52 protein-coding genes and 3 tRNA genes (1 of these 55 running past the window's edge) are annotated in these 57671 nt (G+C 71.3%); 26 read left to right on the top strand and 29 right to left on the bottom strand.

All coding sequences use genetic code 11. From position 1 onward, the window contains the following. The 5 genes from MXD57_RS05040 to MXD57_RS05020 all read right to left on the bottom strand — a co-directional run. Positions 1 to 302, bottom strand: the beginning of a protein-coding gene (locus MXD57_RS05040) for a DUF5819 family protein (RefSeq protein ID WP_250400044.1). 598 nt of this gene lie to the left of the window's left edge; 302 of the gene's 900 nt are visible here — the first part of the coding sequence; the start codon lies at positions 300 to 302; the stop codon falls past the left edge of the window. 269 nt (positions 303 to 571) lie between these two features. Continuing rightward, positions 572 to 901, bottom strand: coding sequence for a rhodanese-like domain-containing protein (locus MXD57_RS05035; protein WP_250400076.1), 330 nt, complete (start codon positions 899 to 901; stop codon positions 572 to 574). Between the two features lie 48 nt (positions 902 to 949). Continuing rightward, positions 950 to 1762 carry a hypothetical protein gene (locus tag MXD57_RS05030; RefSeq protein ID WP_250400043.1) on the bottom strand — a complete coding sequence of 271 codons (813 nt, stop codon included), beginning with the start codon at positions 1760 to 1762 and terminating at the stop codon, positions 950 to 952. A 49-nt stretch (positions 1763 to 1811) separates the two neighbouring features. After that, the gene (locus MXD57_RS05025) at positions 1812 to 2288 is read right to left on the bottom strand and encodes a hypothetical protein (protein WP_250400042.1); all 477 of its coding nucleotides are present in this window, start codon (positions 2286 to 2288) and stop codon (positions 1812 to 1814) included. Positions 2289 to 2301: 13 nt separating this feature from the next. Next, entirely contained in the window at positions 2302 to 3744 is a 1443-nt protein-coding gene (locus MXD57_RS05020) for a DUF2252 domain-containing protein (protein WP_250400041.1), read from the bottom strand. 786 nt (positions 3745 to 4530) lie between these two features. Here MXD57_RS05020 and MXD57_RS05015 point away from each other — a divergent pair. Together MXD57_RS05015 and MXD57_RS05010 are read left to right on the top strand one after the other, a co-directional pair. Continuing rightward, positions 4531 to 6483 (top strand): potassium channel family protein, encoded by a 1953-nt coding sequence (locus tag MXD57_RS05015; RefSeq protein ID WP_250400040.1) that lies wholly within the window; start codon positions 4531 to 4533, stop codon positions 6481 to 6483. Between the two features lie 252 nt (positions 6484 to 6735). Continuing rightward, complete coding sequence (locus tag MXD57_RS05010) at positions 6736 to 7617, top strand: potassium channel family protein (protein WP_250400039.1); 882 nt, start codon at positions 6736 to 6738, stop codon at positions 7615 to 7617. Between the two features lie 162 nt (positions 7618 to 7779). Here MXD57_RS05010 and MXD57_RS05005 read toward each other — a convergent pair whose 3' ends face one another. Next, positions 7780 to 9174 carry an amino acid permease gene (locus MXD57_RS05005; protein ID WP_250400038.1) on the bottom strand — a complete coding sequence of 465 codons (1395 nt, stop codon included), beginning with the start codon at positions 9172 to 9174 and terminating at the stop codon, positions 7780 to 7782. Positions 9175 to 9523: 349 nt separating this feature from the next. After that, positions 9524 to 9607 (bottom strand) — tRNA-Leu (locus MXD57_RS05000). A 406-nt stretch (positions 9608 to 10013) separates the two neighbouring features. Here MXD57_RS05000 and MXD57_RS04995 point away from each other — a divergent pair. The 6 genes from MXD57_RS04995 (at position 10014) to pknB (ending at position 18192) form a co-directional block, all read left to right on the top strand. Next, complete coding sequence (locus MXD57_RS04995) at positions 10014 to 10871, top strand: FhaA domain-containing protein (RefSeq protein ID WP_250400037.1); 858 nt, start codon at positions 10014 to 10016, stop codon at positions 10869 to 10871. A gap of 10 nt (positions 10872 to 10881) precedes the next feature. Then, complete coding sequence (locus MXD57_RS04990; protein ID WP_250400036.1) at positions 10882 to 11397, top strand: FHA domain-containing protein FhaB/FipA; 516 nt, start codon at positions 10882 to 10884, stop codon at positions 11395 to 11397. Positions 11398 to 11489: 92 nt separating this feature from the next. Further along, positions 11490 to 13067, top strand: a complete 1578-nt coding sequence (locus tag MXD57_RS04985; protein ID WP_250400035.1) for a Stp1/IreP family PP2C-type Ser/Thr phosphatase — start codon at positions 11490 to 11492, stop codon at positions 13065 to 13067. A gap of 27 nt (positions 13068 to 13094) precedes the next feature. Beyond that, positions 13095 to 14546: an FtsW/RodA/SpoVE family cell cycle protein gene (locus tag MXD57_RS04980; protein ID WP_250400034.1), complete on the top strand. Its 1452-nt coding sequence runs from the start codon at positions 13095 to 13097 to the stop codon at positions 14544 to 14546. Beyond that, positions 14543 to 16021, top strand: a complete 1479-nt coding sequence (locus tag MXD57_RS04975) for a peptidoglycan D,D-transpeptidase FtsI family protein (protein WP_250400033.1) — start codon at positions 14543 to 14545, stop codon at positions 16019 to 16021. Before MXD57_RS04980 ends, MXD57_RS04975 begins: the two co-directional genes overlap by 4 nt. A gap of 173 nt (positions 16022 to 16194) precedes the next feature. After that, positions 16195 to 18192: a Stk1 family PASTA domain-containing Ser/Thr kinase gene (gene pknB / locus MXD57_RS04970; protein ID WP_250400032.1), complete on the top strand. Its 1998-nt coding sequence runs from the start codon at positions 16195 to 16197 to the stop codon at positions 18190 to 18192. Between the two features lie 220 nt (positions 18193 to 18412). On the opposite strand, the gene MXD57_RS04965 is transcribed toward pknB, so the two are convergent. The 5 genes from MXD57_RS04965 to MXD57_RS04945 form a co-directional block, all read right to left on the bottom strand. Then, a complete protein-coding gene (locus tag MXD57_RS04965; protein ID WP_250400031.1) occupies positions 18413 to 19165 on the bottom strand; it encodes a class E sortase in 753 nt (250 codons plus the stop codon). Between the two features lie 13 nt (positions 19166 to 19178). Beyond that, a complete protein-coding gene (locus MXD57_RS04960) occupies positions 19179 to 20237 on the bottom strand; it encodes a class E sortase (RefSeq protein ID WP_250400030.1) in 1059 nt (352 codons plus the stop codon). Beyond that, the gene (locus MXD57_RS04955) at positions 20234 to 20872 is read right to left on the bottom strand and encodes an aminodeoxychorismate/anthranilate synthase component II (protein ID WP_250400029.1); all 639 of its coding nucleotides are present in this window, start codon (positions 20870 to 20872) and stop codon (positions 20234 to 20236) included. Before MXD57_RS04955 ends, MXD57_RS04960 begins: the two co-directional genes overlap by 4 nt. After that, the gene (locus MXD57_RS04950) at positions 20869 to 21030 is read right to left on the bottom strand and encodes a hypothetical protein (RefSeq protein WP_250400028.1); all 162 of its coding nucleotides are present in this window, start codon (positions 21028 to 21030) and stop codon (positions 20869 to 20871) included. The genes MXD57_RS04955 and MXD57_RS04950 overlap by 4 nt, the downstream gene beginning before the upstream one ends. Positions 21031 to 21251: 221 nt before the next feature. Beyond that, the gene (locus MXD57_RS04945; protein ID WP_250400027.1) at positions 21252 to 22040 is read right to left on the bottom strand and encodes a DUF881 domain-containing protein; all 789 of its coding nucleotides are present in this window, start codon (positions 22038 to 22040) and stop codon (positions 21252 to 21254) included. Positions 22041 to 22180: 140 nt separating this feature from the next. On the opposite strand from MXD57_RS04945, the gene crgA reads away from it, so the two are divergent. Continuing rightward, a complete protein-coding gene (gene crgA / locus MXD57_RS04940; RefSeq protein WP_143630171.1) occupies positions 22181 to 22435 on the top strand; it encodes a cell division protein CrgA in 255 nt (84 codons plus the stop codon). A 261-nt stretch (positions 22436 to 22696) separates the two neighbouring features. On the opposite strand, the gene MXD57_RS04935 is transcribed toward crgA, so the two are convergent. Together MXD57_RS04935 and MXD57_RS04930 are read right to left on the bottom strand one after the other, a co-directional pair. Beyond that, complete coding sequence (locus MXD57_RS04935; RefSeq protein WP_250400026.1) at positions 22697 to 23581, bottom strand: rhomboid family intramembrane serine protease; 885 nt, start codon at positions 23579 to 23581, stop codon at positions 22697 to 22699. Positions 23582 to 23700: 119 nt separating this feature from the next. Then, complete coding sequence (locus MXD57_RS04930; protein WP_250400025.1) at positions 23701 to 24234, bottom strand: peptidylprolyl isomerase; 534 nt, start codon at positions 24232 to 24234, stop codon at positions 23701 to 23703. A 241-nt stretch (positions 24235 to 24475) separates the two neighbouring features. On the opposite strand from MXD57_RS04930, the gene MXD57_RS04925 reads away from it, so the two are divergent. Continuing rightward, positions 24476 to 25174, top strand: coding sequence for a DUF5324 family protein (locus MXD57_RS04925; protein ID WP_250400024.1), 699 nt, complete (start codon positions 24476 to 24478; stop codon positions 25172 to 25174). 248 nt (positions 25175 to 25422) lie between these two features. Here MXD57_RS04925 and MXD57_RS04920 read toward each other — a convergent pair whose 3' ends face one another. Beyond that, a complete protein-coding gene (locus tag MXD57_RS04920; RefSeq protein WP_250400023.1) occupies positions 25423 to 25788 on the bottom strand; it encodes a hypothetical protein in 366 nt (121 codons plus the stop codon). Between the two features lie 229 nt (positions 25789 to 26017). Further along, a tRNA-Ala gene (locus MXD57_RS04915) sits at positions 26018 to 26090 on the bottom strand. A gap of 183 nt (positions 26091 to 26273) precedes the next feature. Here MXD57_RS04915 and MXD57_RS04910 point away from each other — a divergent pair. Both MXD57_RS04910 and MXD57_RS04905 read left to right on the top strand, forming a co-directional pair. Then, positions 26274 to 26822 (top strand): helix-turn-helix domain-containing protein, encoded by a 549-nt coding sequence (locus MXD57_RS04910; RefSeq protein WP_250400022.1) that lies wholly within the window; start codon positions 26274 to 26276, stop codon positions 26820 to 26822. Between the two features lie 85 nt (positions 26823 to 26907). After that, positions 26908 to 28443: a serine/threonine-protein kinase gene (locus MXD57_RS04905; RefSeq protein ID WP_250400021.1), complete on the top strand. Its 1536-nt coding sequence runs from the start codon at positions 26908 to 26910 to the stop codon at positions 28441 to 28443. Here MXD57_RS04905 and MXD57_RS04900 read toward each other — a convergent pair. Both MXD57_RS04900 and MXD57_RS04895 read right to left on the bottom strand, forming a co-directional pair. Continuing rightward, positions 28407 to 29753, bottom strand: a complete 1347-nt coding sequence (locus MXD57_RS04900) for a hypothetical protein (RefSeq protein WP_250400020.1) — start codon at positions 29751 to 29753, stop codon at positions 28407 to 28409. The two genes, MXD57_RS04905 and MXD57_RS04900, sit on opposite strands and share 37 nt — an antisense overlap. Positions 29754 to 30112: 359 nt before the next feature. Next, the gene (locus MXD57_RS04895) at positions 30113 to 30241 is read right to left on the bottom strand and encodes a DLW-39 family protein (protein ID WP_003999697.1); all 129 of its coding nucleotides are present in this window, start codon (positions 30239 to 30241) and stop codon (positions 30113 to 30115) included. A gap of 348 nt (positions 30242 to 30589) precedes the next feature. Here MXD57_RS04895 and MXD57_RS04890 point away from each other — a divergent pair, with 348 nt between their 5' ends. Then, positions 30590 to 30934, top strand: a complete 345-nt coding sequence (locus MXD57_RS04890) for a DUF6344 domain-containing protein (RefSeq protein WP_250400019.1) — start codon at positions 30590 to 30592, stop codon at positions 30932 to 30934. A 251-nt stretch (positions 30935 to 31185) separates the two neighbouring features. Continuing rightward, positions 31186 to 31944 carry a glycosyltransferase family 2 protein gene (locus MXD57_RS04885; RefSeq protein WP_250400018.1) on the top strand — a complete coding sequence of 253 codons (759 nt, stop codon included), beginning with the start codon at positions 31186 to 31188 and terminating at the stop codon, positions 31942 to 31944. Positions 31945 to 31960: 16 nt separating this feature from the next. Here MXD57_RS04885 and MXD57_RS04880 read toward each other — a convergent pair whose 3' ends face one another. Next, entirely contained in the window at positions 31961 to 32149 is a 189-nt protein-coding gene (locus tag MXD57_RS04880; protein ID WP_250400017.1) for a ferredoxin, read from the bottom strand. Between the two features lie 505 nt (positions 32150 to 32654). Between MXD57_RS04880 and MXD57_RS04875 the strand changes: the two genes are divergently transcribed. After that, on the top strand, positions 32655 to 36917 hold the full coding sequence (locus MXD57_RS04875) for an nSTAND1 domain-containing NTPase (RefSeq protein ID WP_250400016.1): 4263 nt from the start codon (positions 32655 to 32657) through the stop codon (positions 36915 to 36917). Between the two features lie 324 nt (positions 36918 to 37241). Here MXD57_RS04875 and MXD57_RS04870 read toward each other — a convergent pair whose 3' ends face one another. Next, positions 37242 to 37409, bottom strand: coding sequence for a hypothetical protein (locus tag MXD57_RS04870; protein WP_250400015.1), 168 nt, complete (start codon positions 37407 to 37409; stop codon positions 37242 to 37244). A gap of 1546 nt (positions 37410 to 38955) precedes the next feature. After that, positions 38956 to 39714, bottom strand: a complete 759-nt coding sequence (locus tag MXD57_RS04865) for a GntR family transcriptional regulator (protein WP_250400014.1) — start codon at positions 39712 to 39714, stop codon at positions 38956 to 38958. A 188-nt stretch (positions 39715 to 39902) separates the two neighbouring features. Here MXD57_RS04865 and MXD57_RS04860 point away from each other — a divergent pair, with 188 nt between their 5' ends. From MXD57_RS04860 to MXD57_RS04810, 11 genes are all read left to right on the top strand, one after another. Then, positions 39903 to 40232 (top strand): SCO3933 family regulatory protein, encoded by a 330-nt coding sequence (locus MXD57_RS04860; RefSeq protein WP_250400013.1) that lies wholly within the window; start codon positions 39903 to 39905, stop codon positions 40230 to 40232. Between the two features lie 2 nt (positions 40233 to 40234). Beyond that, a complete protein-coding gene (locus MXD57_RS04855; RefSeq protein WP_250400012.1) occupies positions 40235 to 41575 on the top strand; it encodes an FtsK/SpoIIIE domain-containing protein in 1341 nt (446 codons plus the stop codon). Between the two features lie 10 nt (positions 41576 to 41585). Further along, the gene (locus tag MXD57_RS04850) at positions 41586 to 42242 is read left to right on the top strand and encodes a DUF2637 domain-containing protein (RefSeq protein ID WP_250400011.1); all 657 of its coding nucleotides are present in this window, start codon (positions 41586 to 41588) and stop codon (positions 42240 to 42242) included. A gap of 20 nt (positions 42243 to 42262) precedes the next feature. Next, the gene (locus MXD57_RS04845; protein ID WP_250400010.1) at positions 42263 to 42448 is read left to right on the top strand and encodes a mobile element transfer protein; all 186 of its coding nucleotides are present in this window, start codon (positions 42263 to 42265) and stop codon (positions 42446 to 42448) included. 16 nt (positions 42449 to 42464) lie between these two features. Beyond that, the gene (locus tag MXD57_RS04840) at positions 42465 to 42764 is read left to right on the top strand and encodes a SpdD protein (RefSeq protein ID WP_250400009.1); all 300 of its coding nucleotides are present in this window, start codon (positions 42465 to 42467) and stop codon (positions 42762 to 42764) included. Between the two features lie 3 nt (positions 42765 to 42767). Then, complete coding sequence (locus tag MXD57_RS04835) at positions 42768 to 43313, top strand: GGDEF domain-containing protein (protein ID WP_250400008.1); 546 nt, start codon at positions 42768 to 42770, stop codon at positions 43311 to 43313. A gap of 215 nt (positions 43314 to 43528) precedes the next feature. Continuing rightward, the gene (locus tag MXD57_RS04830) at positions 43529 to 43708 is read left to right on the top strand and encodes a hypothetical protein (RefSeq protein ID WP_250400007.1); all 180 of its coding nucleotides are present in this window, start codon (positions 43529 to 43531) and stop codon (positions 43706 to 43708) included. Between the two features lie 8 nt (positions 43709 to 43716). Beyond that, positions 43717 to 43959, top strand: coding sequence for a hypothetical protein (locus MXD57_RS04825; RefSeq protein ID WP_250400006.1), 243 nt, complete (start codon positions 43717 to 43719; stop codon positions 43957 to 43959). After that, positions 43956 to 45377: a replication initiator protein RepSA gene (gene repSA / locus MXD57_RS04820; RefSeq protein ID WP_308290655.1), complete on the top strand. Its 1422-nt coding sequence runs from the start codon at positions 43956 to 43958 to the stop codon at positions 45375 to 45377. Before MXD57_RS04825 ends, repSA begins: the two co-directional genes overlap by 4 nt. Further along, positions 45374 to 45562: a helix-turn-helix domain-containing protein gene (locus MXD57_RS04815; RefSeq protein WP_061922262.1), complete on the top strand. Its 189-nt coding sequence runs from the start codon at positions 45374 to 45376 to the stop codon at positions 45560 to 45562. Before repSA ends, MXD57_RS04815 begins: the two co-directional genes overlap by 4 nt. Then, positions 45562 to 46719 (top strand): tyrosine-type recombinase/integrase, encoded by a 1158-nt coding sequence (locus tag MXD57_RS04810; protein ID WP_250400005.1) that lies wholly within the window; start codon positions 45562 to 45564, stop codon positions 46717 to 46719. Before MXD57_RS04815 ends, MXD57_RS04810 begins: the two co-directional genes overlap by 1 nt. A gap of 55 nt (positions 46720 to 46774) precedes the next feature. Here the strand turns inward: MXD57_RS04810 and MXD57_RS04805 are convergent. The 8 genes from MXD57_RS04805 to dnaN all read right to left on the bottom strand — a co-directional run bounded on the left by MXD57_RS04805 (position 46775) and on the right by dnaN (position 56747). Then, positions 46775 to 46851: transfer RNA gene (locus tag MXD57_RS04805), tRNA-Ile, on the bottom strand. Between the two features lie 111 nt (positions 46852 to 46962). After that, the gene (locus MXD57_RS04800; RefSeq protein ID WP_250400004.1) at positions 46963 to 47706 is read right to left on the bottom strand and encodes a DUF3566 domain-containing protein; all 744 of its coding nucleotides are present in this window, start codon (positions 47704 to 47706) and stop codon (positions 46963 to 46965) included. An 18-nt stretch (positions 47707 to 47724) separates the two neighbouring features. Continuing rightward, entirely contained in the window at positions 47725 to 50322 is a 2598-nt protein-coding gene (gyrA, locus tag MXD57_RS04795; protein WP_250400003.1) for a DNA gyrase subunit A, read from the bottom strand. Positions 50323 to 50364: 42 nt separating this feature from the next. Beyond that, positions 50365 to 52446, bottom strand: a complete 2082-nt coding sequence (gene gyrB, locus MXD57_RS04790) for a DNA topoisomerase (ATP-hydrolyzing) subunit B (RefSeq protein ID WP_308290654.1) — start codon at positions 52444 to 52446, stop codon at positions 50365 to 50367. 378 nt (positions 52447 to 52824) lie between these two features. Beyond that, positions 52825 to 53358: a DUF721 domain-containing protein gene (locus MXD57_RS04785; protein WP_250400002.1), complete on the bottom strand. Its 534-nt coding sequence runs from the start codon at positions 53356 to 53358 to the stop codon at positions 52825 to 52827. After that, a complete protein-coding gene (gene recF, locus MXD57_RS04780) occupies positions 53355 to 54476 on the bottom strand; it encodes a DNA replication/repair protein RecF (protein WP_250400001.1) in 1122 nt (373 codons plus the stop codon). The genes MXD57_RS04785 and recF overlap by 4 nt, the downstream gene beginning before the upstream one ends. 53 nt (positions 54477 to 54529) lie before the next feature. After that, on the bottom strand, positions 54530 to 55405 hold the full coding sequence (gene gnd, locus MXD57_RS04775) for a phosphogluconate dehydrogenase (NAD(+)-dependent, decarboxylating) (RefSeq protein WP_250400000.1): 876 nt from the start codon (positions 55403 to 55405) through the stop codon (positions 54530 to 54532). A gap of 211 nt (positions 55406 to 55616) precedes the next feature. After that, complete coding sequence (gene dnaN, locus MXD57_RS04770; protein WP_250399999.1) at positions 55617 to 56747, bottom strand: DNA polymerase III subunit beta; 1131 nt, start codon at positions 56745 to 56747, stop codon at positions 55617 to 55619. Between the last annotated feature and the right edge of the window lie 924 nt (positions 56748 to 57671).

Here is a 57671-nt window from a genome sequence, read left to right as displayed (position 1 = left end):
ACCGCGGCGCCGACCTGGTAGCGGAGGGAGAGGGCGGCGACGCCGGTACGGGGCGGGGCGGGCGGGGCATCGACCGGCCCGGCGCCGCCGACGGCGCGGTCCGGGTCCACGGAGGGCTGCCCGGCCGCGCGGGCGGCCACGGCCGAGGACGCGTCCGCGACCGCGACCGCGCCGAGAGGCGGGCCGCTTCCCTCCTCGGCTCCCGGCCGCCGGTGCTTGTCCGTGCCGCTCTCCGGGAGACGCGCCCCCGTCGACCCGTCCGGCCCCCGCCGGTAGCGCGAGTCCTCGTCGTACGCGTCCATTCCGCCCCGATCCCCGATTTTCCGCCGACGTCGTACGGCCACCCGCCACAGGCGCCGCATGGTGCACGGGCACCACCGCGCGGCGCCCGCACGGAACGGTACTCAGCCGCGCCCACCGGACACAGCCCCGGGGAACCTCCGAAGGCCGTGGCCATCGCCACGCCGGCCACCCGGACGGACGTCGGTCCGGAGGTCGGTCCAGCCGGCCGGGTCCGGGCCGACTCGAACCGGCCGACTCGAACCGGACGCCTCGAACCGGACGTCGCGGATCAGACCACGGCGCCCGGCGTCCCGCCGGCGGTGATCACGGGACGGCCCGCGGCCTGCCAGACCTGCATACCGCCGTCGACGTTCACCGCGTCGACGCCCTGCTGGATCAGATACATCGTGACCTGCGCCGAACGCCCCCCGGACCGGCAGATCACATGGACCCGGCCGTCCCTCGGGGCGGCCTCGGTCAGCTCGCCGTACCGGGCCACGAAATCGCTCATGGGGATGTGCAGCGCGCCGCCGGCGTGACCGGCCTGCCACTCCTCGTCCTCGCGGACGTCCAGCAGGAAGTCGTCGTCGTTGAGGTCGGTGACCCCGACGGTGGGCACCCCAGCTCCAAAACTCATGTCCCCGACGCTACCGGAAGGACGGCCGGGTCAGTCCTGGGCCCGCAGGGCCGCCAGTTCCGTCTCCCGCTGCTCGATGTCGGCGCGCAGCCGGCCGGCGATCTCGTCGAGCAGACCGTCGGGGTCGTCCGGGGCCAGCCGCAGCATGCCGGCGATGGCACCCTCCTCGAGCTCGCGGGCGACCAGCGTGAGCAGCTCCTTGCGCTGGGAGAGCCACTCCAGCCGGGCGTACAGCTCGTCGGCGGGGCTCGGCCGGCGCTCGGGCGGCACCGGGCCCGCCGCCCACTCCTCGGCCAGTTCCCTGAGCAGCGCCTCGTCGCCGCGGGCGTACGCGGCGTTGACGCGGCTGATGAACTCCTCGCGCCGCTGCTGCTCGTCCTCCGCCTGCGCGAGATCGGGGTGGGCCTTGCGGGCCAGCTCGCGGTAGAGCTTGCGGGCCTCCTCGCTGGGCCGCACCCGCTCGGGCGGGCGTACCGCCTGGTCGGTGAGCATGGCGGAGGCCTCCGGGAACAGGCCGTGGCCGTCCATCCAGCCGTGCAGCAGCTCCTCGACTCCGGGGATCGGCAGCACGTGCGCCCGGGCCTCCTCGGCGCGGCGGATGTCCTCCGGGTCCCCGGTACGGGCGGCCTTCGCCTCGGCGATCTCCGCGTCCAGGTGCTCGATGCGCAGATAGAGCGGGCCGAGCTTCTGCTCGTGCAGCCGCGAGAAGTTCTCGACCTCGACGCGGAACGTCTCCACGGCGATCTCGTACTCGATCAACGCCTGCTCGGCTGCCCGTACGGCCTGTTCCAGCCGTTCCTCGGGCCGCGGCGCCTGGGACTGCTCAGCTTCCGGGGTCGTCACCCGACCAGCGTAGGCCACGGCCGGAACCCGGTGCCGCGCACGACCCGGTTCAGGCGCGCGGCACCGCGTCGGGGCAGTCGGCCGGTATCCACTCGGCCACCAGGTCACGGCAGGCGACCACCAGCGTGCCCGGCCGGCAGGCCAGCTCGTGGGTGCAGCCCCCCGGACCCGGCAGGATCTCGTCGAGGATCACATCACCGAGCGAGGCGGGGTCGCAGCTGCCCAGGACGTCGGACTGGAAGCGGGAGACCCCGCTGTAACGGACGAGGAGGTCCTCGTCGTGCTTGAAGCAGTCGTGCCGGAAGCGGATCTCGACGTCCCCGCCCGCGCCGCGGCGCACCCGCGACGGCCGCAGGTCCTGCACACAGCGTCGGCCGCCGAAGTCGTAGTGCCCGGGGTCGATCGCGAACGCCCGGGCACCCGGCGGCAGTTCGGCCGCGAGGACGGGCAGCCGCTCGAGGTAGGGCCGGGGGTCGGCGAACCCCGCCCCCTCCCCCTCACGATCGCTCAGCTCGACGTACTTCATCACGCCACCCCCGTCACACGCCCGTCTCGGCCGCGATCCGCCCCGCCCGCACCCCAGCGACCAGTTCCCCGTGATCCGCCTCCGTTCGGTCGGCGTAGGCGACGGCGAAGGCGGCGACCGCCTCGTCCAGCTCCTCGTTCTTGCCGCAGTAGCCGGCGATCAGGCGCGGGTCGGCGCTGTGGGCGTGCGCGCGGGCCAGCAGGGCGCCGGTCATGCGGCCGTAGTCGTCGATCTGGTCCGCGGCGAGCGCGGCCGGGTCCACGCTGCCCTTGCGGTTGCGGAACTGGCGCACCTGGAAGGGCCGCCCGCCGACCGTGGTCCAGCCGAGCAGGATGTCGCTGACCACTTGCATCCGCTTCTGGCCGAGAACGACCCGGCGCCCCTCGTGCTCCACCGCCGGCGTCTGGAAACCGGCCGCGGCCAGATGCGGGGCGAGCGCCGGCGGACGCGCCTCCTTCACCTGGAGCACCAGCGGCTCCCCGCGGTGGTCCAGCAGCAGGACCACGTACGAGCGGGTGCCCACGCTGCCCGTGCCGACCACGCGGAAGGCCACGTCGTGCACCGCGTGCCGGGCCAGCAGCGGCAGCCGGTCCTCGGGGAGGGTGGCCGCGTACGCCTCCAGGGCGGCCGCCACCGCGGCCGCCTCCGCGTCCGGGACCCGGCGCAGCACCGGCGGCGCGTCGACGAAGCGTCGTCCGCCGCCGTCGGTCTCCTCCGTCGACTTGGCCGCGAACCGGCCGCTGGTGTTGGCCCGTGCCTTCTCCGAGACCCGCTCGAGCGTGCCGAGCAGGTCATGGGCGTCCGTGTGGGAGACCAGTTCCTCGTCCGCGATGGCGTTCCAGGCGTCCAGCACGGACAGCTTGGCCAGCAGCCGCATGGTCCGCCGGTAGGCGCCCACCGCGTCCTGGGCGGCCTCCCGGCAGTCGTCCTCGTCGGCGCCCGCCTCCCGTCCGGCCAGCACCAGGGAGGCCGCGAGCCGCTTGAGGTCCCACTCCCACGGTCCGTGCACCGTCTCGTCGAAGTCGTTGAGGTCGATGACCAGGCTGCCGCGGGCGTCCCCGTACAGGCCGAAGTTCCCCGCGTGCGCGTCCCCGCATATCTGGGCGCCGATGCGGGTCATCGGCGTGCGGGCCAGGTCGTACGCCATGAGACCGGCGGAGCCGCGCAGGAAGGCGAACGGGGTGGCCGCCATCCTTCCCACCCGTATCGGCGTCAGCTCGGGGATGCGGCCGGCGTTGGACTCCACGACCGCGGTGACCGCGTCCGGGCGGCCGGCGTCCAGGTCGAGGACGCGGTGGGCGTCACGTGGGACGGCGGAGCGCAGCGCCTTGCCCTGCTTCTTGGGCGAACCCTGCGGCGGCCACTGGGCGAAGCCGCGCACCCGCGGCAACCGGGGCGGCTGCGCCTCCCGCCCGGGCACCTCCCGCTCCGCCGCCTCCGCACCGGATCCCGTCATCAGGACCGCCTCCCCCACCCGCACGCTCGAACATCAACTCGTGCAGACCGTACAGCCGTCGGCCGGAACGCGTCAGACCCTGTGGACAACCGAGGGCCGGTGGAAGGCGCCGTCCCCCGCACCGCCGCCGCACCGGAGAGCCCTGCGCACCGTGAGGACCGGCCCGGACGGCCACGGGCCCACCGCTCGGACCCGGGCCCCGCGGCCGCCGTTCCGTCGTGGCGCCCCGACGGAACTGGTGCGGCTGGCCCAGCGTGTACGCGGCACCGGTGCCGGGTTCGGGGCCTCGTTCTCCTTGAGGTCCGAGGCGAGGATGCGCCCGATGCCCCCGCTGGCAAGCTGTTCCAGGACGACGTACGGCCCGAAGCGCTCGACCGGCATCTCCACCCCCTTGCGAAGCCGGCTTCAGTACGGCCCGCCTCCGCCCACCGGCAGCAGGAACCGCCGGGAAGGTCGCACGCCACGAAAGAGGCCGCAGCGAAACGGCCGCGGGCGAAGGGCCGCGGACGCGGACGCCCCGCGCCGGGGCGCTCTCCCCGGAACCGGCCGGACCGCCGCTGGGCCCGCGAGACCCGGCACCGGGAACCCGCCGCCGGGGCGATCAGCCGCGGCATGCCGGGAACCGGCAACCTCCGGCGCCCCGGAAGTGCCCGGCACGCACCTCCAGCCGCGTGCCGGAAGCGACTACATTGCGCAGCGGTGTGCCGGGAAGCCTGGTCGGCGATTCGGAAGGGCGTGGTGGCACCACCTCGATCCGCCCCGTCTGTCCCGGAGGTGCCGGAAGGCATGGCCCTGATCCCCCAGCCCCCGCAGGGCGTCCCCAGGGCGGGACACATGATCGTCTGCGGGGACGACGCGCTGGCCGAGCGGCTGGCCGCCGAGCTCACGACGGTGTACCGGGAGCGCGTCACCCTCGTCGTACCGCCCACACGGACGAACGGCTCCCCCACGACACGGCGTGCCGCGGCTCTGGTCAGCCGGGTACAGGCCGTCATGAACCGTGCGGAGACCTCGGCCGCCGATCAGGACCCCGCCGCCCCGCACGTGATCGAAGCGGCCGACCCCGACGAGGCCACCCTGACCGCGGCGGCCGTGCGGGACGCCGCCGCGCTGGCGCTGGTCCACGACGACGACGAGACCAACATCCACGCCGCACTGGCCGCCCGCCGCCTCAACCCGCGCCTGCGTCTGGTCATCCGCCTCTACAACCGCCGGCTGGGCCAGCACCTGGAGGAACTCCTCGACCAGGCCGCCGTCCTCGCCGTGCCCGGTCTGGATCCGGACGCCCTGGACACCTCCACCACCGTCCTGTCGGACGCCGACACCGCGGCGCCCGCCCTGGCGGCCACCGCCGTCGCCGGCACGAGCAAGGTCGTCCAGGCCGACGGCCTGCTGCTGCGTGCGGTGGAGCGCACGCCGCCCGGCGACAGCCAGGTCGCCGACACCGGCATGTGCACACTGGCTCTGCTGTCGTCCACGACCAGCGACCCGGCGGGAGCCGAGGGCTCGGACACCAGCGGCCGGGAGGCCCCCCTGCTGCTGCCGGACGACGACGCGGTCGCCGCCGCCAGGGGACGCGGCATGGTCGTCCTGGAAGCAGTCGCCCACACCGCCCCCGCCCCGCCGCCGCGCCGCCTGACCGGCCGGGCGGTGCCGGTCGGCGCGCTGTTCTCGCGCAGGCTGCTCTGGTCGCTGGCCGGGCTCGCGGCCTGTGTGCTGGGGGTGGCCGTCGCGACGTGGCTGACCACCGGCGATCACCCGGTGCACGCCGCCTACCTCACCGTGCTCGACGTCTTCGCCATCGACGACCCGGCCCTCGACGGGCCCCTGGCCCGCCAGCTCCTCCAGCTCATCGCCGGCCTGGCGGGTCTGCTGTTCCTGCCCGTGCTGCTCGCGGCCGTCCTGGAGGCGCTCGGCACCTTCCGGACCGCCTCCGTCCTGCGCCGCCCGCCACGCGGCCTGGCAGGCCACGTCGTCCTGCTCGGCCTGGGCAAGGTGGGCACCCGTGTCCTGGCCCGGCTGACGGAGCTGCGCATCCCCGTGGTCTGCGTGGAGAAGGATCCGGACGCGCGGGGCATCCCGCTCGCCCGCCGGCTGCGCGTGCCCACGGTCATCGGAGACGTGACCGAGGAAGGCGTCCTGGACTCGGCCGAGATCCGGCGCGCCCACTCCCTGCTCGCGCTGGCCAGCAACGACACGACGAACCTGGAAGCGGCCCTGTACGCGCGCTCCGTCAGGCCGGACCTGCGGGTGACCCTGCGGCTGTACGACGACGGCTTCGCCGCGGTCGTCCACCGGACCCTGCGTGCCGCCCACCCCCGGGCCGTCACCCGCAGCCGGAGCGTCTCCACCCTCGCGGCTCCCGCCTTCGCGGGTGCCATGATGGGCCGCCAGGTGCTCGGCGCGATCCCCGTGGAGCGCCGCGTGCTGCTCTTCGCCGCGCTGAACGTCGCGGGCCACTCGCAGTTGGAGGGGCGCACCATCGCCGAGTCGTTCCGGCCCGGGTCCTGGCGCGTCCTGGCGCTGGACACGGCCGCGCCGGGCGAACGGCTCCCCGACCTCGCCGCGACACCGGCCCCCGACCGCACCGGCCGCGTCGGCGGACTCGTGTGGGACCTGCACCCCGGCTACGTGCTGCGCGCCGAGGACCGGGTGGTGCTCGCGGCGACCCGCCAGGGACTGGCCGAACTCCTCGGCCGGCAGCCACGGGCGCGGACCCGACTCGTGGGGGAACCGTAGACGCGCGAGGGAAGCCCCGGCCGATCCCGTGACGGACGGCCCCGCGCCACCGCGTCCCGGCCTCCCACCAGCCCACCGGCACCCCGGCACCCCGGCACCCCGGCACCCCGGCACCCCGGCACGGAACGCCGCGATCGGGCCGTCGAAACGGCCCGATCGGGCGGGGGACCGCGCACCGGGCGCGGCGCGTGATCCTTCCGGGGCGGGCCGGGCTCCATGCTGGACCCGAGGCGGACGAGTCCGGGAGGTTCCATGGAATGGCTGGTCACACTGGTCGGCGCGGCGGTGGTGCTGATGATCCTGCGGGATGTGTTCCACACCCTGTGGCATCCCACCCGGCACGGGGGCCTGAGCCGGGCCGTCATGTCGGCGCTGTGGCGGCTGTCCACCCGAAGCCGCAGAGGCAGCAGGTCCGCCGGACTGGCCGGCCCGGTCGGCATGGTGTCCGTGGTGGCCACGTGGGCCTGCGCCGTGGCCGTGGGCTGGGCCCTGGTGTACTGGCCGCACATGCCGGAGGCCTTCATCTTCTCCGGCACGTCCGAGCCGTCCGAGTACTCGGGCCCGGTCGATGCCCTGTACCTGTCGCTGGTGACCGTCGCCACGCTCGGTCTCGGCGACATCGCGCCCTCCGCCGACTGGCTGCGCATCGTCGCACCGCTGGAGGCGCTGGTCGGCTTCGCCCTGCTGACCGCCACCGTCTCGTGGATCCTCGGCATCTACCCGGCCCTGGCCCGGCGGCGGGCGCTGGCCCTGCGCATCTCGCAGCTTCGCCGTGCCGATCCGACGGCCGGGCGACCGGCCTCCGACGCCGGTGCCCCCGACGTCGGTGCCGCCGTCCTCGGCCAGCTCGCCGCCGATGTCGCTCGTACCTGCGTGGACTTCCTGCAGTACCCCGAGTCCTACTACTTCCACGACGGCCCCGGTGAGATCTCGCTGGCCCTCACCCTGGACTACGCCGCCGACCTGGCCCAGCGGACGAGGCGGGCCGAGCACCCGGCCGACCGGAGCGCCGCGGCCGTGCTCGCCACCGCCCTCGACGACCTCGCCACGGTGCTCGACGAGCGCTTCCTGCACACCGGAGGCCCGCACCGGCGCGTCCTGGCCGCTTACGCCCGCGACCACGGGAACCCCTGAGAATCCCCTGGACGGCCGGCCCGGCCCGGGGCCGGAACGGACGACTCCGCCCGGGCCGCCGATGCGGGGCGCGCAGGCGCCCGGTGAACCGGCGCGAGGGCCGGATCCGCCGCCCTCCCCGAGTCCGGTCCCCTCGTTCCGGTCCGCCCCGGTCCGGTCCTCCTACGCCTCCGCCTGCGCCTCGACGTCCTCGATGCCGCTGGGCCGTCCGGCCCGGTTCCAGCGGACGTACAGGCCGGCGGCGATGAGGAGCGTGGCCACCATCGACAGCACCGGCCAGCCGCGCAGCAGGTTCACCACGAGGGTGAAGGCCACAGCGGCCGCGGCGATCCCGTTGATCCAGGCCAGTGCGGGCTTGCTCTCGGTGCGGGCGAAGCGGCTCATGGCCAGCAGGCCCACCAGGAAGCTGACGAAGACCGCGACGGCGTAGAAGAGGACGAGTTCCTGCTCCTGGCCGGCCGCAGCGACGATGATCAGGGCGGCCGCGGCCAGGTAGACCACCACCGACCAGTAGGGGGTGTGGTGGCGGTTGGTCCGGCCGAGCACCGGCGGCAGCACGCCCGGCCGCTCCGGCGTGCCGGACAGGGCCTTCAGCAGACCGGGCCCGGCCTGGAAGGAGGAGCTCGCGGCGGCCAGCAGGAGCAGCGAGCTGGTGAGCTGGAAGGCGCCGTAGAGCCAGCCCGGGCCGGCCGAGGCGTGGGCGATGTCGGCGATCTGGGTGGAGTCGGCGCCGGGGATGCCGATGTGCAGCCGGACGGCGAGCACCGTCAGCGCGAGGGTGAGGCCGCCGACGATCACGACGAGCAGGGCCAGGGTGCCGCGGCCGAAGCGGCGGCGCTGGGCGTCGTCGAGCTGGCCGAGCTGGGCGATCGCGGTGGAGGGCGCCTCGACACCGGTGGCCAGGGCCATGGCCACCGGGAAGGCCAGCACCACCGCGAGCATCGCCGAGTGGCCGGGATCGTGCGTGGCCGCGACGTGGCCGGTGGCGTGGGGCGCGAAGAAGCCGAGGGACAGCACGGCCACCGAGACCACCACGAACGCCACGGTCATCACGGCGAACAGCAGCCGCCCACCGTGCCCGAACCAGGTAAGCCCGGCCACCACGACCAGCAGCACCAGCGCCAGCGGGACGCGGAAGGCCGCCAGCCCCGGGAAGAGGGCGATCACCGCGCTCGACGCCGCCGCGATCGAGATGCCGATGGTGAGGACGAAGTCGACCACCAGCGCGCCGATGGGCAGGAACGTCCACCGCGGCCCGAACGCCCGCGCGGCGGCCGCGGCCGCGCCGCCGCCCTTGGGGAAGCGGCGCACCAGTTGCCAGTAGTTGGCGGTGACCACGACGACCAGCCCGATGACCAGGCTCATCGTGGGCAGCAGCAGCGCCAGGTCCCCGTGCAGCGCACGCAGCGCGGCCTCGATCGCGTACGCGACGGAGGACACGGGATCGGCGATCACCGCGAAGGCGAATGCGAAGAAGAGGACGGACCGGCGCGGGACACGACCGTGCGGAGACACGGCGGTCGCCGATGCGACGGCATCCCGGGTACTGACAGCCACGCGAAGACCTCTCGGTGAGAGAAACAGGAGGGACCTCGCCGACCAGACTTCCCGGCACTCCGATGACCACACTACGCAAGGAGGCCATCGGCCCGCTGTCGGCGGACCGTCAAGGAAACGTCAAAGCGGGCGGGCCCCATCGACCGAGGTCCGCGGGCCGCACCACCCTGAGACCTTCCTCACAGCCACCGCGGCCCACCCCCGGAGCAACCGGAGATCCCCGCGCCCGGGCACGGACCGCGCACGGCCCATGTGTCTCTGCCCACAGAAACGGGAACGGGCGGCATCGTGATCACGATGCCGCCCGTTCCCTCAGTACAGCCGGAACACCTCGTCGGTGCTCCCTCTGTGCGCGAGGGGGGAGTTGAACCCCCACGCCCTTGCGGGCACTGGAACCTGAATCCAGCGCGTCTGCCTATTCCGCCACCCGCGCATTGGGTGTGTCCTCCGGCTCCGTTCCTTTCGGCCCGGCCCCTTCCGACATCGAGAACACTAGCACGGCGTACGGGGTCGATTCACATCCCTTACCTGCCGCCCGGCCGGGTAAGGAGAGCGCAGGTGAAGGCCCACGTATCAGGGAGTGCCTGTTCACGTATCAACCTCGTACCGGTCCCGGTCATCTGTCCAGGAGGCGGGCCGGGTCCGCAGCCGGGTGCGGGACACTGGTCCTTGCCCGCCTCTACGATCCTTGTCTGCAGGAGTTCGAAGGGGAGCCGCTGGGGGAACCGGCTGATTACCGGACGCGTAGATACGATCAGTGAGCAGTACGGGCGCGACAGCGGCCCACAGCAGGCACAGAGCAGGGCAAGGCACAACGGCAGCGACGGAGGAGGTGCCCCATGGGAGTCCTGAAGAAGTTCGAGCAGCGTCTCGAAGGTCTGGTCAACGGCACCTTCGCCAAGGTCTTCAAGTCCGAGGTCCAGCCGGTGGAGATCGCCGGCGCGCTCCAGCGGGAGTGCGACAACAACGCCACCATCTGGAACCGCGACCGCACGGTCGTGCCCAATGACTTCATCGTGGAGCTGAGCGCGCCCGACCACGAGCGCCTCAGCCCCTACTCCGGGCAGCTCGGCGACGAACTGGCCGGCATGGTGCGCGACTACGCCAAGCAGCAGCGCTACACCTTCATGGGCCCCATCAAGGTCAACCTGGAGAAGGCCGACGACCTGGACACCGGCCTGTACCGGGTGCGCAGCCGCACCCTGGCCTCCTCCAGCAGCCAGCAGGCGCCCGCCGGCCCGCCCGCCGGACGCCCCGGCCCCGCCGCCCAGGGCGGCGGCTACGGCTACCCGCCCGCCGCTCCCTCCGGAGCACCTCCCATGCCGTCCGCACCGCCGCCCGGCTCCCGCCCCGGCGGCTACGGGTACCCGCAGCCCGCCACCCAGCGGCCCGCGGCCGCGCCCATGAGCGGCGGACGCACCCGCTACTGGATCGAGATCAACGGCACCCGCCACCAGATCTCCCGCCCGACCCTGGTGCTGGGCCGCAGCACCGAGGCCGACGTGCGGATCGACGACCCCGGCGTCTCCCGCCGGCACTGCGAGATCCGGACCGGAACGCCCTCGACGATCCAGGATCTCGGCTCCACCAACGGCATCGTGGTGGACGGGCAGCACACCACCCGCGCTACGCTCCGCGACGGCTCGCGGATCGTCGTGGGCAGCACCACCATCATTTACCGGCAAGCCGAAGGGTGAAGCGGGGGCAATGTCAGAGCTGACCCTCACGGTCATGCGGCTGGGTTTCCTGGCCGTACTGTGGCTGTTCGTGATCGTGGCCGTGCAGGTCATCCGCAGTGACCTGTTCGGGACACGCGTCACCCAGCGCGGAGCGCGCAGGGAGGCGGCACGGCCGCAGCAGGCCGCCCGGCAGCAGGCCGCGCCCCCCCAGCAGCGCGGCCAGCAGGGCGGCGGCCGGCGCGGCCGCAACGCCCCCACCAAGCTGGTGGTGTCCGAGGGCACCCTGACCGGCACCACCGTCGCGCTGCAGGGCCAGACCATCACCCTGGGCCGGGCGCACGACTCCACGATCGTGCTGGACGACGACTACGCCTCCAGCCGCCATGCCAGGATCTACCCGGACCGCGACGGCCAGTGGATCGTCGAGGACCTCGGCTCCACCAACGGCACCTACCTGGACCGGTCCCGGCTGACGACCCCCACGCCGATCCCGCTGGGATCGCCGATCCGCATCGGCAAAACCGTCATCGAGCTGCGGAAGTAGTGCTACGTCATGAGTGAGCGCGAGCGGAGCGAGCACGCAGCGGCAGGCCGCACCCCGGTCTCCGGCGCGCTCCCGACCGGAGGGTGGGCAGTGTGGCTCGACACGACCGGCTGTACCCGGAGCCGACGGGCGAGGTGCGCATGAGTCTGTCACTGCGCTTCGCCGCCGGATCGCACAAGGGCATGATCCGGGAGGGCAACGAGGACTCCGGTTACGCCGGTCCCCGCCTGCTCGCGATCGCCGACGGCATGGGCGGCCAGGCGGCCGGCGAGGTCGCCTCCTCCGAGGTCATCTCCACCCTGGTCACGCTCGACGACGACGTCCCCGGCTCCGACATCCTCACCTCCCTCGGCCACGCCGTGCAGCGCGCCAACGACCAGCTGCGCACCATGGTCGAGGAGGACCCGCAGCTCGAGGGCATGGGCACCACGCTCACCGCCCTGCTGTGGACCGGGCAGCGGCTCGGCCTGGTGCACGTCGGCGACTCCCGCGCGTACCTGCTGCGCGACGGGGTGCTGACCCAGATCACCCAGGACCACACCTGGGTGCAGCGGCTCGTCGACGAGGGCCGCATCACCGAGGAAGAGGCCACCACCCACCCGCAGCGCTCCCTGCTGATGCGCGCCCTCGGCAGCGGCGACCACGTCGAGCCCGACCTGTCCATCCGCGAGGTCCGGGCCGGCGACCGCTACCTGATCTGCTCCGACGGCCTGTCCGGCGTCGTCTCCCACCAGACGATGGAGGAGACCCTCGCGAGCTACCAGGGCCCGCAGGAGACCGTGCAGGAGCTGATCCAGCTCGCGCTGCGCGGCGGCGGCCCGGACAACATCACCGTCATCATCGCCGACGTGCTCGACCTGGACACCGGCGACACCCTCGCCGGGCAGCTCTCCGACACCCCGGTCGTGGTCGGCGCCGTCGCCGAGAACCAGCACCACCTGCACGACAACGGCATCATGCAGACCCCGGCCGGCCGCGCCTCCCACCTGGGCCGCCAGGGGGGCGGGGGCGAGTTCGGCCCGCCCGGCTCCGGCGACGCCACCGGCTACGTCCCCACCGACGGCTACGGGGACTACACCGACGAGGACTTCACCAAGCCGCGCAAGAACCGCAGGTGGCTGAAGAGATCCTTCTACAGCGCCCTCGCCCTCGCCGTGATCGGCGGCGGCCTGTACGGCGGCTACCGCTGGACGCAGACCCAGTACTACGTCGGCGCCAACGGTGAGCACGTCGCCCTGTACCGCGGCATCAGCCAGGACCTGGCCTGGGTGTCGCTGTCCAAGGTGGAGAAGGACCACCCCGAGATCGAACTCAAGTACCTGCCGCCCTACCAGCAGAAGCAGGTCAAGAACACGATCACGGCAGTCGGCCTGGACCAGGCCCGGGCGAAGGTCGACGCCCTGGCCGTGCAGGCCTCCGCCTGCCGCAAGCAGGCGGAGCGCGCCGCCGCCGAGACGGAGAAGAACGCCAAGACCGGCGAGGGCGAGGCCGGCGGCACCACGGGAACCACCCCGGCCTCCTTCACGTCCAAGGCATCACCCACGCCGAATCCGTCGGCGTCGTCGAAGTCCCCGTCGTCCCCCTCGAAGTCCCCGACCGCCAAGCCCAGCCCCGGCCCGAGCCTCTCCGAGAATGAGCAGAAGGTCGTCGATCAGTGCGGCAAGCAGTGAGCACGCCGTGAGAGGCCCTGTCACACGATGAGCAGTACTTCGAACACACCGACGCACCACACGTCCACGATCGGCGCCATCGGCGCACCGAGCCGCCGCAACACCGAGCTGGCCCTGCTGGTCTTCGCGGTGGTCATCCCGGTGTTCGCCTATGCCAACGTGGGCCTGGCCATCGACGGATCGGTCCCGGCCGGCCTGCTCGGCTACGGCCTGGGCCTGGGCCTGCTGGCCGGCATCGCCCACCTCGTGGTGCGTAAGTTCGCCGCCTACGCCGACCCGCTGCTGCTGCCGCTGGCGACACTGCTGAACGGGCTCGGACTGGTGGTCATCTGGCGGCTGGACCAGTCGAAGCTGCTGCAGTCACTGCGCGGATTCTCCCCGGCCGCCCCCCGCCAGCTGCTGTACACCGCTTTCGGCATCGCCCTGTTCGCCGCCGTGCTGTTCTTCCTGAAGGACCACCGCGTCCTGCAGCGCTACACCTACATCTCCATGTTCGGCGCGCTGATCCTGCTCATCCTCCCGCTGATCCCCGGCCTCGGGGCCAACCTCTACGGCGCGAAGATCTGGATCCGCATCCCCGGCCTGGGCTCACTCCAGCCCGGCGAGTTCGCGAAGATCGTCCTGGCCGTGTTCTTCGCGGGCTACCTGATGGTCAAGCGCGACGCGCTGGCCCTCGCGAGCCGCCGCTTCATGGGCCTGTACCTGCCGCGCGGCCGTGACCTCGGCCCGATCCTCGTCGTCTGGGCGATCTCGATCCTCATCCTGGTCTTCGAGACCGACCTCGGTACGTCGCTGCTGTTCTTCGGCATGTTCGTGATCATGCTGTACGTCGCCACCGAGCGGACGAGCTGGATCGTCTTCGGTCTGCTGATGTCCGCAGTCGGCGCCGTCGGTGTGGCGAGCTTCGAGCCGCACATCCAGACGCGTGTACGGGCCTGGCTCGACCCGATGCGCGAGTACCAGCTCAGCCGTCAGGTCACCCACGACGGCATCCTCCACTCCGACCAGCTCCAGCAGTCCCTGTGGGCGTTCGGTTCCGGTGGCACCCTCGGCACCGGCTGGGGCCAGGGCCACTCCGACCTGATCAAGTTCGCCGCCAACTCCGACTTCGTCCTCGCGACCTTCGGCGAGGAACTGGGCCTCGCGGGCATCATGGCCATCCTCCTGGTCTACGGGCTGATCGTGGAACGCGGCGTACGCACCGCCCTCGCCGCCCGCGACCCGTTCGGCAAGCTGCTCGCCGTCGGCCTGTCCGGCGCCTTCGCCCTCCAGGTCTTCGTGGTGGCCGGCGGCGTCATGGGGCTCATCCCGCTGACCGGTATGACCATGCCGTTCCTTGCCTCGGGCGGTTCCTCCGTGCTGGCCAACTGGGCGCTGATCGCCATCCTGATCCGCATCAGCGACACCGCCCGCCGCCCGGCACCCGCCCCCGCCGCGAACCCCGACGCCGAGATGACCCAGGTGGTCCGCCCGTCATGAACAAGCCCCTGCGCCGAATCGCGATCTTCTGCGGCCTGCTCGTGCTGGCCCTGCTGATCCGCGACAACTACCTCCAGTACCTGAGGGCCGACCAGCTCTCCAGCGACAAGGACAACCGCCGGGTCACCATCGAGCGGTACGCCAACCCGCGGGGCGACATCATCGTGGACGGCAACCCCATAACCGGGTCGGTCGAGTCCAAGAGCGGCGACTTCAGGTACAAGCGCACCTACAAGGACGGGGCCATGTGGGCCCCGGTCACCGGCTACTCCTCGCAGGCATTCGGCGCCAACCAGCTGGAGAGCATCGAGGACGGCATCCTCACCGGCAACGACGACCGGCTCTTCTTCCGCAAGACCCTCGACATGATCACCGGCAAGGACCAGCAGGGCGGCAACGTCGTCACCACGCTCAACGCCGCCGCGCAGAAGGCCGCGTACAACGGCCTGAAGTCCCAGGGCGGCAAGGGCGCCGTGGTGGCCCTCGAACCCTCCACCGGCAAGATCCTGGCCCTGGCCTCCTACCCGTCGTACGACCCGTCGGCCTTCGCGGGCAACACGGACAAGGACTCCAAGGCCTGGAACAAGATCCTGAAGAAGAACGACCCGTCCGACCCGGCCCTCAACCGGGCACTGCGCGAGACCTACCCGCCGGGCTCCACCTTCAAGGTGGTCACCGCGGCGGCCGCGCTGGAGAACGGGCTGTACAAGTCGGCCGACGAGAAGACCGACTCGCCGCTGCCCTACATCATGAAGGGCACGACCACCGAGCTGAAGAACGAGGGCAACATCCCCTGCAAGGACGCCGACATGCGCGAGGCGCTGCGGGTGTCCTGCAACACCGTCTTCGGCAAGATCGGCGCCGACCTCGGCAACGAGAAGATGCTGGACGAGGCGAAGAAGTTCGGCTTCGACGCCGAGCAGTTCACCCCCGTCCGCTCCAGCGCCTCGGTGTTCTCCGACGACATGAACCCGTCGCAGACCGCACTGTCCTCCATCGGCCAGTACAACACCGCCGCCACCCCGCTGCAGATGGCGATGGTCGCCTCGGCCGTGGCCAACGACGGCAAGCTGATGAAGCCCTACATGGTCGACGAGCTGCAGTCCTCCAACCTCGACCCGGTCGCGAAGACCGACCCCGAGGAGCTGAGCCGGCCGCTGTCCCCGCAGAACGCGCAGATCCTGCAGTCGATGATGGAGACGGTCGTCAAGAGCGGTACGGGTCAGAAGGCGCAGATCGGTGACGGAGTGGTCGTCGGCGGCAAGACCGGTACCGCCCAGCACGGCGTGGCGAACAGCGCGAACCCCTACGCGTGGTTCATCTCCTACGCCAAGCTCAGCGACAACAGCTCGCCGGTCGCCGTGGCCGTGGTGGTCGAGGACGAGAACGCCAACCGTGACGACATCTCCGGCGGCGGCCTGGCCGCGCCGATCGCGAAGAACGTCATGGAGGCGGTCATCAACTCCAAGAAGTGAACCCGCTCACGTCCCCTTCACATCGTTGCACGTAGCGATACCGGTCCTGTATCGGGTTCCGGGCTTGGCCAGGGCGCACGGAGCGAGCCGGGTACGGTAGGCCCGGACGGCAGCCTCGGGCCGCACACGACATGTGCGCGGCCGAGACCGACGGAGAGGGCTGGTAGGTAGCTATGGAAGAGCCGCGTCGCCTCGGCGGCCGGTACGAGCTGGGCCAGGTGCTCGGTCGTGGTGGCATGGCGGAGGTCTACCTCGCGCATGACACCCGTCTCGGCCGCACCGTTGCGGTGAAGACGCTGCGCGCGGACCTCGCGCGCGATCCGTCCTTCCAGGCCCGGTTCCGCCGGGAGGCCCAGTCGGCCGCCTCGCTCAACCATCCCGCGATCGTCGCGGTCTACGACACGGGCGAGGACTACATCGACGGGGTCTCGATCCCGTACATCGTGATGGAGTACGTCGACGGCTCCACGCTCCGTGAGCTCCTCCACTCCGGTCGCAAGCTGCTGCCGGAGCGGACGCTGGAGATGACCATCGGCATCCTCCAGGCCCTGGAGTACTCGCACCGGGCCGGCATCGTCCACCGTGACATCAAGCCGGCCAACGTCATGCTGACCCGCAACGGCCAGGTCAAGGTCATGGACTTCGGCATCGCCCGCGCCATGGGCGACTCCGGCATGACCATGACCCAGACGGCGGCGGTCATCGGCACCGCCCAGTACCTCTCCCCGGAGCAGGCCAAGGGCGAGCAGGTCGACGCCCGCTCGGACCTCTATTCGACGGGCTGCCTCCTCTACGAACTGCTGACCGTCCGCCCGCCCTTCGTCGGCGACTCCCCCGTGGCCGTGGCCTACCAGCACGTCCGCGAGGAGCCGCAGGCTCCCTCGGTCTTCGACCCCGAGATCACGCCCGATATGGACGCCATCGTCCTGAAGGCGCTGGTCAAGGACCCGAACTACCGTTACCAGTCGGCCGACGAGATGCGCGCCGACATCGAAGCCTGCCTCGACGGCCAGCCGGTCGCCGCCGCGATGGGCGCCGCCGGCGCGGCGGGCTACGGCGGCTACCCCGACGACCAGCCGACGACGGCACTGCGGTCGGACGCGGGCGCGGGAGCGACCAGCATGCTCCCACCGATGAACCCCGACGACGGCGGATACGGCTACGACGACCGCCCGGACCGCCGCCGTCAGCAGAAGAAGAACAACTCCTCCACGATCCTCCTCGTGGTCGCGGGCATCCTGGTGCTCGTGGGCGCCGTCCTGATCGGGCAGTGGATCTTCAGCGGTCACGACGGCGAGAACGACACGTTCGCCGCCCCGTCCTTCGTCGGCAACAGCTACGCCACGGCCCAGAAGATGGCCGAGAACCGGAGCCTGAAGCTGGCGCCCCCCACGCGCAAGCCCTGCGAGAACCAGCCGAAGGGCAACGTCTGCGACCAGGACCCGACGGCGGGCTCGGACGTGAAGAAGGGCGACACCATCACCCTGGTGGTGTCCACGGGCGCGCCCAAGGTCACCGTCCCCGACGTCCTCGGCATCCAGTACGACCAGGCCGAGGCCCAGCTGAAGAAGAAGGGCTTCGAGGTCCAGAAGAAGACCGAGACGTCCACCCAGACCCCCGGCGTGGTCACCAAGCAGGACCCGGACGGCGGCACCAGCCGGCAGAAGGGCTCCACGATCGTCCTCACGGTCGCCAAGGCCGAGGAGAAGGTCGCGGTCCCGGACGTCACGGGCAAGACCTGTGACGAGGCCAAGGCCGAACTGCAGTCGAAGGGCCTGGCCCCCAACGCGACCTGCAACGACACCCCGACCGACAACCCCGACGACGACGGCAAGGTCCTCTCGACCACCCCGGCGGCGGGCAGCGAGGTCGCCAAGAACACCCCGGTGGCCATCAACGTCGGCAAGGTGCAGAACCAGCAGGTGCAGGTCCCGAACATCCAGGGCCAGAAGCTCAAGGACGCCAAGAGGATGCTGCAGCAGGCGGGCCTGCAGGTCGGCAACATCACCCCCACCCAGGACGACAACGCGATCGTCTTCACGTCGAACCCGGGCCAGGGGAGCACCGTCCAGCGCGGCTCGACCGTCGACCTGATCACCGTCGGCGGCCAGAACGGCAATAACGGCGGAAACGACGGCGGCACCAACTTCTTCGGCGGCGTCAGGGGCTGACGCCCGACACCACGAGCGGGCCCCTGCCGGAACCGTCCGGCAGGGGCCCGCTCGTTCTTCCGGTCGTCAGCCCGACGGAACGCGTGCGACGGCGGCGGTCCCAGGACGCGGAAGCCCCTCGCGGCGGCCGGGGTCCCGGATGGAAGCGCCGTCGCACCCCTGAGGTTCCTCGGGCACGGACACGGGCCCGGGCCCGGCGCCGCGGGGAGGGCCGGTCACCTCAGCGCAGCTCCGCCGGCGGCGTCCGCTCGCTGTTCACCTTGTCCACGCGGACCAGTTCGCCCCACACCACGTACCGGTAGCGCGAGGTGTAGACGGGGGTGCAGGTGGTCAGGGTGATGTAGTGGCCCGGCTTCTTCCTGCCCGATTCCTCGGGGATCCCGGAGAGGACCTCGACGTTGTACTTCGAGGTCTCCGGGAGGATCGAGTAGACCTTGTAGACGTACCAGTCGTCCTTCGTCTCGAAGACGATCGGGTCGCCTTCCCTCAGCTTGTCGATGTTGTGGAACTTCGCGCCGTGACCGTCCCGGTGGGCGGCCAGGGCGAAGTTGCCCTTCTTCCCGGTGGTGGGCAGCGCGGCCTTGACGGGATCCGTGTAGTAGCCGGCCACACCGTCGTTCAGGATGTCCTCATCGGTGCCCTTCTCCACCAGTACCGCGCCGTTGCGCATCGCGGGGACGTGCAGGAAGCCGATGCCGTCCTTGGTGTCCAGCGCGCCGGGACCCGTGTCGGTGGACCGGGCCCAGTGGTCGCGGACCCGGTCGGCCTGCCGGTCCGCCTTGCGGTCCGCTATGACGTTCGTCCACCACAGGGAGTAGACGACGAACAGGCCCATCACCACGCCCGCGGTGATGAGCAGTTCACCGAGGAAGCTGACCGCCAGCGCGACCCGGCCGGGGCCTCGGCGGCCCGGGACGGGCGTCGCGCCGGACGCGTCCGTGTGGTCTTCGGTGTCGTCGGCGGTCGCTGCCACAGTCTTGTTGCCCCTACTCGATGAGCGCGTCCGGCTTGCCCTTGCTGCGCGGGCGTTCCTCGATCATCTTGCCCCAGACGATCAGCCGGTACTTGCTGGTGAACTCCGGCGTACAGGTGGTGAGGGTGATGTAGCGGCCCGGCCCGGTGAACCCGGAGCCCTTGGGCACCGGGTTCAGGACGCTGGTGTTGGACGGCGGGGTCACCGGCAGCATCGAGGTCACCTTGTACACGAAGTACGTGTCCTGCGTCTCGACCACGACCGGGTCACCCGGCTTCAGCCTGTTGATGTACCGGAACGGCTCACCATGCGTGTTGCGGTGCGCCGCCAGCCCGAAGTTGCCCGTCCTCGCGTCCGGCATCGCCGTCTTCAGCGGGTCCTCGCCGTAGTGCCCGACCATCCCCTTGTCGAGCACCTTCTTGTTGCTGACGCCCTCGGCGATCGGCGCCACCACGTCCAGCTCGGGGATGTGGAGTATCGCGAAGCCCTGCCCCGGCTCGAACACCCCCGGGGCCCGCTTGCCGTTCGCCCAGTCGTCCTGCAACTGGTGCGTCTCGCTGCCCGCCTGCGCGTGCGCGCGGACGTTCGTCCACCAGAGCTGGTAGGTGACGAACAGCAGCATCAGCACGCCGGTGGTGATGAACACCTCGCCGATCGCCCGGCTCGCGATGACACCGGGGCCCGGCTTGCGCAGCCTCGCCTGCCGCCGGGCCTCGACACGGGACAACGGCCGGCCCGCCCCCGGTCCGGCCGGGGACGCGGCCTCCCGGGGCGCTGCGCCGTGACGCCCTCCGCGCCGCTTGGCGGCCTTCCTGCGGGCCGCACGGCCACCCTCCGAGGGTCCGGAGGCGGCGGAGTCGGAAGAGGCCCCTGAGGCGCCCAGGGCCCCGTTCCCGGGGCCCCCTGCCGGATCGGGGAGCCGCAGCGCCATCGTCTCGTCGTCGAGAGCGGCCCGGTACGGCTCTCCCGGCGCCGACCCCGCGACGTGCCACTGCCCGAGCGCACCGGAGGCCTCGTACGACTGATCCCCGTACGAGGCATCGGTCTCGCGCTCCGGGCGCAGCGCGGTCACGCCGTGGCCCTGCCCACCACCGGGGCCAGCCCCGCCGACCTCGCCACCGCGCCCTCGTCGCCGCACTCCACCAGCCAGTTGGCCAGCATCCGGTGCCCGTGCTCGGTCAGCACCGACTCGGGATGGAACTGCACGCCCTCGACCGGGAGTTCACGGTGCCGCAGGCCCATGATGATGCCGTCGTGGGTGCGGGCCGTGACCTCGAGCTCGTCCGGGACGGTCGCGGGCTCCGCCGCCAGCGAGTGGTAGCGGGTCGCCGTGAACGGCGAGGGCAGTCCGGCGAAGACACCCCGGCCCCCGTGCTCCACCGGCGAGGTCTTGCCGTGCAGCAGTTCGGGCGCCCGGTCCACCACACCGCCGTAGGCGACCTGCATCGACTGCATGCCCAGGCACACCCCGAAGACGGGGACGCCGGTCGCCGCGCAGTGCCGGACCATGTCCACGCACACACCCGCCTGCTCCGGCGTGCCCGGTCCCGGGGACAGCAGCACTCCGTCGAAACCGTCCTGCGCGTGCGCGGTCGACACCTCGTCGTTGCGCAGCACCTCGCACTCGGCGCCCAGCTGGTACAGGTACTGGACCAGGTTGAAGACGAAGCTGTCGTAGTTGTCGACGACGAGAATCCGCGCGCTCACTGGTTGTCCACCGTCACATCGTTGAAGGGCAGCAGCGGTTCGGCCCAGGGGAAGACGTACTGGAAGAGGACGTAGACCACGGCCAGGGCCAGGACGAGCGAGACCAGTGCCTTCACCCACACGTTCCCCGGCAGATGCCGCCAGATCCAGCCGTACATGCCGTCCCTTCCGTCTCACCACGGCACCGGTAACCCACGCCGTACGGCACCAGACTAACGGCGTGGAGCCTCGGTTGGCCTGACTCCGCGGGCTGCTTGGTCAGCGCGGGGGACCCGCCCGGACGCGTGTACCCGGACGTACGTGACAGGGGGCCGATCACCTCAACGCCGGCCGCCGCGGTTCGGCGGCGGCGGCGCACCACCGGGCCCGGGGCCGGCGGCTACCGCGCGGGCTGCGCGTAGTGGAGGTTGACGGTGCCCGAGTAGCCCGGCAGGGTCACCGTCCCGTCCTCGGTGACCTTCCAGCCCAGACCGTAGACGTTGACGTACACCATGTAGGTCTGGATCGCCTTGCTCGCGGCGAGCGACTGCCGCAGCCGCTCCGGGTCACCCACCGCGGTGATCTTGTACGGCGGTGAGTAGACGCGGCCCTGGAGGATCAGGGTGTTGCCGACGCACCGCACCGCGCTGGTGGAGATCAGCCGCTGGTCCATGACCTTGATGCCCTTGGCCCCGCCCTGCCACAGCGCGTTCACCACGGCCTGCAGGTCCTGCTGGTGGATGACCAGGTAGTCGGGCTGCGGCTCGGGGTAGCCAGGGAGCTTGGCGGTGGCGTTCGGCGGGGCGTCGTCGAGGGTGACGGTGACGGCGCTGCCCTTGACCTCCTGGGTGCCCGCGCCCTTCTCCAGGCCGCTCAGCCTCTCGTCCTGCGCCCTGGAGCTGCCGCCGTCGCCCTCGGCGAGCGACTCCACGTCGTCGCGCAGGGCCGCGTTGGACTCGTCGAGCTGCTTGTTCTTGTGGCTGCGGTCCTGGATCAGGTCGGACAGCTTGAGCAGGGAGGCGTCCTGGCGGATGTCGGTGCCCTTGGCCGTGTTGAAGCTGGTGACGAAGATCAGGCCGGCCAGCGCGAACACCGCCACCGTGAGAATCCGCGCCGGGCGCAGGCGTGGCGGACGAACGGGTCCGGAACCCGTTGATCCCGTCCCGGGGGAGTCGGCAGAATTGCTCAACGTACCCTTATCTCCTTCGGCGCCGCGGAAGGACTACGCTAACGGACGCCCGGGGGAGCGCTAAGTGTCCCCTTGTACGCTGCCCCGGACCGACCCAGTTACCTGCGCGGCCACGCAGCGCATCGACAGGAGAGACCCTCGTGCCGAAGTCACGTATCCGCAAGAAGGCCGACTACACGCCCCCGCCCGCGAAGCAGGGGCAGGCCATCAAGCTCACCAACCGCGCCTGGGTCGCGCCGGTCATGCTGGCCATGTTCCTGATCGGCCTGGCCTGGATCGTCGTCTTCTACGTCACGGACGGCTCGCTGCCCATCGACAGCCTGGACAACTGGAACATCGTGGTCGGTTTCGGCTTCATCGCCGCCGGGTTCGGTGTCTCCACGCAGTGGAAGTAGCCTGCTCCGGACCGGCTCTGCCCAGGGCTGTTCACTGAGTTATCCACAGGATTGCAACGTCGTCCACACCCTCCTGGGGAAAAGACTACGATCTGTGGATAACCCACTGGCCGTTGACGCCGGTATGACTGCCCCATCAGCACCCGGACACCCGTTCGCCCCCTGCCCCACCTGCGGAAACACATCCGAGCGGCAGGGGGCACAGCCGTGGCGGCACCGTGTGCACAAGATTCACCACACATTGTGGACAACGGTTCGACGTCAGGTGAGCTGAGCGGTTCTGACCAGCACCAGGACCACCACCACGGCCAGGACGAGCGCACAGGTGCCGTACTGGATCAGCGACCGCCGCTCACGCGGGGCGTGCACCATGGCGTACCCGGTGACGACACCGGCGACCAGGCCGCCGATGTGGGCCTGCCAGGCGATACTGCCCCAGCCGAAGGTGATGATCAGGTTGATCACCAGCAGGGCGATGACCGGGCGCATGTCGTAGTTGAGCCGGCGCATCAGCACCGCCGTGGCCCCGAAGAGCCCGAAGATGGCGCCCGAGGCGCCGAGCGAGGCCGTGGAGGGCCCTTCGAGCAGATACGTCAGGGCGCCGCCGGCCAGTCCGGAGACGAAGTACAACGCAAGGTAGCGGGCCCGGCCGAGCGCCGCTTCGAGCGGTCCGCCGATCCACCACAGGCTGAGCATGTTGAAGGCGATGTGCCAGATCTCCTGGTGCGTGAACATCGAGGTCACGAAGCGGTAGTACTCGCCCTCCGCGACACCCATCGTCGGCTGGTAGGGCTTCGGGGGCCACTGCCCGATGAGAACCAGGTGCTCCAGCAGCGAGCTCTCGGCGCGCACCGCGATGAACACGGCGATGTTGATCCCGAGGAGGATCTTGGTGACCAGCCGGGGATCCGCCGTCACCGTCCCTCCCGCCACCGTGCGCGGGCGGGAGGCGGCCGGGGAGTGGCCGGTGCCCGAGCCGGCTCGGACGCATTCGGGGCACTGGAAGCCGACCGAGGCGCTGACCATGCACTCGGGGCAGATGGGGCGCTCGCAGCGGGTGCAGTGCACGCCGGTCTCGCGGTCCGGGTGCCGGTAGCACACGGGCACGCTCCGGGCATCGTGCGTGCGGTCTGCGGCGTGGTCCATGAGCACCCCTTGCTGGTCGTGGGCCTTCCCCCGGGCACTACCCCGCCCCGCTCTTCCTTACGGACGAGCGGGGCGTTTGGTTCCCTGCGACGGCTCGGGGGGCGCGAGCGCGCCCGCGCTCAGCTTGCGCGCTTCTCGACGACGACCGACTCGATGACGACGTCGTTGACCGGCCGGTCGTTCGGCTTGGTGGTGGGCACGGCGGCGATGGCGTCCACCACCTTCTGGCCGGCCGGGTCGCTGACCTCGCCGAAGATGGTGTGCTTGCGGTTCAGCCAGGTCGTCGGGGAGACGGTGATGAAGAACTGCGAGCCGTTGGTGCCCGGGCCGGCGTTGGCCATGGCGAGCAGGTACGGCTTGTTGAAGGACAGGTCCGGGTGGAACTCGTCCTCGAACTCGTAACCGGGGCCGCCGATGCCGCTGCCCAGCGGGTCGCCGCCCTGGATCATGAAGCCGCTGATCACCCGGTGGAAGACCGTGCCGTCGTAGAGCCGGTCCGTGCTCACGGTGCCGGTGCCCGGGTGCGTCCACTCACGCTCGCCCTGTGCGAGTTCGACGAAGTTCTTGACGGTCTTCGGCGCGTGGTTCGGGAACAGCCGTACCTCGATGTCGCCGTGGTTGGTCTTCAGGGTGGCGTAGAGCTGCTCGGCCACGGTGTGCCTTCCGTTGTCCTCGTGTAACCCCCCGATCCTCGCACGGCCGGGGTCGGGTGGCGCCTCGCCGCGGCGAGTTCCGCGGAGAGGGAGCGCACGGCGGGGTTTCGTGGCAGTGTCGTCGACAAGCCCCTGTTGCACCCATATGCCCGCCCACGCATGCCGCACCGGCGCGCGGGAGGCATGATCCGTAAAAGGGTGGAAAGTCGAATTACCGTACGCCACCGAGGAGGAGGAACCCGTGACCCGCATTGACAGCGTGCGCGCCGCGACCGGCTCGGCGAAGGACAGCGTGCTGCACGCCGCGGAAGTGGTGGCGCCCTACGCCGACACGGCCAAGGAGCGTGCCGCGCACTACGCGCAGGAGGCACGCGTACGGCTGGCGCCCGTGGTGTCGCAGGCCGCCGAACAGGCCCGCGAACAGTACGACGCCCGGCTCGCCCCACGCCTGGAACAGGCCCGTGCGCATGTGCCGCCGAAGGTGGACACGGCCGCGCACGAGGCCGCCGTCCGCACCCGAAAGGCTGCCCGGCAGGCGGCCGAGTACTCACGTCCGAGGATCGAGCAGGCGGTGGCCGCGGCCGCGCCGGTGGCGGACGAGGCCGCCACGCGGGGCGCCGCGGCGCTGGCCGCGCTGCGCGGACAGGTCACGGCTGAGGAGATCCGGAGGCTCGCGCGCAGGAACGAGCGGCGCCACCGGGCCGGCCGCGCCATGAAGGCGCTGGCACTGCTGGGCCTGGTGGCGGGGGGCGCCTTCGCCGCCTGGAAGTGGTGGGACAGGCAGGCCAACCCCGACTGGCTGGTGGAGCCGCCCGCCGCGACCGAGGTGCCGGAGTCGGGCCTCGGTTCGGTGGACGGCAGTGGCTCCGCGGTCCTGGACCCCGAGGTCCAGGCGAAGCAGGCCGAGGACGAGGCCGCCGACCGCGACGACAAGGAGTGAGACGGCGCCACCTCAGCCGTCCGGACATGTGGAGACGGGGCGGATGACGACCGGTCGTCCGCCCCCCTTCCGTTTCACGTGAAACGGGCCCGAAGAAGCCGACGAAGAAGCCCTCCGACGCCGCGTTCTCGCAGTTCGGAGGGCTTTTTCCAAGCGGATCCCAAGGGCTGCCCCGTCATCCCCGGTCGATCAGCGCACGGCGTCAGATGCGGTGCGTCGCGAAGGGGCCCCGGCTCGCACGGCGGGCCTCACAGTCGGTCCGTCAGGTCCTCGGCATACACCTGGGACAGTGGCTGGGGGCCGATGTACTGCTGGCAGTTGCATTGCCCTGCCTCATAGCGCAAGGGTTTCTTGTTCTCGTCCCAGGCCACGGGTACCTCTACGTGTTCATGGCAGCGGCCTTGCTTGTCGTGCTTGGCCAGATGGTGCGTGCACCCGCACACGGGCTCCGGCGCGCGGTGGCCCGCTTCGACGGCGAGACGTTCCTGCTTCGCCGCGTCCATCAGTTCCAGCTTCCGCTCGTGCCGGTTCCTGAACGCGGTCCGTACGGTGTCGGCGGCCCACGCGAAGCCACCCGTCCAGAAGAGGATCAGCACCCACCAGAACCAGTCCATCTCGGTATCCTTCCCCCGCTGCGACCGCACGTGGTGAGGCCGTCCCGCCTCCTCGGCACCGGGTGTACGGCCACCGAGGCGTGCCGCTCAGGATAGACGCCGGACGAGCCGACCCCGGTGGAGACCGGAACGCGGTCGCCGGAGTCCGAGACGGTCCCGCCGCTCGGTGGAGGGCGGCAAAAAAATGACCCTCCAACCGCGTTGCCGCAGGTCAGAGGGTACTTATCCGTGGAGCCTAGGGGAGTCGAACCCCTGACATCCGCCATGCAAAGACGGCGCTCTACCAACTGAGCTAAGGCCCCGGAAAGGAAGCGTCCGGCCGGAGGAACCACGTCCCGGGCGGGCGCCGGGCACCAGAGTACCGGGTCACCCCCCGTATCCCGCAAAAAGATTGGGGGTCCCGGCGAATGACCACTCTCCGTAAGATGCTCGACGTGGTTCGCTACAGCGAACCACGGTTTCAGGGGTAGCGATGGGGAGACGCAATGGACGCCGCACAGCAGGAAGCCACCGCGAGAGCGCGGGAGCTGCAGCGGAACTGGTACGGAGAGCCGTTGGGGGCGCTCTTCCGTAAGCTCATCGACGATCTCGGGCTCAACCAGGCCCGGCTCGCGGCGGTGCTGGGGCTGTCGGCTCCGATGCTGTCGCAGCTGATGAGCGGCCAGCGCGCGAAGATCGGCAATCCCGCCGTGGTTCAGCGGGTGCAACTGCTGCAGGAGCTGGCGGCCCAGGTGGCGGACGGCAGCGTCAGCGCGGCCGAGGCGACCGAGCGGATGGACGAGATCAAGAAGTCCCAGGGAGGCTCGGTGCTGAGCAACACCACGCACACGACCAACAGTTCCGGTGCGCCGACGGTCAAGCGCGTGGTGCGCGAGATCCAGTCGCTGCTGCGCTCGGTGGCAGCGGCGGGCGACATAATCGAGGCTGCCGACGGCCTCGCCCGGACCCACCCCGAGCTGGCAGAGTTCCTCCGGGTCTACGGGGCCGGCCGCACCTCCGACGCGGTCGCGCACTACCAGTCCCACCAGAGCTGATCCCACGGCCCGGTCCCCGGCGGGGGGTCCGGGGCCGGGCCGGGGCCACTCGTCAAGGGGCCGGGGGGAGGAGCGGGGGACTGCCATGGGTGAGGTCTTCGCCGGCCGGTACGAACTGGCCGACCCGATCGGGCGCGGCGGTGTGGGTGCCGTCTGGCGCGCCTGGGACCACCGGCGCCGGCGCTACGTGGCCGCCAAGGTGCTCCAGCAGAGCGACGCCCACTCACTGCTGCGCTTCGTCCGCGAGCAGGCCCTGCGCATCGACCATCCGCATGTCCTCGCCCCGGCGAGCTGGGCGGCCGACGACGACAAGGTCCTCTTCACCATGGACCTGGTCGGGGGCGGCTCACTGGTCCACCTGGTCGGTGACTACGGCCCGCTTCCGCCGGTCTTCGTGTGCACCCTGCTGGACCAGCTCCTGTCCGGCCTCGCCGCGGTGCACGCGGAAGGCGTCGTGCACCGCGACATCAAGCCCGCCAACGTCCTGCTCGAGGCGACCGGAACCAGCCGGCCGCGGCTGCGGCTGTCCGACTTCGGCATCGCCATGCGGTTCGGTGAGCCCCGCCTGACGGAGACCAACCTCGTGGTGGGCACGCCCGGTTATCTGGCGCCCGAGCAACTGCTGGGATCGGAACCGGACTTCCCGGCCGATCTGTTCGCGGTGGGGCTGGTCGCCCTGTATCTGCTGGAGGGTGCCAAACCGGACGCCAAGGCGCTGGTGCGGTACTTCACGGAACACGGAACACCCGGCCCGCCCAAGGGAGTTCCGGACCCGCTCTGGCAGATCGTCGCCACCCTGCTCCAGCCCGATCCGGCGTCCCGGTTCCGCACCGCCACGGGAGCGCGCAAGGCGCTCGCCTCCGCCGTCGAGCTTCTCCCGGAGCCGGGCCCGGACGACGAGTCGATCGAGATATTCGATCAACTCGGGCCTCTGCCGCCCGGCTTCGGGCCCGGCGGCCCACTGACACCCGCCTCCGGGACCCGGGTGCGGCCGACGCCGCCGACCGCGGACACGCATACCGGTGCGGGAGGCGACGGCACCGGGAGTTCCGGTGCGGAGCGCTCCGTCACCGGCTCGATGTCGGACACGGGGAGCTTCCATCTCCCGCCCCCGCGACCGACGCCGAGCCCGCAGCCGTACGCCCGGCACGCGGAGCGGGCGGCTCCCTCCGTGCCGCGGGACGACGGGTACCCGGCCGGGCACTCCCCGACTCCCGTCACGGAGCCCGCCCCCCACCCTGCGCACGCATCGGCACAGCGTCCGGAGCCGTCGCCCGGGTTCCACGCCGGCCCGCATCCCGCGCCGCCACCCCCGAAGGCCTCGGTCACCCCGACAGCGCCAACCGTACCGGCGCCCTCCACGCCACCGGGCGCGTGGCCGCGACCGCGCGCCGACACCTCCACCGCGTCGTACACCGCCGAGGACCCGCGCGTCCCCCCGCCCGCCCGGCCGGCGGCCGCGCCCTCCCCCGGCACCTCGGCCCGGCGCCCGTCCGGGCACGGCCGCCGGGCCCGTCGGGCGGTCCGGCGCCCCGGGCCCCCGGCGAGGGCGGTGATCCCGATCCTGCTCCTCGCGCTGGTCTGCTACGCCGTGGGGTTCTGGGCACTGGCCCGCGTCTGAGCCCGCCGGGCCGCCACGGTCCACCCGCCCAGCACCAGCAGCAGCGCGGTCCCGGTGCCGATGCCGCCGGCCGCGAGTGCCCTCATCGCGAGGCCGCCGCCTGCGGTGCCGCCGCGCGCCGCGGCCCGCCGGTCCTGCTCCGTGACCGTGAAGACGTCCTGCGGCTCCGGGCGCCCGGCGTACCGCGGCCCGGCGTGCGCCCGTCCGCCGACGCTCACCCGCAGTGTCACGTGGAACGGGCCCGTCCCGAAGGTGCCGGCCATCTTCTCGCTGAGGTGCAGCACGAGGTAGTAGTCCCCGGCGAAGCGCACCGCGTTCTCCCCGGTGAGCACGGCGTACCGGTTGCTGTACTCCACGGGCGGCAGCGGATCGGGGGTCGCGGACCTGCGGGTGCCGGTGTAGCCGAGGGAGGCGCCGTCGACGTATCCGCGCACGGGGTTGTACAGCGAGAGGTTCAGCGCGCCGCCGACATAGCCGTGCCCGCCGGTGGAGGCGTCCAGTTCGGCGACGGCGTGCATCCGCCGGCCCCAGTCGACCGGGACCTTGTAGAAGAGGGTGTCACCGGGTGCGATGCCGGTCCGCCAGACCCCCTGGCCCAGCGGCCGGGCGGAGGCGAACCCGGCGCCGGCGGCGCGCTCGTGGGGTTCGCCGGCGAGCGGCTCGGGAGAGGCGGCGCCCGGGTCCGGGGGCGCGGTGGTGGGCCCGGCGGCAGCCAGGGCGGGTTCGGTGGCGGGCGCGATCTCCAGGTCCCAGCGCGGCGCCGGGGCCGCCGTGCCGCTCGCGGAGCCCCCGGCGCTCAGTCGCTCGACGCGCAGGTAGTAGCTTCCGGCTCCCTGGCACAGCGAGCGCCCGGTCTGCCGCTGTCCCAGGGCGGTCACCGGGCGGGCGCTGAGTCCCGCGCCGAAGAGCGCGGAGGCGGTGGAACAGCGGGTGCCGCGCGCGTCCTCCAGCGACACCCGGATGCCGTCGGTGGCGCTGCCGGTGGTGCCCGCCGGAGGTACGGCGGTGACCGGGGCGTACGCGGACTCGGCGGCGGTGAGGTCGAGGCGGTAGGTGAGGGAGCCGCTCCCCGGAAGGGAGTCGCGGTAGATCCGGCCCGGCTCCAGGCGCGGCGCGTCCGCGGTGCCGGTGGTGCCCGTGACGGTCCGGCCGGCCGGGTCGAAGGCGTACGGGTCCGCTGCCACGGCCGCCGCCACCGCGCACGCGCCGGGAAGCGCCGCCACGGCGCACAGCACGGCCGTCACCGCGCCCGCCCGGCGGGCGGCGGCGCCCCGCCGCCGCCACCACGTCCCGCGCACTCGCCCCCGCACGTACCGCCCCCTCACGCTCCGCGCCCTGTCGCCGCGCCCGCACGTCTCGCGCCGGCGCATCCGGCCGTGGCTCATCCTGCCCCGGGCGCGCGTGCGCCATCCGGGGAATCGGTACGGCCGTCCGAATCACCGGTACCGGCGCGTGCCGGGCCGGCGTCCCCCCGGGCGGGCGGCGTACACCATGACCCGACAACCGGCAACACGAACCATCGGACCACCGGACAATCCGACAAAAGGACTGGAAGGGCCAGGAAGAGCGGCCCCGGGCCCGCGGAGAACCCCGTCCCCGCGTCCGCCCGGACAACACAAAACCCCGACCGCGAGGGCGGCCGGGGTCTGATCAGATTCTGAATCGGTACTCAGGAACCCGTGGGCACGGAGTCGGTCGCCTCCGTCCACAGGTCCTGCTCGGCGCGATCCGCCTGGATCTGGCGGTACACGAGGAGCCCGCCGATGGCGGCCAGTGCGACCAGGAGCAGCTTCTTCACCGCGCGACCTCGTCTTTCCTTGACGTAGGGGACCTCTGGCGCCCGACTATACACACCGGCCGATATCGATCGGTGACCTGCGCCGGGCCCCAACTCCCGCCCCCGAGCGCCCGATAGGCCGGCCCGGCAGCAGCGTGGCCGGAGGGTGATCGCGCCCCCACGGGCCGTCACTTTGCTCGTGTTTCACCGTCCCTCGCCCGGTTTCGGGAGATTTCCGGGCCCGATACGTCCATCCGAGTGGTGTTGATCAGAACATCGACGCGCCACGGCCCCGGGTCCACCACTTCGCGATGCTCGTACACATCATGAGGAAAGTACGCAAATCGCCCAACCCGAAAGTGAGGGGCCATGACCGGGAACAACAAGGTCGTGCAGCTGTGGACCGCCATCGTCACCGCCTTCCTCGCGCTGTGCACGGCGCTCGGACTCGTCACCGCGACCACCGCCCCCGCCGCGGCGGCCGCTCCCCGGACCGAGACGCCGCAGGACCGCGTCGCGCAACGGATCGCCCCGACGAGCCCCATGGCCCACCACTGGATCCGGTCCCATGCCGGGGCCCTGCCCCCCACGATGAAGCAGCGCATCCGGGCCGAGGCCCACGGGAAGTCCCCGAGCTGCCGGCACCGCCCCCTCACCGAGACGGAAGCGGAGACGGACCCGGACCTTCAGTCCGCGGACCCCCTGAACTGCTGAACCCTCCGCGGCACCGAGAACGCGGACGTTTCGACACCAGGGCGACTTGCGTACGCATCAGTCGACACGGACAGACCCCCGGCCGGGATCGGCCGGGGGTCTCGCGCTGTTCCGGGGCTTCGGTGGCGGGTCGTCAGGTCCGCCTCAAACGCCGTAGCCTGGGCGAACGCCCAGGGTCCCGGACCTCCTGCGGTCCGGCGACCGCGGCGGGCCGCACCCCACCACGTGCCGGAAAGGTGGTGAATGCCGCCGTGCCCCGGCGCGTCACCGTTGTCACCGCTGTCCACGCCCCGTCCGCCCGCTTCCTGCCGGACGCCCACGAGTCCCTGTGCGGGCAGCGGCTCCCGGACGGCTGGGAGTGGCGGTGGCTGATCCAGGAGGACGGCCGGAGCGACGAGGTGCGCCCGTACGTACCGGACGACGAGCGGGTGAGTTTCCGGCAGGGCCGGCCGGGCGGCCCGGGAGTCGCCCGCACGATCGCGCTGGCGCGCGCGGACGGCACGTACGTGAAGGTCCTGGACGCCGACGACCGGCTCACGCCCGGCGCGCTCGCCCGTGACCTGGCCGCCCTGGAGGCCGACCGCACCATCGGCTGGACCACCTCGCGGGCGCTCGACCTGCTCCCCGACGGCTCCACGGCCGGCTTCCCCGCCGATCCGGACGACGGCCCCGTCGAGCGCGGCGCCGTACTGCGCTTCTGGAAGGAGCACGGGTTCCGGGCCCAGGTCCATCCGGCGTCGCTCTGCGTCCGCCGGGACCTGCTGACGGCCCTGGGCGGCTGGATGGCCCTGCCCGCCTCCGAGGACACCGGCCTGCTGCTGGCGCTGAACGCGGTCAGCCGCGGCTGGTTCACCGCGGAGGCCGGGCTGCTGTACCGCAAGTGGGCGGGACAGGCGACCGGTCAGGCGGCGCACACCGACCCGGCCGAGCGGGACGCCCGGATGGCGGTGGTGGAGGCCCGGGCGCGGGCGCTGGCGGACCTGGGCTGGACCTCACCGGCCCGCCGGTGACCGGTGGCCGCCCGCGTCACCCGGTGAGCACGACGGCCTGGGAGGGACACCTCTCGGCCGCCTCACGCACCCCCGGGTCCTCCCCGGCGTCCTCCTGACCGGGCCGGACCACGCCGTACCCGTCCTCGAACGCGAACACGGACGGGGCACGGTGCGCGCACTCGGCGGAGCCGTAGCACACGGCACGGTCCACGGAGACCTTCATGCGTCCTCCAGCCTTGCGGGACCGTGGCGCCCTCGCGGGCCGGCCGGCGGTCGGTCGACCGACTACCTGGACGTCACTGCCCGTTCGGCCGCCCGGCGAACCGCCGTCCGTGCACCGCCGCTCGGTACCCGGCCCGTCCGGCACCGGTCCCTCCCCTCGTGGGGACCGGTACCGGACGGATCGGGTGGCTCTCCCGCGCCGGGTCGGCGTATCGGCGCGGGCTGTGTCCGGGACCGCGACGTCCCTCGTGCCGTCGTTGTCAACCGCGCCCGGTGGGGCACTTTGGCCGAGAACGTTCGGCACCTCGGGACGTCGGCCCGGGTAAGGGGCCGGTGGCCTGTCCGGACCGAGTGTGACGATTCCGCTACCGCGTCGCGATCCTGCCATTTACGGCCCCGTCCGAGGAGGTCCTGGCATCCGGTCCAGGGAGTAGCCGCAGGTCAGCCGTATAGGGTGAGTTTTCCGGTCCGGACGTCCTGATACGGGGGGAGTAAGGGGTGGGACCTTGAGTTCCGACTCAGGGACACGCACGGCCTTCGCCGAGCGCCTCGCACTGCTGTACAAGGAGGCCGGCAATCCACCCCTGAAGAGCGTGTCCGAGGCGGTCGTACGGCTGCAGCGGGTGGACGAGCGCGGACGGCCGGTCCGGGTGTCCGCCCAGCGGATCAGCGACTGGCGGCGGGCCAAGAACGTCCCGGCCCAGTTCGCCGCCCTCGCGGCCGTCCTGCAGATCCTGATCCCGGAGGCGCGCCGCGCCCGGCCGGTCCCGGTCTCCGGCGGCCTGTACGACCTGCCCCAGTGGCAGCGCCTGTGGGAGCGCGCGCTGGCCGACCCGGCCGGCGACCGCCCCGCGGTGCCCGCGCAGGAGAACCGGCGGCCACCGGCCCCGGCGCCGCCCGTGACCGGCGGGGTGTGCCCGTACCGGGGCCTGGCCCCCTACCGCCAGGAGGACGCCCGGTGGTTCTTCGGCCGGGAGCGGAGCACCGAGTGCCTCGTGGCGCAGTTGCGCGCCGCGGAGCGGACCGGCGGACTGATCATGGTCGTCGGCGCCTCCGGGGCCGGGAAGTCGTCCCTGCTGAACGCCGGCGTGGTGCCCGCGGTGCGGGACGGCGCGCTCGAGGACGCCGGCCGCCGGCCGACCACCGTGCTCCAGCTCGTGCCGGGCGCCGATCCGCTGGGCGAGCTGACCCGCCGGATCCCGGAGCTGGCCGCCCTCGCCGCCGACGCCCGCGACGCCGAGGCGGAGCCGGCCTCCCCGGCTCCGGACACCCCGCACTTCGCCGGCGCGGTGCGCGAGGCGGTCGCGGCATGGGCGCTCCGGGAGACGTCCGCCCCGGACGAGGAACCCCCCGGCGACGCGCCTGCGGGCCGGACCGGGACCGGCGCACCGGACACACGGGGGGCCGAAGCGGCGGGCACACGGGAGACCGGCGGCGGCTCACGGGGCGCGCTGCTGGCCCGGACCGGCGAACACCCCGCCCGGGGCCCGCTCCCGGTTCCGCACCGGTCCGGTGCCCCGCTCCGGGACACCGGACCGGGCTCGCCGTCCCCGCGCCCGGCCGCCCCCACCTCCGCGCGGCCGCGAGCTGTGATCATCGTCGACCAGTTCGAGGAGACCTTCACGCTCTGCCCCGACGACGCCGCCCGCCGCGCCTTCGTCCGGCTGCTGCACACGGCGTGCACCCCGCCCCCCGACGCCCCGGGGACCGCCCCCGTCCTGGTGGTCCTCGGCATCCGCGCCGACTTCTACGAGCAGTGCCTCGGTCACCCGGAGCTGGCCGACGCGCTGCAGCACCGGCACATGGTGCTCGGGCCCCTCACCACGGCGGAACTGCGCGATGCGGTGACCGGGCCCGCCAAGGCCGTGGGCCTGGAACTGGAACCGGGGCTGGCGGAGCTGATCGTCCGGGAGGTGAGCGCGGACGGCCCGCGCGGGGCGCACGACGCCGGTGTGCTCCCGCTCCTCTCGCACGCCCTGCTCGCCACCTGGCAGCGCCGCAAGGCGGGCCGGCTGACCCTGGCCGGCTACCGCGCGGCGGGCGGCATCCAGGGCGCGGTGGCGGCGACCGCCGAGCGCGCCTGGACCAGCCTCGACCCGGCCGCCCGCACCGCGGCCCGGCTGCTGCTGCTGCGCCTGGTCCGGCTGGGCGAGGACACCCAGGCCACCCGCAGGCGCGGCACCCGGCGCCAACTCGCACAGGAGTCGGTGGACCCCGGCAAGACCGAGGAGTCGCTCGAGGCGCTGGTGCGCGCCCGGCTGGTCACACTCGACGCGGAGACCGTGGAGATCACCCACGAGGCGCTGCTGCACGCCTGGCCACGGCTGCGCCACTGGATCGACGAGGACCGGGGCGACCATCTGCTGCGCCAGCGGCTGGAGGAGGACGGCCGCGCCTGGGAGGCCTCGGACCGGGACAGTGCGCTGCTCTACCGGGGCTCCCGCCTCGAGCAGGCCCGGGAGTGGGCGAAGTCGGCAGGGGACACCTATCTGACCCGTGGCGCGGTGCAGTTCCTGGCGGCCTCGGTCCGGCTGCGCAGGCGTACCGTCCTGATCAGCCGCGCCGCGGTGGCGGCGCTGGTGGTGCTGGCCGTGCTGGCGGCCGGTTCGGCGGTGGTCGCCTGGCAGCAGCGGGACGACGCCGTGTTCGAGCAGGTGATCGCGGAGGCGGACCGGGTCCAGCACACCGATCCGTCGCTGGCCGCCCAGCTCGACCTGGTGGCCCACCACCTGCGGCCGGACGACGAGGGGACGTACTCCAGGCTGATCTCGATCGTCAACGCGCCGCTGGCCACCGCCATGCTCGGCCACCACGGCGCCGTCTACCTCACCTCGTTCAGCCCCGACGGCAAGCTCCTCGCCACGGCCGGCTACGACCGGACGGTACGCCTGTGGGACGTGGCCGACCGGAGCCGGCCCGAACCCCTGGGCAAGCCCCTCACCGGTCACACGAGCTGGGTCAGCAGCGCGGTCTTCAGCCCTGACGGGCATACCCTCGCCAGCGCCGGGGACGACGGCACGATCCGGCTGTGGGACGTCACCGACCCCTCCCGCCCGGCCCCGCTCGGCAAGCCCCTCACCGGCCACGAGGGCACGATCTACCTGGTCGCCTTCAGCCCCGACGGGCGCACCCTGGCCTCCGCGGGCGAGGACCGCACCGTACGCCTGTGGGACGTCTCCGAACCACGCCGGCCCGGACGGCTCGGCGTGCTGGGCGGCCACACGGCCGCGGTGCGCTGCGCGGCGTTCAGCCCCGACGGGCGCACCCTCGCGGCCGGTGGCGACGACGCCACGATCCGCCTGTGGGACACGGCCGACCCGCGTCGTCCGCGACCGCTGCCCAAGGTGCTCACCGGCCACACGGATCTGGTGCACTCGGTGGCGTTCAGCCCCGACGGACGCACCCTGGCCAGCGGCGGCGCGGACGACACCATCCGGCTGTGGAACGTCGCCGACCCCGCCCGCGCGGCACCGGTCGGCTCACCGCTCACCGGCCACCGCGGCCCCGTCTGGTCGGTGGCCTTCAGCCCCGACGGCAACCGGCTCGCCGCGGCCAGCGCGGACAGCACGGCGAGTCTGTGGAACGTCGGCGATCCGGAATCCGCGGCACAGGTCGGTGAGCCGCTGGCCGGCGGCAGCGGCGAGATGTACGCCCTGGGCTTCAGCCCGGACGGCGGCACCCTGGCCACCGGCAGCGGTGACGGCAAGGTCCGCCTGTGGTCGGTGCCCACCTCGGACATGACCGGCCGCGGCGGAGCGTTCCGCCCGGACGGCGAGGTGCTCGCCACGGCCGCGCGCGACGGCGCGATCCGGCTGTGGGACGTGACCGCTCCCGGCCGGCCCGTGGCCCTGGGCAAGCCCTTCATGCGTTCCGACGGCGACCATCGGTCCCTGCTGTTCTCACCCGACGGCCGCACCCTCGCGGTGCTCACCGGGAGCCGGACGGTGCGCCTGTGGAACGTCACCGACCCGGCCCACCCGGTCTCCGCCGGGCCGCCGCTGGCCCTGCGGACCCGCTTCATGGGCCCGGACGCGCTGGCGTACAGCCCCGACGGGCACACCCTCGCCACCGCCTACGACGACCGCACCATCCGGCTGTGGAACGTCACCGACCCGGCCCGCGCCGTCCCGCTCGGCGCACCGCTCACCGGGCACCGGGGCTTCGTCAACGCGCTCGCCTTCAGCCCCGACGGACACACCCTGGCCAGCGGTGGCGCGGACAGCACCGTCCGGCTGTGGAACGTCACCGACCCGGCCCGCGCGGCACCGGTCGGCTCACCGCTCACCAGGCACTCCGGGCCCGTCAACACGCTCGCCTACAGCCCCGACGGCGACACCCTGGCCAGTGGCGGCGACGACGACACCGTGCGGCTCTGGGACGTCACCGACCCCCGCGCGGCGAGCGAGCCGGGCCGGCCGCTCACCGGGCACACCGAGGCGGTCACGTCGCTGACGTTCGGCGATTCCGGCCACATCCTGGCGAGCGGCGGCAACGACAACACCGTCCGGCTCTGGAACGTCGCCTCGCCCTCGTCGGCCGGCCCCATCGGCCAGTCGATGAGCCCCTACGCCAAGACCGGCAACTTCCTGGCGTTCAGCCCCAACAGCCGTGTGCTCGGCGTGTCCAGCGGTGCGGACACGGTCCGTCTGTGGAGCCTGGACGCCGACGCGGCCATCCGGCACATCTGCTCCGTCACCCGGGGCGTACTCACCCCGCGCAGGTGGCACGAGTACCTGCCCCGCCTGTCCTACGACCCCCCGTGCCGCTGACCGATCAAGATCGGCCAACTCCCGCCGCCAACAAGCCGGTTGCCTCCCACAACCACTCCAACCTTGTTACCCTTGGCCATGGCCCGATCGCTGGTGCATCCCCCGTCGCCAGCGGTCGGGCCTTCCGCTTGCCCCGACCCGGCGGACACCGCTCCCAGGCGCGCTCACTGAGGCAGTCGGCCAGCCGTTGGTGTCGGGCGACTGCGATGGGGTGGCACGAGTCCGCATGACAACGCAGTGCGCCAAGCGCGTAGATCGAACACGGCCCACGCGGCGGCCTGGCACCCCACACCGTCACCGCCGCTCTCGGACCAGCCTGATTTCTCACAGGCCCAGCACGAACCACATCAGCGCCAGAAAAAGGAACCCGACGACGATCCATATCGCGGTCTTCCGTGAGTAAACCGCATGGTCGGAGGGCGACACGCCCTTGCGGTCCTGCCAGGCAGTATTCGCAAGCCCGAAGGAGAAATAAGCGGCGAACCCGAACACACAACCAATACACCAATATATGAATCCCACTATGACTCCGATCATCGCTGGGAAAGGAATGCCTGTCGAAGGACTCAGTCGCCGGCAGCCCGGGAAGACAGGATGATCCCACCCGCACCCGCCCATCACTCGACCGGCACCCGCGAACGGCGCCCCGTCCATGGCGGCTCAGGAAGCGGTGCGGCTCAGGCAGAGGGCTGGTTGGTGACCAGGAGTGGTGTCGGCCATGCCCGTGCAGAGATCATCACCGCCCCTCGGGGAGCCCGTGCGCAGCGGCGACCGCCGGCAGAGCTTCCACCCGGCTGGCGGTCTGGACCCGTGGGCTTCTCCCGTACCTTCGATCGGCTCGTGAAGCGCGCTGGTGTCCGCCGGGTCACGGTCCGGCTCGCCCGGCACACCCCGCGGCATCCTGCTGGCCTTCCCGAAGGTGCATCCCGAGGTGGCCCAAGCAATGCTGCGGCACAGCCGGATCAGCATGACCATGGACGTCTGCACGCACGTGGTCGGCGCCAGTCCGCGGGAAGCGGTCGGCCTCCTCGCCGAGCCTCTGGAAGATCCGCTCACCGACCGACGTCGGCCACGGACGCCGAAGACCCCCAGCCGGTTTCGACTGGGGGTCTCCTCGCATGTGGGGCTAACAGGATTTGAACCTGTGGCCTCATCCTTATCAGGTCGGTCTACGTGCACCCTGCACCTCGGCGGCTTCAGACTGGTGCTGCGCTTACCCTGGCGCGTGTGTACGGAGGGGTTCGCCAACGATCGGCCTTGTTGGTGTCAGCCGCTGATGTCATCGCGGGGCGGCGCCCTTGACAGAAGTACCTGTAGCTCTACTGCTTCCGCGCGCCGAGCCGCCGGACCACAACCACGGCGAGAGCTGCGATTACTGCCACTGTGACAACCATGCCGACCGCGACACCCGCGCCCATCGTTGAAAACATTTTGTCCCCCTCATCCCAATAGTCGCAGTCAGCGACCGGCGATCATGTCTCGCGCGGAAATCACCATGACAGCCAGCCATCGGGAGGGGAAGTTGAAGCGGAAAGCCTTGAGCACCATCTGAGCTTGGCATTCAAATGTCGGACCGCGCCCGCTCTCCTCAGCACACCACTCTCCCCAGCTCTCATCCCGTCCGCCGTCGACCCACACACCGTGGAGCGGGCGTGGTTCATGGCGTCCAGGTGGAGCGCGCCACTGTACGAACGACCTGGACGCCATGAGCCGCGTCTGCTCGGCTCTGCCTGGGTCGATGGCGGACGGGATGGGAGCACCCCGCGCACGCCCCTACGGACCCGCAGTCGGGAACGGCGCCCCCTCCATCCCGGTGCCGGCCGATCCCCCGCCGGAGGCATCGTTCTGACCGTGGCCGCGCCCTGCGGTGATCGACTCATGGCCACCGGCCCTATCCACCTGTGGGCGTGCGTCGGCGCAGCGCGGGCGGAGCGGGCCGGAGGCAGGAGCGGCGCCCGCAGCGGAGCCGGGAAGCGCGCCCGGCGGAGCGGAGCGCAGCCGGGGCTTGATGAGGTAAGGAAACCTGTAACAACACAGGTCACGCGTCGAAGTCGTACTCCAGGATGTAGGAGGAGGCGTCGAGCGTCATTTCGTTGATCTCGACGGGGCGGCCTTCGTCCGCGAACGCGGTGCGGCAGATGAGGATGACCGGCGTGCCCGAGGAGATGCTCAACTGTGCCGCCTCATCCTTCGACGGCATGCGTGAGCGGATCTCCTCGCGGAAGTGCACAGGCTTGTAGCCGAGTTCGGCAAGCCTGGCGTACGTTCCGCCGGGTCCCGTGTCCTCCTGCGTGATGGCGGACCCCGCAACCACTGACGTGGGCAGATAGCTCGTCGCGAGCAGGACGGGCTTCCCCTCCAAGACGAAGCGCCGGCGCCTCACGCACACCGTCTCGTCGTCGGCCAGGTCCAGAACCGCGCTGATGCGGTCGGGCGCGGCCTCCTCGGACACGGCGACCTGATCCACCTCGAGCGCGCGGTTCTCGATGTCCGCGGACCAGATGGAACGGCCACTGCCCCACTGCTGCTGGGAAAGCCGCTGGATGCCTCGGCGCCGAAGGGGGCGGAACGCTCGGACGAACACGCCGGCACCCTTGCGGGCCTCGGCAACGCCTTCGTCTCGGAGCACGCTCAACGCCTGCCGGGCCGTCATGCGGGCCACGCCGTGCGCGGCCATCAGCTCGTTCTCTCCTGGGAGGCGATCACCGGGGCCGTACTCGCCTGACTGGATCGCCTCGCGCAGGGAGTCCGCGATCCGCTGGTATTTCGGCCGACGGTCGTCGTCGGTGTTGGCCATTCCGGAGCCCTCCTCTCTTCTCTAGACAGCCTAGGCCATGGGTATGGCGCTCGCCCTCTGCGTGTTGCCGCGATCTTTCACTCGCAACCTCTCTAGACATCACACTTGACATCTCTAGAGATCCGCAGTCAAAGTAGAGATGTCTAGAGAGGTCGCACCGGGCGGCCTCCTGAACGAGGGATGTGCCCATGCCGTCTTTCAAGATCGACACGTCGACCGCTGTGGTGTTCGTGGCGACCGCGCCGACGCCGAAGCTGGCCAACGCCAAGACCGGTGAGCGGGCGCTGGACCGGGAGTCCGGTGCCGCGCTGTCGACGGTGGGCCTGCTGGTCTCGGACGAGGGGGAGGGGAACCTCTACCAGGTCACGATCCCCGAGAACGGCTGCCCGGAGGGCCTGGCGCCGGGCATGCCGGTGAAGGTGGTCGGCCTGAAGGCCCGGGACTGGGAGAACGAGTTCAACGGCCAGAAGCGGCACGGGATCTCGTTCCGAGCGGTCGCGATCACCCCGGTGGCCTGACCATGACCGACGTGTCCATGGTCCTGGAGACCACGGGAGTCCTCGCAGGGGCCGGCGGTCTCGGCTACGCGAAGGTGCGCGCTCCGCGCGTGTACTGGTCGCTGGTCGGGCTGCCGGTCACCTGGGGCCGGTTCACCTTCACCTACCGCTCCACGATGGACGTGTGCGGGCTGACGGTGCAGCCGTCGCGGATGCGCGCGTTCATCGCCCAGAACGTGGCCCGGCGTGAGGTGCTGCCGGTTCCGCCGAAGGTGCGCCGGGTCCGGGGTACGTCGACCGGGCTGCGGGTGACGCTGCGGCTTCCCGCCGGCCTGGAACCTGCCGACCTGATGGCCGCCTCGGAGCGGCTGCGGCATGCCTGGGGCGTGCACTCGGTGACCATCGCCGAGACCAAGCCCGGGTACGTCGAGCTGCGGATGACCGGCTATGACGTGCTGCGGCAGGTCCGGCTGCCGCGCCGCGCGGTCCCTGAGGGTTTGGCGGTGCCGGTGGCGCTACGGGAGGACGGGACTGCGTTCGTCCGGGACTACCGCCAGGTGCCCATGGCACTGACGCTCGGCGCGAACAGCTCGGGCAAGTCGGTCTATCAGCGGAATCTGATCAAGGGCTTGGCGAGGCTGCCGGTGGCGCTGGTCGGGATCGACTGCAAGCGCGGTGTCGAGCACTCCGCCTACGCGCCCCGGCTGTCGGCGCTGGTCACCACGCCGGACGACTCCGCCTCACTGCTGGATGTCCTGGTGGGGGAGATGGAGTCCCGCTTCGACCTGCTGAGCGCGCACGGCGTCTCGGACATGTGGGACCTGCCCGAGCGCTTACGGCCGGTGCCCGTCGTCGTCCTGGTCGACGAGGTGGCGGAACTGTTCCTGATCTCCTCGAAGAAGGATGAGGAGCGGCGGGAGCGGATCGTCACCGCGTTGATCCGGCTGGCGCAGATGGCCCGCGCGGTCGGGATCTACCTGGAGGTCTGCGGGCAGCGCTTCGGCTCCGAACTCGGCAAGGGCGCCACCATGCTCCGCGCCCAGCTCACCGGCCGAGTCGTGCACCGGGTCAACGACAAACAAACCGCCGAAATGGGCCTCGCCGACGTCGCCCCGGATGCCGTCGCAGCCGCCTCCCTCATCCCCGCCGAACGCCCCGGCACCGCCGTGGCGGCCGACTCCTCCGGCGGCTGGGCAAAGATCCGCACCCCCCACACCTCCCGCGACGAGGCGAAGGCAGCGTGCCGGGACTTCGCCCACCTGGTCCCGGACCTGCCCGCCCTGGACCGGTTCCGGCCTCACGTGCCCACCGAAGCCCCGAAGACAGGGCCGTCACTGGTCAAGCCACGGCCGGTCACGGAGTAGGGGGATCGTCATGAACCGCGTACCCCGTCCTGATGCTGTCCTCATCCAAGCCGTGATCGCCGGTGCCCTGTCCTTCGCGCACCTGCACGACCTGGCTTCGGCGGCCGGGCAGTCCGGCTGGAAGGCATGGGCCTATCCGGTCTCGGTTGACCTGCTGTTGGTCGCCGCCTGGCGTCGGCTGCGCGCCGGCCGGGACCGGTCCTCGTGGACCTGGTTCGCCATCGCCTTGGCAGCCTCGCTCGGCGCCAATGTCGCCACCGCCGGACTGCTCGACCTCCAGCAGGTGCCCGCCTGGCTGCGCATCCTCGTCGCCGGATGGCCCGCCCTTGCCTTCCTCGGCGGCACCCTCCTCGTCCACGCCCCCGCCCCGGCCGCCGTGGAGCCGGAACCGGACGAAGAACCGTCCGCCCCGGAAGTCGAGGTGCACCGCGTCGACACACCCGAACCGGTGCCCCCGGCCCCGGCGGCGGAACTGACCCCGGCGCCGGTGAAGCCTCCGGCCGCCGCCCCGGCCGTTCCGCCGGCACTGCTCGACCACGCCCGCTCGATCGCTGATGCCCACCGCAGCAGCACGGGCGAGCAGATCACCGCCGACGCGCTCACCGCCCGGCTCGGCCTGCCCGCACCGACCTGCCAAGCCATCGCCGCCCAACTCCAACTCACCTGACACCGGAAGGAGGTCAGCTTGTGCGCCAGAACCGCTTCTACAACGTGATCCGCGTCGGGCCGGTCAAGGTCGGCACCTACAACAACGGCCGCGGCCAGACCAAGCACACCGCCGCCTGCACCGCCCCCGGCTGCGGCTTCTCCACCGAACACCGCGACCGCTCCGCCGCCGAACTCGCCGCCCGCACCCACCGCTGCACCGCCTGACAGAAGGGAAGCTCCCGTGTTCACACCGAAGTACCCGCCCCCGGACACCGCCGCCACACCGGCACCGGCGACCGCTCCGGTCCCCGCGGCTCAGGCCCCGGAACCGGCCGTCCCCGCGCCGGCCTCCCAGCGGCCAGCCATCCAGATCACCCCCGGCACCGCGCTCGCCCTCGCGGCCGGTGGTGGGGCCGTGGTCCTGGTCGTCGGCGCCGTCCTCGTCTCGATGCTCCTCGCGGTCGCCATCACCGCCGTCTCCGTCGCCGTGACCGCCGTCGTGCTGCGCTTCCTCATCACCGACCTACGGAAGGGACGCTGAACGTTGGAAACCCTCATCGCCGCCGCGTTACCCACGCTGGGCTGGGCCGTCCACGGCGGTCTCCTCGTCCGCCGCCTGGCCACGGCCCGCCGGGATCCGTTGACCGGCCTGCACACCCGCGCCGGATGGACCACCCGCGCCGAACACCTGCTAGCCAAGCACCCCGCCGCTCTGGTGCTCCTGATCGACCTGGACGACTTCAAGGCCACCAACGACACCCATGGCCACGCCGCAGGCGACGCGGTCCTCACCGCCACCGCCCGCCGACTGAACACCTGGTGCGGCCGCTACGGCATCGCCGCCCGCCTCGGCGGAGACGAGTTCGCCGCGATCATCACCGACCCCGGCCGCACCCCCAGCCTCCAGGCCCTGCAACTCGCCCTAAACGGGCCGCTCGAACACGACGGCTGCACCCTGCCGGTCTCGGCATCGGTCGGCCGCTGCTACTGCTCCCACCTGCCGGTGCGGACCCTCACCGACGCCTTGGCTGCCGCCGACGCGGCGATGTACGCGGTCAAGGGCCACGGCCGACGCAGCACCCACCACTGACCACGAGAGGAACGATCCATGGGCATCTTCAGCAAGCGTCCCCACCCCAACGAGGACCGGCACATCGAGGAAGGCAAGCGCATCTGGAACGCCGGACGTAAGCGCTCCGACCGCATCAAGTAACGCCCTCCGGGGCGGCTCTCTCGCCAAAGATCCGCCGCCCCGGACGGCTCGACCTCTTCCAGATCCAACGGACCCGAAAGGGAAGCCTCATCATGCCCCAGCACGCCCGGACCACACGCGTCTGCCGCAGTTGCGACGGCTTCGCAGCCGTCGTGATCACCACCGGTACCCGCCACCGCGACGGCACCCGCGCCACCCTCACCGTGGCCTGCCCGGCCTGCCACGGCACCGGCAACGTGTCTGCCGCCCGCCTCGCCCGGGCGGGGAGGTGACCGCCGCCATGAGGACCCTCACCACCTCCGCCCACCTGGAGCCGGACACCACCGTCCGTCTGAGCGTGTTCGCCCCCGCGCCCGAGGACGAAGGCTTCGTCAGCCTCCGTGTCGGAGGCGAGTTCATCGACATTGCGCTGATTGCCCGTCCGGGCGCTGCCGACGCTCTGCGCGCCCTGGCCCGCGTCGCCGAGGAAGCCGCCGCGGTCCTCGACCGGATCACCGACACCACTCCGGAGGGTGCCCCGTGACCGATGCCGCCACCATGGCGGGCCTGGACCCGGCCACCCTCGCCGACGTGCTGAGGCTGGCCGGGTCCACCGGCTTCGACCGCATCCAAGACCAGATCCGCCGCACCGGCGGCTGCACCGACCCCATCCGCCTGACCGGCGCCACCGTCACCCGTGACGCGGCCACCGGGCACGTGCTGCACTCCTACTCGACCGACGCCGAGCCCGGCGGCGTCCTCCGCGTGGCGTGCGGCAACCGGCGGGCCTCCCGCTGCCCGTCCTGCGCCTGGACCTACGCGGGCGACACCTACCACCTCATCCGCGCCGGCCTCGTCGGCGACCCCACCAAGGGCACACCCCACACCATCCGCGACCACCCCCGCGTCTTCGCCACCCTCACCGCCCCGTCCTTCGGCCCGGTCCACAACCGGCCCGGCACCCGGCCCTGCCGCTGCGGCACCCACCACCAGGAGGACGCGCCCGAACTGGGCACCCCGCTCGACCCGGAGACGTACGACTACGCGGGCGCCGTGCTGTGGAACAACCACGCCTCCGACCTCTGGCGCTACTTCACGATCTACCTCCGCCGAGAGATCGCCAAGCGGGCCGGCCTCACACAGAAGGACGCCCGCGAACAGTCCCGCGTCTCCTTCGGCAAGGTCGCCGAGTACCAAAAGCGCGGCGCCGTCCACTTCCACGCCGTCATCCGCTTCGACGGCCCCGAGGGACCCGACAGCCCACCCCCGGCCTGGGCCACGGGCGACCTCCTCGATGATGCGATCCGGGCCGCTGCCGCACGTGTCGCGGTCGACGTCCCTCCGGCCCGGTATCAGCCGGACCCCGAGCAACCGGCACGTACCGAACCCGCGCGCACGCTGCGTTGGGGCGAGCAGATCGACGTACGCCCGATCCGGGCCTTCGGGGACGGTGCCGAGATCACCGAACAGGCCGTCGCCTCCTACGTCGCCAAGTACGCCACCAAAGCCGCCGAGACCACCGGCACCGTCGACCGCCGCATCGGCAACAAAGAGGCCCTGGCCCTCCTCGAGGTGCCCGACCACCCGGCCCGGCTCATCGCCGCCTGCCTCGACCTGCACCCGCTCTACCCGGACCGGAAGTTACGCGACTGGGCTCACATGCTCGGCTTCCGCGGCCACTTCTCCACCAAGTCCCGCCGCTACTCCACCACCCTCGGCGCACTGCGCCAGGTCCGCGCCGACTACCGCGCAGCCCAGCAGCGCGCCGCCCTCGGCCTGCCCGACCCAGACGACGAGGAAGCAAACACCCTCACCCTCGCCCATTGGGTCTACGCCGGCCACGGCCACACCCCCGGCGAGTCCTGGCTCGCCGCCAACATCCGCAGCGACATCCAGCACAACCGCGAGATCGCACGCGAAGAGCTACACGCCTTGCATGCCCTGGAAGGAGCCGACGCATGACCACTGCCGCCCCTGTCCTGCTGACCGTGCCCGAGGTCATGGCGCGGCTGAAGGTGGGCCGGACCAAGGTCTACGACCTGATCCGTACGCACCGCCTCATGTCCATCAAGGTCGACGGGTGCCGGCGCATCCCGGACCAGGCGGTGCACGACTTCATCACTGCTCAGATCGGAGAGGCTGCCTGATGGCGAAGCGTCGGCCCAATGGCGGCGGCACGATCACCAAGCGGTCCGATGGTCGCTACCAGGGCGCCGCGTACGTGACCGACACGGATGGCAACCGGGTACGCAAGTACGTGTACGGCCGGACCTGGGACGAAGCCAACGAGAAGCTCGGCAAGCTCCAGGACCAGGAGCGCAACGGCATCCCGGTGCCGTCCCGGTCCTGGACGCTCGGCGAGTGGGTGACCTACTGGCTGGAGCACATCGTCGCTCCGGAACGCGAGCACAACACGTACGTCAAGTACGAGTCCAAGGTGAGGCTCTACCTCGTGCCTCACCTCGGTAAGAAGCCGCTGGTCAAGCTGACCCCGGCACAGATCCGCGCCTTCATGGCCACGCTGGTGCGGGAAAAGGTTGGTGCCTCCGCCCGCTTCGAGGTCCTCCGTGTCCTCCGCAACGCGCTCAACCGGGCCATGCGCGAGGAGCTGGTCACGCGAAACGTCGCCCTCCTGGTCGACATGCCCAAGGTGAACAAGGACAAGGGCACGGCGTGGAACGCACGAGAGGCGATCGCGTTCCTTCGCTCCGTCCGCGCTCACCGCCTCTACGCGGCCTGCGTCCTCGTCCTGGTCCTCGGTCTTCGCCGCAGCGAGGTGCTCGGCCTGCGCTGGCAGGACATCGACTTCGAGGCCGGCCACTTCATCCCGGTCAAGCAGGTGCAGCGGGTCAAGGGCGTGGGCCTGGTCCTCAAGGACCTCAAGACGGAGTCCTCCCAGGCCGTGCTCCCGCTCCCGGGGTTCTGCGCTCGCGTCCTGGAGGAGCGTCGGGAGCTCCAAGAGCTGGAACGGAAAATCGCCGGTGAGCACTGGTCCCAAGAGCCGGACCAAGACCTCGTCTTCTCCGCCGAGCATGGCGGCCTGATCGACCCGGTGGGCTTCTCCCGCACCTTCGATCGACTCGTGAAGCGTGCCGGCGTCCGTCGGATCACGGTCCGCCTCGCTCGGCACACCTGCGGCACCCTGCTCGCCTTCCTGAAGGTGCACCCCAAGGTCGCCCAGGCGATCCTCCGCCACAGTCAGATCAGCATGACCATGGACGTCTATACGCACGTGGTGGGCGAGAGTGAGAGGGAAGCGGTCGGCCTGCTCGCTGAGCTTCTGGAAGATCCACTCATCGGCTGATGTCAGCCGTAGATGTCAAAGACCCCCAGCCGCTACCGACTGGGGGTCTTTTCGCTGGTGGGGCTAACAGGATTTGAACCTGTGGCCTCATCCTTATCAGGGATGCGCTCTAACCAACTGAGCTATAGCCCCGCCGCGCTCTGCGGTGTGTGTCCCGCGCGCTGACTCCTGAAGATTAGCGCACGAGGGCGGCAGTCCCAAAATCGGTTGTCCGGGGGCTGCCGGGCGCGGACGGCAGGTGGGTCACTCGTCCTCGGCCAGCGTCAGTTCGACGCCGCCCACGAAGCCCGCGGACAGGTTGTAGATGAAGGCGCCCAGGGTGGCGAGGGCCGTGGCGAGGACGACGTCGATGACCGCGATGATCGACGCGAAGGTCAGCACGTGCGGCAGGGAGAGGAAGGACTGCAGGTCGAAGCCGTTCGCCTCGTTGGAGCCGGTCGCCTCCGAGATCGTGCCGCCGACCGTCGAGAACACGCCCATCGCGTCCATGACCATCCAGAGCACCGCCGAGGCGACGACCGTGCAGATGCCCAGGGCGATGGAGAGCAGGAAGCTGACCTTCATCACCGACCACGGGTCGGCCTTGGCCACGCGCAGCCGCGCCTTGCGGGTGCGTGGCTCGGTGCGCGCGCCGGTGCGCGGCCGGCGTACGGCACCGGTCGGCGTCTGCGCCGGGTAGGCCTGTGGCGGGTGGTACGGCCCGGAGTTCTGCTCGGAGCGCCGCTCCCCGGGCAGCGGGGAGGCCGCCTGGCCCTCGGCCGGGCCCGCGCCGGTCTGGGTCTGCGGGCCTCGGGTGTCCGTCACGGTTCCCCCCTGGGGTGCCGGCGTATCGGTGGAGGGCGCGGCCTTCGCCGCGGGCTTGACCGCCCTGAGCTGGGTCGTGTGCGGGTCGGCCGCACCCGCCCCGTGCGCGGCGGAGCCACGGCCGCCGCCCGTTTCCGTACCCGTGGGGGTACCGGCCGATCCGGCGCCCGTGGCTCCGCTCACGATGACTCTCTCCTCGTGCTACTCGGCCGAGGGCGCCTCACCCTCGTCCGTGCCGGTGGTCGCGGCGGCGTCGGCGGCCTCGTCGACGACGTCCCCGCCGTCGACCTCCTCCGCCTCGCGCCCCGCCTCGGCGTTACGTGCGATACCGACCACGGCATCGCGCTTGCCCAAGTTGATCAGTTGGACGCCCATGGTGTCACGGCCCGTCTCCCTGACCTCGCTGACTCGCGTACGAATCACACCGCCGGACAGGGTGATGGCGAGGATCTCGTCGCTCTCCTCGACAATCAGCGCGCCGACGAGCGAGCCGCGGTCCTCCACGATCTTGGCGGCCTTGATACCGAGGCCGCCGCGGCCCTGGACGCGGTACTCGTCGACGGCGGTCCGCTTCGCGTACCCGCCGTCCGTAGCGGTGAACACGAACGTACCGGGTCGAACGACATTCATCGAGAGAAGCTCGTCCGCCTCCCGGAAACTCATGCCCTTGACGCCCGAGGTCGCACGGCCCATCGGTCGCAAGGTGTCATCCGACGCGGTGAACCTGATCGATTGGGCCTTCCTGCTGACCAGGAGGAGATCGTCGTCGGCCGAGACGAGTTCGGCGCCGATCAGTTCGTCGTCGGTTCCGTCCTCCCGCTCACGCAGATTGATCGCGATCACACCGCCGGCGCGGGGCGAATCGTAATCCTTCAGAGGCGTCTTCTTGACCAGACCGGACTTCGTGGCCAGGACCAGGTACGGCGCCGCCTCGTAGTCGCGGATCGCGAGGATCTCGGCGATCGCCTCGTCCGGCTGGAAGGCCAGCAGGTTCGCCACGTGCTGCCCGCGCGCGTCCCGGCCGGCCTCCGGCAGCTCGTACGCCTTCGCCCGGTACACCCGGCCCTTGTTCGTGAAGAACAGCAGCCAGTGGTGCGTGGTGGAGACGAAGAAGTGGTCGACGATGTCGTCCTCCTTCAGCTTCGTACCCCGCACGCCCTTGCCGCCGCGCCGCTGCGCCCGGTAGTCGTCCGTCTTGGTCCGCTTGACGTAGCCACCGCGCGTGACGGTGACGACGATGTCCTCCTCGGCGATCAGGTCCTCGATGGACATGTCGCCCTCGTACGGGATCAGCTTCGTCTGCCGGTCGTCGCCGTACTTCCCGACGATCGCGGCCAGCTCCTCGCTGACGATCCCGCGCTGGCGGACCGGCGAGGCCAGGATCTCGTTGTACTCGTTGATCTTGGCCTGGAGCTCGTCGTGCTCCTGGACGATCTTCCGGCGCTCCAGGGCGGCCAGCCGCCGGAGCTGCATCTCGAGGATCGCGTTGGCCTGGATCTCGTCGATCTCCAGCAGGTCCATCAGGCCGCCGCGCGCGATCTCGACGGTGTCGCTGCGCCGGATCAGCGCGATGACCTCGTCGATGGCGTCCAGGGCCTTCAGCAGACCGCGCAGGATGTGCGCCCGCTCCTCGGCCTTGCGCAGCCGGAACCGGGTCCGCCGCACGACGACCTCGATCTGGTGCGTCACCCAGTGACGGATGAACGCGTCCAGGGACAGGGTGCGCGGCACGCCGTCGACCAGCGCCAGCATGTTGGCGCCGAAGTTCGTCTGCAGGTCGGTGTGCTTGTACAGGTTGTTCAGGACGACCTTGGCGACCGCGTCCCGCTTCAGCACGATGACCAGGCGCTGCCCCGTACGCGAGGACGTCTCGTCGCGGACGTCGGCGATGCCGCCGATCTTCCCGTCCTTCACCAGGTCCGCGATCTTCTGCGCCAGGTTGTCCGGGTTCACCTGGTACGGCAGCTCGGTCACCACCAGGCACTGGCGGTTCTGGATCTCCTCGACCTCGACGACCGCGCGCATCGTGATGGAGCCGCGCCCCGTGCGGTAGGCCTCCTCGATGCCCTTGCGGCCCACCACCAGGGCACCGGTCGGGAAGTCCGGGCCCTTGATCCGCTCGATGAGCGCGTCCAGCAGATCCTCGTGCGAGGCCTCCGGGTTCTCCAGGTACCACTGGGCGCCGGCGGCGACCTCGCGCAGGTTGTGCGGGGGGATGTTGGTCGCCATGCCGACCGCGATACCGGCCGAGCCGTTGATCAGCAGGTTCGGGAACCGGGACGGCAGGACGGTCGGCTCCTGGGAGCGGCCGTCGTAGTTGTCCGTGAAGTCGACGGTCTCCTCGTCGATGTCACGGACCATCTCCATCGACAGCGGCGCCATCTTGCACTCGGTGTAGCGCATCGCCGCCGCCGGGTCGTTGCCCGGGGAGCCGAAGTTGCCGTTGGAGTCCACCAGCGGCATCCGCATCGACCACGGCTGGGCGAGGCGCACCAGGGCGTCGTAGATCGAGGAGTCGCCGTGCGGGTGGTAGTTGCCCATGACGTCGCCGACGACACGGGCGCACTTGTAGAAGCCGCGTTCGGGGCGGTACCCGCCGTCGTACATCGCGTACAGCACGCGGCGGTGCACCGGCTTGAGCCCGTCGCGTACGTCGGGCAGCGCACGGGACACGATGACGGACATCGCGTAGTCCAGGTACGAGCGCTGCATCTCCGTCTCGAGCCCGACGGGCTCGACGCGCAGGACGACCTCGCCGCCCTCGGTCTCAGGCGTCTCGGGAGTGTTCTCGTCGGCCATTGCTGGTGAAGGTCCTTCCTGGTGCGGTCAGCTGAGACCGACTCAGATGTCGAGGAAGCGGACGTCCTTGGCGTTGCGCTGGATGAACGCGCGGCGGGCTTCGACGTCCTCGCCCATCAGGACCGAGAACAGGTCGTCGGCCTGGGCGGCGTCGTCCAGGGTGACCTGGCCCAGGACCCGGTGCTCCTGGTCCATCGTGGTCACACGCAGTTCCTCGGCGTTCATCTCGCCGAGACCCTTGAAGCGCTGGATCGAGTCCTCACGGATGCGCTTGCCGCGCTGACGGCCCATCTCCAGCAGCGCGTCGCGCTCACGGTCCGAGTACGCGTACTCGGTGTCGTCCCGGCCCCACTTGATCTTGTACAGCGGAGGGCGGGAGAGGTACACGTGCCCGCGCTCGACCAGGTCCCGCATGAAGCGGAACAGGAAGGTCAGCAGCAGGGTGTTGATGTGCTGGCCGTCGACGTCGGCGTCCGCCATCAGAATGATCTTGTGGTAGCGGAGCTTCTCGATGTCGAAGTCCTCGTGCACGCCCGTACCGAAGGCGGAGATCAGCGCCTGGATCTCCTGGTTCTGCAGGATCTTGTCGATCCTGGCCTTCTCGACGTTGAGGATCTTGCCGCGGATCGGGAGGATCGCCTGGTACTGGGGGTTGCGGCCGGACTTGGCGGAACCGCCGGCGGAGTCACCCTCGACGATGAAGATCTCGCACTTGGTGGGGTCGTTCGACTGGCAGTCGGAGAGCTTGCCCGGCAGGGACGCCGACTCCAGCAGACCCTTGCGCCGGGTCAGGTCACGGGCCTTGCGGGCCGCCACGCGCGCGGTGGCCGCCTGGATGCCCTTGCGGACGATGTCCGCGGCCTCGACCGGGTTGCGGTCCAGCCAGTCGTTGAGGTGCTCGTAGACCGCCCGCTGCACGAAGGTCTTCGCCTCCGTGTTGCCCAGCTTGGTCTTCGTCTGGCCCTCGAACTGCGGCTCGCTCAGCTTGACCGAGATGATCGCGGTCAGACCCTCGCGGATGTCGTCACCGGTGAGGTTGTCGTCCTTCTCGCGCAGCAGCTTCTTGTCACGCGCGTACTTGTTGATCAGGCTCGTGAGGGCCGCCCGGAAGCCCTCCTCGTGCGTGCCGCCCTCGTGCGTGTGAATGATGTTCGCGAAGGAGTACACGCCCTCGCTGTAGCCGCTGTTCCACTGCATCGCGACCTCGAGGGACAGGCTCTTGTCCTTGTCCTCGGCCTCCAGGTCGATGACGGTGGGGTGCACCACGTCGCCCTTGCGGGAGTTGAGGTACTTCACGAAGTCGACGATGCCGCCCTCGTAGTGGTACGTGACCGACTTGACCTCGGCCTTCTCGTCCGCGCCCGCCTCGTCCGCGCCGCTGGTGGCCTTCGCCGACTCGCGCTCGTCCGTCAGCTTGAGGGTCAGCCCCTTGTTGAGGAACGCCATCTCCTGGAAGCGCCGCGACAGCGTCTCGAAGGAGTACTCGGTCGTCTCGAAGATCTCCGGGTCGGCCCAGAAGGTGACCGACGTGCCCGTCCGCTCGATGGCCTCGTGCTTGGCCAGCGGGGCGGTCGGAACGCCCATCTTGTAGTCCTGCGTCCAGCGGTGCCCGTCGGTCCTGACCTCGACGGAGACCTTGGACGACAGGGCGTTCACCACGGAGACGCCGACACCGTGCAGACCGCCGGAGACCGCGTAGCCGCCGCCGCCGAACTTGCCGCCCGCGTGCAGCACGGTCAGCACGACCTCGAGAGCCGGCTTGCCCTCGGAGGGCACGATGCCCACCGGAATGCCACGCCCGTTGTCGACGACACGCACGCCGCCGTCGGCGAGGATCGTCACGTCGATGGTGTCCGCGTAACCGGCCAGCGCCTCGTCGACCGAGTTGTCGACGACCTCGTACACCAGGTGGTGCAGTCCGCGCTCACCGGTCGAGCCGATGTACATGCCGGGTCGCTTGCGGACCGCGTCCAGCCCTTCGAGCACGGTGATGGCGCTGGCGTCGTAGGAGGCGGAGGCCGTGCCGGGTGCCGCGGCGCTGCCGGCCACGCCTGCGTCGGTGGACGGGATGTTCTCGTTGGGGTTGCCGGAATCGGCCACGAAGCGCCCTTTCTGGCACAGCACGAGCCGGGCTCCCGGAATGCCCCCTCTGGGGAGGGTTACCGGAGCGGCTGCGGCATGTTGCGTCGGTAAGCCTTGATCAGCGTTGCTCAGCTTTTCCCGGACGTCCCCACGACTGGGGCGGGATTGTCTCCCAGTCTACCGGTAGCGCCGACGGTGATGGGGGTTTGCCGGTACCTGAGTCCCCATGTGCCGCCCTGAACCGGTCTCGGCCGGGTCCCGATATACGGAAGGGGGCCCCAAGGGGCTCACAGCGGCACTCAGCGCTTCGAGCCGTCAACCCTTGGCTACTGGCGGGTCAGCACGTCGTCCACACCTGTGCACGGCACTGCGGCACGGCCCGCGCCGGCCTCGCGCGGCACTCGCCCGACGTGAGGTACGTCACCCGTAGGTGTCGCCGGGCCCGGTGCTCCCCGGCGCCCGCAGCGGGCCGTAACGCCGGGCCGGACCGCCCGGGCCGTTCACCTTGATCAGCCGGACCGTGCCGTGCCCGAGGTCCTCGTTGAGCCGGGCCACCAGCGTCGGGGCGAGCAGCCGCAACTGGGTCGCCCAGGCCGTCGAGTCGCAGCTCACCGACAGCACCCGCTCGGCCTCGTCGTACCGCTGCGGCACGCAGTGCTTCGCCAGGTCCTCGCCCACGATCTGCGGCCACCGGCCCATGACCCCGCCCACCGCGGCCGGCGTCTCCCAGCCCCGCTCGGTGAGCAACCGGTTGATCGCCGCCCCCAGCGCCATCGGGTCACGGCCGTCGGCCCGCGCGCCCGAGCGCAGCCCGCCGCCCCGCCGCGCCTGCTTCTTCTGCCGGGCCGCGTCCCCGCGCGCGCGTGCCTGCTCCTTCGCCGCGCGCAGCGCCACGCGCGCGAGGTCGACACCGGACGGCTCGTCCTTCCTCGGGGCGGGTTCCTCGGCGGTCATACGCGCTCCACCGTCCCGCCGGCCACCGCGTACCGCGCACCGGCCAGCACATGGGGTACGTCGTCGTCCACGGCGGCGGTGACCAGCACCTGCTCACCGGGCGCCACCAGCTCCGCCAGCCGTTCCCGGCGGCGGGCGTCCAGCTCGGCGAAGACGTCGTCCAGGACCAGTACCGGCTCGTTGCCCTCCGCGCGCAGCAGGTCGTACGAGGCCAGCCGCAGCGCGAGGGCGTAGGACCACGACTCGCCGTGCGAGGCGTACCCCTTGGCGGGCAGCTGACCGAGTTTGAGAACCAGGTCGTCCCGATGGGGGCCCACGAGGGTCACCCCCCGCTCGATCTCCTGCTTGCGTGCTTCGCCCAGGGCCGCCATGAGCTGACCGTGGAGATCCTCGCGCGTGTGGGCCTCACCGGGCGCCGACGGCTTGTACTCCAGCGCGACCGGACCGCCGCCGGGGGCAAGCTGCTCGTAGGCCTTGTCCGCCAGCGGCTGCAGCGCGGCGATCAGCTCCAGACGCCGGGCGAGCAGTTCGGCGCCCGCGCGCGCCAGGTGCTGGTCCCACACGTCCAGGGTGGACAGGTCCATGGAGCGCCCGCCGTGCCGGCGCGCCAGAGCGGCGGACTTCAGCAGCGTGTTGCGCTGCTTGAGCACCCGCTCGTAGTCGGAACGCACCCCCGCCATGCGCGGGGAACGCGCGGTGATCAGCTCGTCCAGGAACCGGCGCCGCTCCCCGGGATCGCCCTTGACCAGTGCGAGGTCCTCCGGTGCGAACAGCACCGTCCGGACGATCCCCAGCACGTCCCGCGGCCTGACCTGCGAGGAACGGTTGATACGGGCCCGGTTGGCCTTGCCCGGGTTCAGCTCCAGCTCGACCAGTTGCTGCCGCTCGCCCTGCCGGACCTGCGCCCGGACGACCGCGCGCTCGGCGCCCATGCGGACCAGGGGGGCGTCCGAGGCGACCCGGTGACTGCCGAGGGTGGCGAGGTAGCCGACGGCCTCGACGAGGTTCGTCTTGCCCTGCCCGTTGGGGCCGACAAAGGCGGTGACACCCGGGTCGAGCGGGACCTCGACCCGGGCGTACGAGCGGAAGTCGGCCAGCGAAAGATGCGTGACGTGCATGGTCGTCCGCCGACCTCCCCCAAGGGTTGTGGATCCCGGAAGGATCCTGTGGATTACTTCTTCTCTACGGCGTGGCCGCCGAACTGGTTGCGCAGCGCGGCGATCATCTTCATCTGCGGCGAGTCCTCCTGCCGGGAGGCGAACCGCGCGAACAGCGAGGCGGTGATCGCGGGAAGCGGCACCGCGTTGTCGATGGCGGCCTCCACGGTCCAGCGTCCCTCGCCGGAGTCCTGCGCGTAACCGCGCAGACCGTCGAGGTGCTCGTCCTCGTCGAGCGCGTTCACCGCGAGGTCGAGCAGCCAGGACCGGATGACCGTGCCCTCCTGCCAGGAGCGGAAGACCTCGCGCACGTCCGTGACGGAGTCGACCTTCTCCAGCAGTTCCCAGCCCTCGGCGTAGGCCTGCATCATGGCGTACTCGATGCCGTTGTGGACCATCTTCGCGAAGTGGCCCGCGCCGACCTTGCCGGCGTGCACCGAGCCGAAGTCGCCCTCCGGCTTGAGCGCGTCGAAGACCGGCTGCGCCTTGGCGACGTTCTCCGCGTCGCCGCCGTACATCAGCGCGTACCCGTTCTCCAGGCCCCAGACGCCGCCGGAGACCCCGCAGTCCACGAAGCCTATGCCCTTGGCGGCCAGTTCCCCGGCGTGCCTCTCGTCGTCCGTCCAGCGGGAGTTGCCGCCGTCGACGACCACGTCACCGGGCTCGAGCAGCTCGGCCAGCCGGTCGACCGTGGTCTGGGTGGGCTCGCCGGCCGGGACCATCACCCAGACCACACGGGGAGCCGAGAGCTTGCCCACAAGCTCCTCGAGGCTGTGGACGTCCGCGAGGTCCGCGTCGCGGTCGTATCCGATGACCGTGTGGCCCGCGCGGCGGATCCGCTCGCGCATGTTGCCGCCCATCTTGCCGAGGCCGACGAGACCGAGCTCCATCAGTTGTGTTCCTTAGGTCGGGGTGTGCCGTGACAGGCACCGGAGTGCCGAGCCGAGCCTAAACCCGGACGCGCATGCACAGTTGTGGGCATACGCGCTCACACGCACGGCCTGACCTGCGGAATCCCATCCGGCTGCGGGGCCGGCCGCCCAATCGCGGTCGCCGGGCACCACGACGGTGACCGGCGACCGCGCACAGCTGTGGACGGCCTCAGCCGCTGAGCCGCACCGGCATGATCAGGTACTTGTAGGCCTCGTCCGCCTCCGCGTCCAGCGCGGGCTTGCCGCTGAGCAGCGCCGGCTTGGTGGACGTCGTGAACGAGAGCTGCGCCACCGGGGAGTCGATCGCGCTCAGGCCGTCCAGCAGGAACGTGGGGTTGAAGGCGATCGAGATGTCGTCGCCCTCCAGCTGGGCGTCGACCCTTTCCACAGCCTGTGCGTCGTCGCTGGAACCGGCCTCCAGGATCAGCACGCCCTGCTCGAAGCTCAGCCGCACCGGGGTGTTCCGCTCGGCGACCAGGGCCACACGCTTGACGGCCTCCACGAAGGGGGCGGTCTCGATCACCGCGACGGAGTTGAACTCGGTCGGGAACAGCGTGCGGTACTTCGGCAGGTCGCCCTCGAGGAGGCGGGTGGTCGTCCGCCGCCCGGCGCCCTCGAAACCGATCAGGCCCTCGCCGGCGCCCGAGCCGGACAGCGCGAGGATGACGCTGTCACCGCTGGTCAGCGCCTTGGCGGTGTCCTGGAGCGTCTTGGCGGGCACCAGGGCGACCGCGGATACGCCCGGGTTCTCCGGCTTCCACAGGAACTCGCGGACCGCGAAGCGGTAGCGGTCGGTGGAGGCCAGGGTGACGGTGTCGCCCTCGATCTCGATGCGCACACCGGTGAGGACGGGCAGCGTGTCGTCACGGCCGGCGGCGATGGCCACCTGGGACACCGCGGCCGCGAAGACCTCGCCGGGGACGGTGCCGGTCGCGTTCGGCATCTGCGGCAGCGCCGGGTACTCCTCCACCGGCAGGGTGTGGAGCGTGAACCGCGACGAACCGCAGACCACCGTCGCCCGTACACCGTCTGTGGAGATCTCCACCGGCCGGTTGGGCAGGGCGCGGGAGATGTCGGCGAGCAGCCGGCCGGAGACGAGGACGGTGCCGTCCTCGTCGACCTCGGCCTCGACGCTGACCTTCGCGGAGACCTCGTAGTCGAAGCTCGACAGGCTCAGCTGGCCGTCCTCGGCCTTCAGCAGCAGGCCGGCGAGGACAGGCGCCGGCGGACGGGCCGGGAGGCTGCGTGCCGCCCAGGCCACTGCCTCCGCGAGTACGTCGCGTTCCACCCGGATCTTCACCGTAAGCCGCCTCCTGCTGTTGCTGCTGAGTCCTCCGACTCGGTGTCACCGCCCACTGCGACGGGAAGGACACCGGGGACCAGTCTGACGCACCGCGCTGAGAGCAGGTGCCGGTCGGGGTCAAGTCGCTCCGAGGGGCAGCCGGGCTCGAGACGGCGAGTTGTGCACAGGCCCCGCTTCGAAACGGATTCCCAGCTCTCTCTAGTCGGGAGTAGTAGTAGGGGCTGTGGATACCGTGGATAACCACGTTCTCCCAGCTCAGAGCCGGAATTTTGTCCACTGGCCCTGTGGGCGGTGGCGGTGGACAACCCAGGGTCTCTGTGGAGAACGGAAAGTTCTGCACACGCCGCCCACAGCCCGGGCGCAGTTCTCCCCAGCTGCGTCCCCAGATTTACCCACGTTTCCCACACCCCAATCTGGCACCGTTGTGTGACGGCTTTCACTCGACGCGGTGATCGAGTGCGTCGCGTTGCCGAACAGTGGACAGCCATGTGGAGAAGCTGGGATTCGCTGGGGACAACCGCCCCCAGGCTGTGGGCCGGCCGTGGACAACTCCATGCACAGCCTGTGGATCCCTGTTTCATCCACAGGCTGTGGAGAGTCTTCGTCCACGATTCCACAGGCGGCTGAGCTGCGAAGACGTCACTTCGTCAGGGTTCCTGTGGACGCTGTTCGGGACAACTCCATAGTCCCCAGCATGTGGAGGCAAGAAAGTCGGCGAATCTGTGGAGAGTGGCCGTAACCACGCAGATATTCGAACAGGCGGTGGCCCGGAGAGGAACGGCGGCGACCGGCGGCGGGCCCGTCGGGAGGGGGCGGCAGGCCTTCAGCAGCGCGTCGATGGCCCGTCGGGAGCCTTCGACAGCCCGCCGGGCGACGCGCATCGGAGGTCCGCCGGAGGGGCCGACGGCAGTCGGCAGACGG

This window comes from Streptomyces cellostaticus (assembly GCF_023630175.1).
Lineage (GTDB): Bacteria > Actinomycetota > Actinomycetes > Streptomycetales > Streptomycetaceae > Streptomyces > Streptomyces cellostaticus_A.
The sequence above is the reverse complement of the archived record's forward strand: the minus strand, read 5'-3'. Positions and strand labels throughout refer to the sequence as shown.

What these genes read in the sequence shown, in the direction of transcription:
- MXD57_RS04905 (WP_250400021.1), top strand. Translation starts at nt 26,908, where the DNA reads ATGGGTGAGGTCTTCGCCGGCCGGTACGAACTGGCCGACCCGATCGGG.
- MXD57_RS04830 (WP_250400007.1), top strand. Translation starts at nt 43,529, where the DNA reads ATGCCCCAGCACGCCCGGACCACACGCGTCTGCCGCAGTTGCGACGGC.
- MXD57_RS04910 (WP_250400022.1), top strand. Translation starts at nt 26,274, where the DNA reads ATGGACGCCGCACAGCAGGAAGCCACCGCGAGAGCGCGGGAGCTGCAG.
- MXD57_RS04880 (WP_250400017.1), bottom strand. Translation starts at nt 32,149, where the DNA reads ATGAAGGTCTCCGTGGACCGTGCCGTGTGCTACGGCTCCGCCGAGTGC.
- MXD57_RS05015 (WP_250400040.1), top strand. Translation starts at nt 4,531, where the DNA reads ATGGCCCTGATCCCCCAGCCCCCGCAGGGCGTCCCCAGGGCGGGACAC.
- MXD57_RS04935 (WP_250400026.1), bottom strand. Translation starts at nt 23,581, where the DNA reads ATGGACCACGCCGCAGACCGCACGCACGATGCCCGGAGCGTGCCCGTG.
- MXD57_RS04890 (WP_250400019.1), top strand. Translation starts at nt 30,590, where the DNA reads ATGACCGGGAACAACAAGGTCGTGCAGCTGTGGACCGCCATCGTCACC.
- MXD57_RS05025 (WP_250400042.1), bottom strand. Translation starts at nt 2,288, where the DNA reads ATGAAGTACGTCGAGCTGAGCGATCGTGAGGGGGAGGGGGCGGGGTTC.
- MXD57_RS04785 (WP_250400002.1), bottom strand. Translation starts at nt 53,358, where the DNA reads ATGACCGCCGAGGAACCCGCCCCGAGGAAGGACGAGCCGTCCGGTGTC.
- gyrA (WP_250400003.1), bottom strand. Translation starts at nt 50,322, where the DNA reads ATGGCCGACGAGAACACTCCCGAGACGCCTGAGACCGAGGGCGGCGAG.
- gnd (WP_250400000.1), bottom strand. Translation starts at nt 55,405, where the DNA reads ATGGAGCTCGGTCTCGTCGGCCTCGGCAAGATGGGCGGCAACATGCGC.
- MXD57_RS04995 (WP_250400037.1), top strand. Translation starts at nt 10,014, where the DNA reads ATGGGAGTCCTGAAGAAGTTCGAGCAGCGTCTCGAAGGTCTGGTCAAC.
- MXD57_RS04855 (WP_250400012.1), top strand. Translation starts at nt 40,235, where the DNA reads ATGACCGACGTGTCCATGGTCCTGGAGACCACGGGAGTCCTCGCAGGG.
- recF (WP_250400001.1), bottom strand. Translation starts at nt 54,476, where the DNA reads ATGCACGTCACGCATCTTTCGCTGGCCGACTTCCGCTCGTACGCCCGG.
- MXD57_RS04825 (WP_250400006.1), top strand. Translation starts at nt 43,717, where the DNA reads ATGAGGACCCTCACCACCTCCGCCCACCTGGAGCCGGACACCACCGTC.
- pknB (WP_250400032.1), top strand. Translation starts at nt 16,195, where the DNA reads ATGGAAGAGCCGCGTCGCCTCGGCGGCCGGTACGAGCTGGGCCAGGTG.
- MXD57_RS04860 (WP_250400013.1), top strand. Translation starts at nt 39,903, where the DNA reads ATGCCGTCTTTCAAGATCGACACGTCGACCGCTGTGGTGTTCGTGGCG.
- MXD57_RS04815 (WP_061922262.1), top strand. Translation starts at nt 45,374, where the DNA reads ATGACCACTGCCGCCCCTGTCCTGCTGACCGTGCCCGAGGTCATGGCG.
- MXD57_RS05010 (WP_250400039.1), top strand. Translation starts at nt 6,736, where the DNA reads ATGGAATGGCTGGTCACACTGGTCGGCGCGGCGGTGGTGCTGATGATC.
- MXD57_RS04975 (WP_250400033.1), top strand. Translation starts at nt 14,543, where the DNA reads ATGAACAAGCCCCTGCGCCGAATCGCGATCTTCTGCGGCCTGCTCGTG.
- MXD57_RS04810 (WP_250400005.1), top strand. Translation starts at nt 45,562, where the DNA reads ATGGCGAAGCGTCGGCCCAATGGCGGCGGCACGATCACCAAGCGGTCC.
- MXD57_RS04990 (WP_250400036.1), top strand. Translation starts at nt 10,882, where the DNA reads ATGTCAGAGCTGACCCTCACGGTCATGCGGCTGGGTTTCCTGGCCGTA.
- MXD57_RS04980 (WP_250400034.1), top strand. Translation starts at nt 13,095, where the DNA reads ATGAGCAGTACTTCGAACACACCGACGCACCACACGTCCACGATCGGC.
- MXD57_RS04850 (WP_250400011.1), top strand. Translation starts at nt 41,586, where the DNA reads ATGAACCGCGTACCCCGTCCTGATGCTGTCCTCATCCAAGCCGTGATC.
- MXD57_RS04865 (WP_250400014.1), bottom strand. Translation starts at nt 39,714, where the DNA reads ATGGCCAACACCGACGACGACCGTCGGCCGAAATACCAGCGGATCGCG.
- MXD57_RS05020 (WP_250400041.1), bottom strand. Translation starts at nt 3,744, where the DNA reads ATGACGGGATCCGGTGCGGAGGCGGCGGAGCGGGAGGTGCCCGGGCGG.
- MXD57_RS04950 (WP_250400028.1), bottom strand. Translation starts at nt 21,030, where the DNA reads ATGTACGGCTGGATCTGGCGGCATCTGCCGGGGAACGTGTGGGTGAAG.
- MXD57_RS04920 (WP_250400023.1), bottom strand. Translation starts at nt 25,788, where the DNA reads ATGGACTGGTTCTGGTGGGTGCTGATCCTCTTCTGGACGGGTGGCTTC.